This is a genomic window from Acinetobacter sp. S40, assembly GCF_016624705.1.
In the GTDB taxonomy this organism is placed as follows: Bacteria; Pseudomonadota; Gammaproteobacteria; order Pseudomonadales; family Moraxellaceae; genus Acinetobacter.
In genome coordinates this window covers 519,041-560,252 of sequence record NZ_JACVTU010000001.1, presented here as the reverse complement: position 1 = coordinate 560,252, position 41,212 = coordinate 519,041, and the positions used below count along the sequence as shown (strand labels likewise).

Genomic DNA, 41,212 nt, shown 5'->3' with positions numbered 1-41,212 from the left:
ATCAATTAGTAAAAATCCACACAAGTTGTTCTTCTATGCTCTTAATGATCTTCTTCATGCTTCGTCAGCATCAAGCTAGGTCGGCTATATTACTCTTAATCTCTTAAAAGTCAACAGGTGAAAACGATATTTTTTTCAAACTTATTTAATCTTCAAAATATCAATCAAATCCACCAAGACCCAATCAACACCCTGTTTTTCAACAAGTTTTTATCAACATCACCGCCGATGAGTGCGCATTCTACAGCATTCCCCCATCCATGCAACCACTTTTTAAAGGTTTTTAAATACATCGATTAAATTTTGCACCATTTCCAAACGTTTGGTTATTTTACAAACAAAATGATTGTATTTCGAAATTAAAAGCTTGGAGCGAATTTGAATTGAATAAATTTAGAACTTTTTTTAGGCAGCTAATTTAAGTAGAATTATATTACGGTTCGCATATTTATAAGTTTTATTGAAATGTTTGGCAATATCAAAAGAAGTCTGGCTGTTGCTATTGTCATTTTAGTGACGTGTGAAACTGTGTCTGCCGTTTCTGTACATAATGCTTATAGTCTGACGTTAGCTATTTTAAGTTATAGTAAATGGCCAAATAATATTACGCCAACGTTATGTGTCATCGATAATCCTACCGCAACAACAGCTTTTCAGAATCAGGTTAAGCAATCTGCCTATGAGTATCATATACAGGGTTTAACCGCGGGCAATTTTCCCAAATCTCAATGTCAAGCAGTTTACTTTTCCAATCTTACTCCTCAACAACAACAAAATTTAGTGAATGCTTATCCTCAAAAGAATTTATTGTCTTTTAGTAATAATAATCCAGATTGTGAGATTGGAAGTATTTTTTGTTTATACACGCAACGTGGATTAACCACTTTTAAAGTTAATCTGGATGCTTTAAGTCATTCTCAGGTTCATATCGATCCTAGAGTATTACTTTTAGCTCGCAATGCGGAGTAAGAGTATATGATTTCAAGTCTATATGAATCGAAATCTTTACATTCTTTATTCCGAAAATCTCAAGCGACGATTTTTGCAATTACTTTCTTTATTTGTACATTTACGTTTGTGCTGATTTCTATTTTTACGATAGAGACTTATGCTAAACAAAATTTGAATATTTTGAGTTTAACGGTTAGTGAACGTATTCAACCCGCACTTGTTTTTAAAGATCAGGTGACTTTACAGCAGATTCTAAATGAATATACAGAGCAACACTCTATTCGAACAATTCTTATTTATGATAAGTCCAATCACGAATTAGCTTCCAGCTCCAAACCCCCGCTATATTCTAGTCAGTTACAAGGCTTATTGGATCATATTTTTTTAAAAGATCCAATCAAATTAACTATTTATCATCATAATAACAAAATTGGTGAGTTGGTTCTTTTTGGAAGCTCAGAGAAGATTATCCAATTTATTATCACCATTTTGATTGGATTAGCGATTGCCATGATTTTTATTGTGATGGCTTTGTGGTGGTCAACTAATTTGACTTATCGCTATATCATGCAGTCCATGCGTCCATTGACTCAAATTGCACAAGTAGTAAGCGACCAAAAAGCATATAACTTACGGTTCCCACACAATGATATCAAAGAATTTCAGGAGTTGAATGATGTGTTCAATCAACTGCTTGAGGAAATTCAAAAATGGCATACTCATCTACAAAATGAAAACCATCAACTGTCATTTAAAGCACATCACGATCATTTAACTCAACTTCCAAATCGAAGTTATTTTTATCAGGAATTAGTCAGTTTATTTGAGGATAGTCACAAACGACAAAGTTCTGCGCTGATGTTTATTGATAATAATAATTTCAAACAAATTAATGACCAATTTGGACATCTCGCAGGTGATGCTGTTCTTAAAGAAATGGCACGACGCTTAAAATCAAAACTTAGACATCAGGACTTTATTGCACGTTTGGGTGGTGATGAATTTGCCGTCATACTGCAATCAATCCATCAAGTTGAAAACTTGATTACGATTGCCGAAAATTTAATTTCTAGTAGCAAACAACCAATTATTTTTGAAGGGCAGTCTATTGAATTCAGTTTTAGTTTGGGAATCGCATTTTCACGATTTGCCTCTACTCCAGAAGATTTGATCATGCAGGCCGATCAATCGATGTATAAAGCGAAACACTTAACTCACCACTGGTTTATTTACAAACCCTAATTTTGGAATTCCACATGCTTAGTCACTCCCTGAAAATTTCATTCTTGGCAATCATTTGTATTGCTCTTTCTGGTTGCTTAAGTTTTGGCCCATTAAAATATAAACAAGTGCGTATGCTGAAAAAAGAAGGTTTTGTTTTAACAGATGAAGGCTGGACTTTGGGTTTACCAGAACGTTTGTTATTTGATTTTGATAAAACAGATATCAAACCTGTACATGAACAGGAAATTTCACGTTTAAGTAATCAATTGCAAAAATATGATTTAGAAAAAGTGAAGATCGTTGGACATACCGATAATATCGGCGCAGCACAGTACAATTTAAAACTATCACAAGAGCGCGCTCAAAGTGTTGCCAATATTTTTCTAGCGCACGGCTTTAAATCACAAAATATACAAATTATTGGTCGGGGTGCTGAACAACCATTAGTACCGAATATCAATGAAGAAAATCGTGCCACCAATCGTCGTGTTGCTGTAATTATTATTCCTTAAATTTAAAGCATTTGAACCTCTATCAAATAAAATGATGGAGGTACGGTCAAATTAAAAAATTATAGGCATAAAAAAACCGCATTTAAGCGGATTCTTTCAACCTACCTTTAATTCTTAAAGGTGGTCGGAGCAGTAGGATTCGAACCTACGACCCCCTGGTCCCAAACCAGGTGCACTACCAGGCTGTGCTATGCTCCGAATTGGGGTGAATGATGGGGCTCGAACCCACGACAACCGGAATCACAATCCGGGGCTCTACCAACTGAGCTACATCCACCATAACATTTGATTCTACAATACCAAGCTACCAAATGGCGCGCCTGACAGGATTCGAACCTGTGACCATCCGCTTAGAAGGCGGATGCTCTATCCAACTGAGCTACAGGCGCGTAACCGATGATATAACTATCATGCGATATTTCGCCGATCTTAAAATAACAAAACAGTTTATTTTAAGTGGTCGGAGCAGTAGGATTCGAACCTACGACCCCCTGGTCCCAAACCAGGTGCACTACCAGGCTGTGCTATGCTCCGATCTATCTCAGCTTTTGCTATATCGCACATCGTGCGGTACGGTGTGCATTCTAGGCGCGACGTGTGATTACGTCAACACCTAGAATTAAAAAAAATTAAAAATCCTTATCGAATGTATATTTAAGCAGCATTTTAGCGTTTTAATGAAGCACTGAAAGCCAACATCCGATCCAGAGGAATTTTAGCACGTTCTGCAAGCACAGGATCCACATGTATTTCCTGATCTGCATGCTGCAATACATGCAAAATTCCATCTAGCTCATTCATTGCCATCCATGGGCAATGTGCACAGGACCGACAGGTTGCACCTTCACCCGCGGTTGGGGCTTCAACCAAAATTTTATCTGGAACCGCTTGCTGCATCTTATAAAAAATACCACGATCGGTTGCTACAATTAAACGCTGATGTGGCAATGTTTGAGCAGCTTTGATCAGTTGTGAAGTACTACCAACAGCATCTGCAATTTCCACCACTGATTCTGGTGATTCAGGATGTACCAAAACAGCAGCATCTGGATACAACGCTTTCATATTGGCAATACCACGGGCACGAAACTCTTCATGCACAATGCAAGCACCATCCCAAAGTAACATGTCTGCGCCAGTTTTCTTTTGGATATAGCGACCTAAGTGTTGATCCGGTGCCCAGATAATTTTTTCACCCAAACCATCGAGGTGTTCAATAATCTCTACTGCACAGCTTGAAGTAACCACCCAATCTGCACGTGCTTTAACTGCAGCCGAGGTATTCGCATAAACTACAACTGTATGATCAGGATGCTGATCACAAAATGCAGTGAACTCATCAACTGGACATCCCAAATCCAGCGAACAAGTTGCTTCAAGGGTAGGCATCAAAATGGTTTTTTCTGGAGATAAAATTTTGGCGGTTTCCCCCATGAACTTCACACCTGCGACAACCAAAGTACTTGCAGAATGATCTCGTCCGAATCGCGCCATTTCTAGTGAATCAGATACACAACCACCGGTTAATTCAGCAAGTTCTTGTACATCGGGATCACAATAATAGTGCGCTACTAGTACGGCATTACGTTCTTTGAGTTCTGCTGCGATTTCAGCAAATTTTGCCTGCTTTACATCGGGACTTAAGTGTTGGTCTTTCGGCTCACCTAAGCGATCTAAATGCACCTGCACAATGTTTTTTGCTTCATTGGCAATTAAATTCGCACTGCTCATAAACGTCTTCTCATCCTTTACGCATACTGGCTGGCATGCTTGTAACGTTGCATCACAAGTTATTGGCGATGATGCTATAACTTATTACCTCAAGAGGCTGTTAAAAAAGCCTCACGAAGGAGGCCTTTTGTTGTTTACATTATAACTGAATATTTAAGATCGGTAATCTGCATTAATTTTCACATAATCATAAGACAAATCGCAGGTATAAACCGTATCTTTAGCCTGACCACGCCCCAGATCGACACGAATGGTAATTTCTTTCTCGACCATCACCGCAGCACCCATCTCTTCCGTGTAATCAGGATTCGCACCACCATCCAGACAAATTTGCACATCGCCCAACCACACCTGGACTTTATTGCTATCCAAGTGTTCAATACCCGCTTTACCAATAGCCATCACAATACGCCCCCAATTTGGATCGGATGCAAACAAAGCCGTTTTGATTAGAGGCGAATCTGAAATGCTATAGGCTACGTCACAACATTCTTGCGTATTGGCTCCACCCTCAACAGTCACAGTAATGAATTTAGTCGCACCCTCACCATCCCTTACGATGAGCTGCGCCAAACGATTCATAATACGAGTTAGTACCTCAAGTACCACTGTATAACGTAAATCATCACTAGACTGGATTTGCTGACCACCCGCCTGTGCGGTTGCTACAAAAATACAAGAGTCATTGGTTGAAGTATCACCATCAATGGTAATACGGTTGAATGAATGTTCCACAGTCGTTTGCAATAGCTTTTGAACGACGGCCTGACTAAGGGGTGCATCAGTCGCCACAAAACTCAGCATGGTTGCCATATTGGGACGGATCATCCCTGCGCCCTTGCTAATGCCTGTCATAGTATAAGTGATACCATCCAGTTCAAACTGTTCAGAAGCACCTTTAGGCACTGTGTCGGTGGTCATAATTCCCAAAGCAGCATCTGTCCAGCTAGCTTCATCCAGAGTATCCAATGCAGGCTGAATTCCATTCAATAAACGCTCGATCGGAAGCTGTTCACCAATAACACCCGTTGAAAAAGGCAACACTTGTTGAACTTGCACTTGAGCCAGTTCAGCTAATTTGGCACAGGTTTTTTCAGCGTTTTCTAGCCCCACTTTTCCTGTTGCAGCATTAGCATTTCCAGTATTGATAATAAGATAACGGGGTTGCTGTTCTGAAGAACGTTCATTTAGATGTTTTTTACTCAGTAAGACAGGTGCCGCTGCAAAAGCGCTTTGAGTAAATACACCTGCAACCTGAGAACCTTCAGCAAATTCAAAAACAACTAAATCTCGTCGATTTGGGTAACGTACATAAGCCTGAGTTGAACCAATTTTCACACCTTTTACCACATGCATATGTGGCATTGTTACGTCACCAACAGCCATTTTTAATATCCGATAAATACGTTATAGAAAAAAGAAAAGCTTAGTTCAAAATGACATAAAAATCGAGCACTGGGATAGAATTTAAAGCAATAAAAAAACCAGCAATATTGCTGGTTTTTTTTATTTTAGTTTTTAGTTGGCTGCCAATTGAGCAGATGTACCTAATAAAGCCTGTTTGGCTTTTTCTTGACTTGCTACAGATAGTGCAGGGTTACTTGCCACTATACGATTAATATTTGCTGAGTTTGCCGCGCTAATCGCCGCTGTTTTTAAGATAATTGGACGGTTACCAGTATTGCCTAATGTATAACGAATACCAGTTCTTGGGCTTACAATCGTGGTCGTCTGATTCTGAACACTTGCCTCAGCAGTTGTATTACCTTGTGCTGCCATAATTTTATCTGCTGTGGTAGTCGGTGTCGGTTGTACATTTTCTGTTGCAGCGAATGCAAATGCTGGAATGGTTAAAGCAGTCATCGCTAATGTTTGTAATACTTTTTTCATTGTCTTTACCAGTTTTCACGTCAAGATGTGCAAGTAAATACCATTTAATCCGAAAAACTGCAAATACTATTCACGGCTTGCAACATCTCGTAAAAAAAGCAGAACATAAATGTTCTGCTTTTTTAAATCAAAGAGGTGATCTAAAAATTAGATTCGACCATGACATTGTTTATATTTCAGACCAGATCCACATGGACATGGCGCATTGCGGCTCGCAGGTGGAGTAATTTGCTGTGATGACGGTACCTGTTCATCAATTTCATGATGTGTGACCGTTCCTGTTAAACCATCAACTTCATCATGTTCAAAAGACAGACGCATCGCTTCAGCTTGCTGCTGCTGTTGTGCTTCAAGTTCAGCCAATTCTTCTGGGGTAGGAATATGAACACGTGATAAATCTGTGACCACGTCGGATTTAATGATGCCTAACATATTAATAAATAAGTTAAAGGCTTCTTTTTTATATTCCTGCTCTGGATTCTTTTGAGCATAGCCACGTAAATGAATACCTTGACGCAGATAGTCCATGGCGGCCAAATGATCCTTCCAATGGCGATCCAGTGAATTCAACATAAAGTGGCGTTCAAGCGTTACGGCGGTTTCAGTCCCCATTTGGGTACGGCGTGCGCGATAACGATCAATCACTTCGTCAGTAATCCGTTGGACCAAGCCTTCTTCGTCAAGGCGGCGATCTTCGCTAAGCCATTGCTGGATGGGCAACTCCATTCCCAAATCTACACGCAAGGCATTTTCCAAACCTTCAACATCCCACTGATCATGGATAGATTCAGGTGGAATAAAGTTCGCAATCATGCCTTTCATGACATCACGATGCATTTCTTCGATATAGTCTTGTAACGTACTTTCAGCTAAAACTTCATCGCGTTGTGAATAAATGATCTTACGCTGCTCATTATTGACATCGTCATATTTCAATAAGTTTTTACGAATATCAAAGTTACGCGCTTCAACCTTACGCTGTGCATTTTCAATAGAACGACTCACCATTTTATGCTCAATGGCTTCATCTTCTTTTAGACCCATTGCACGCATCATGGCAACCACACGGTCACCTGCAAAGATACGCATCAAATCATCTTCAAGCGATAAATAGAAACGCGATACACCTGGATCACCCTGACGACCCGCACGACCACGTAACTGGTTATCAATACGACGTGATTCGTGACGTTCTGAACCTACGATATGTAAACCACCTGCATTCAGCACGGTTTCATGATCATGTTCCCATTCAACTTTTAAACGTGCTTCATCTTCAGGCGTTGGATGTTCAATTTTAGCTAATTTGGCTTTCCAGTTACCACCCAAAATAATATCTGTACCACGACCCGCCATGTTAGTCGCAATCGTCACCGAATCTGGACTACCAGCCTGAGCAATAATATCCGCCTCACGCTCATGCTGTTTGGCATTCAGCACTTCATGCCTAATGCCTGCTTGAGTTAATTTATGCGATAAAACTTCACTGGCTTCAATCGTTGCTGTACCCACTAGAATTGGCGCACGCGTGGACTGGATGCGTTTGATTTCCTGCACAATCGCATCATATTTTCCGTTACGATTCAGATAAATTAAATCGTTTAGATCCTGACGAACCATTGGACGATGCGTAGGGATAATCACGACATCCAGACCATAAATTTCTTTCATTTCCGCTGCTTCAGTATCAGCTGTACCTGTCATGCCTGAAAGTTTTTTGTATAAACGGAAATAATTCTGGAAAGTTGTTGTTGCAAGCGTCTGGTTTTCTGGCTGAATTTCAAGCCCTTCTTTGGCCTCAACCGCCTGATGTAAACCTTCTGACCAACGACGACCTGGCATAGTACGCCCAGTATGTTCATCGACAATAATCACTTCACCATCATGGATAATATAGTGAACATCTCGGTGATACAGAAAATGTGCACGAATCGCGGCGGTTACATGATGTACCAGACTCAAGTTACTTGCAGAATAAAGACTCTCGCCTTCTGCCAACAAGCCCATTGCAATCAGTTCTTGCTCGACTTTTTCAAAGCCTACTTCAGTCATTTCAACTGAACGCTGTTTCTCATCAATCCAGAAATGACCACCATCGGCTACTTTTTCTTCTTTCTGAGCATGCAGTTTTGGTGGAATATTATTAATTGCAGCGTAAAGCTGAGAAGAATCTTCACTTTGACCCGAAATAATTAAGGGAGTCCGCGCTTCATCAATCAGGATCGAATCGACCTCATCGATAATCGCATAATTTAGACCACGCTGTTTTTTCTCTGGTAGTGAAAACACCATGTTGTCGCGCAGATAATCAAAACCGAACTCGTTATTCGTACCGTAAGTGATATCAGCTTGATAAGCATGTGCTTTTTCAACTGGAGATTGCATTGAGTAAATCGTACCAATGCTCAATCCCAAAAATTCAAATAAAGGACGGTTTAATTCAGCATCACGCTGTGCCAGATAATCATTGACAGTAATGACATGAACGCCTTGTCCACTTAAAGCATTTAAATAACACGCCAGCGTACCCATTAAGGTTTTACCCTCACCTGTACGCATTTCAGCAATTTTACCTTCGTGTAGGGTAATACCACCAATCAGCTGTACATCATAATGGCGCATTCCCATGACACGTTTTGCTGCTTCACGACAGACAGCAAATGCTTCTGGCAATAATTTATCCAGACTTTCAGCATTTTTATAACGTTCTTTGAATTCAGGAGTTTTTGCAGATAGGTCTGCATCGCTTAGTGCTGATATCGTCGGCTCGAGCGCATTGATTTGATCGACAATTTTACGCATGCGTTTAAGTTCGCGCTCATTTTTTGTACCGAAGATACCTCCGATCAGACTTGCCAACATGAATAAACTCTCTAATCCTGTTTGTTATAAGGTCTGTTAATATCAACAAACCCTAGGTCGGTTAATTTTTTCTTAGCTGTTATTATGGAGTCAGAAATAAGAACTACAAGGGTTTTGCATCCAAACAGCGAAAAAATCTGCTAGACAACTCTGACATTACACAACCAAAGAGCGTTAATGTAGCAAATTTGCATTTAAGTTACACCGATTTACATGCGATTTTCTGATCTATTTTTTAACAGCACCCCTCTTCTTTATCGTAAAAGCTCATAACGACATGCGAAAACAATAATTTTAAATGCAATAAAAACGTTGCATATTAAATGTCATACAACCAATAACGATGATACGAGGGTTTAAAATGAGCTTACGTTTAGGTGATACTGCACCCAACTTTGAACAACAATCCAGTGAGGGTGAAATTAATTTTTATGACTTTTTAGGAAATCACTGGGCCATCTTATTCTCACATCCAGCTGACTATACGCCTGTATGTACCACTGAACTCGGCTATACAGCCAAACTCAAAGATGAATTTGAAAAACGTGGGGTCAAAGCGATTGCTCTTTCTGTGGATGATGTTGAATCGCATCATGGCTGGATCAATGACATTAATGAAACCCAGAACACTACGGTGAACTTCCCAATCATTGCTGATAAAGATCGTAAGGTTTCGGAGCTATACGGATTTATTCATCCCAATGCTAGTGAAACAACAACTGTACGCTCATTAGTCATTATCGATCCAAACAAGAAAGTTCGTTTGATTATCACCTACCCAGCCTCAACAGGTCGTAACTTTAATGAAATTTTACGTGTATTGGATTCATTACAACTGACAGATAAACATAAAGTTGCAACCCCTGCTAACTGGCAGCAAGGTGAAGAGGTGGTCATTGTTCCGTCTCTTAAAGATGAAGAAGAAATTAAACAGCGCTTTCCTAAAGGCTATAAAGCAGTTAAACCTTATCTACGCCTCACCCCACAGCCTGAGTGAGATTAAAGCAACGCTTTAATCGAACGCAAGACAAGCGAAGCGCGTAGTCTAAAATGCAACGCTTTAATCGAACGTAAGACAGGCGAAGCGCGTAGCCTAAAATGCAACGCTTTAATCGAACGCAAGACAAGTGAAGTGCGTAGCCTAAAATGTAATGCTCTAACAAAAATATAAGACAAACGAATTATAGAACTGAAGACAAAAAGAATGAGGAAAATAAAATAATAACAAATAAAGTTCTTTCTCCACTCAATGCTCACCTCATAGTGGGTATTTTTTATACTCAACAGATTTGGTAAAATATGCAGACTGGGTTATAAAGGAGTCAATACACTGAAAACAATAAACTTATGATTTATAAAATTCATCATTTACATTGCGGCACAATGTGTCCTGCCTGTGCACCTTTGGTCAGTCAAAAAGGCTTAAAAGCACATATTATCTGTCACTGTTTACTTCTTGAAACTGATCGTGGATTGGTTCTCATTGATACAGGTCTAGGCTTACAAGATTATTTACATCCGCAGCAGCGACTTGGCACATTGCTTCATAAATTTGGAAAAATCGAAAATAATCCAAAGCTCAGTGCTATTCATCAAATTCAAGAACTTGGCCTAAATCCCAAAGATGTACAGCATATTTTTGTGAGTCATTTAGATTTTGATCATGCTGGAGGGATTTCTGATTTTCCTCAAGCTACCGTACATGTGCTGGCATCAGAATTTAATGCGACACAATCATTATCTTTCAGCAATCGTATTCGTTATAAAACAGCTCAATTCAAAAACCACCGATTCTGGAATTTTATAGAACATATGCAAGGCGAAAGCTGGTTTAATCTGGAAAAAGTTTCAGGTTTACCCTTGTTTCAGGATGAAATCTTAATGATTCCATTACTGGGGCATTCTGCTGGTCATTCAGGTATCGCGATTAAACAGGAACAAGGCTGGATCTTATTTTGTGGAGATGCTTACTTTTCACATTTAGAGCTTGATCCTAAACAAAAACTCAAAGGTCTGCATGTATTTGAAAGTATGCTGGCTCATGATAATAAAATGCGTTTAAACAATCTCAAACAACTTCAATACTTAGCCCAACAGGAGCCAAAAATTGAACTGATTTGTGCCCATGATATTCAAGAATTTTTACGTTATCGCCCACTTTCATGAAAACTTTATTTTTATGCTCTCTCGGAGTGTGTGTCACTTTAAATCTATCTGGTTGTATAACCCATCCTGCGCTTCCGCTTGAGCAACGACCGACACATTGGGGCAATTTGATTAAAGCAGAACATAACTTTTATAAAATTAGTCCAGATGTGTATCGAAGTGAACAACCTTCGCCAGCATTAATAGCTGAATTACGACAACAACAGATTCAGACTGTGATTAATCTGCGCAGCCGCAATGACGATCTTAAAGTGCTGGATCAACATGAATTCAATTTAATCCATGTCCCCATTCATACGTGGGCCATCAATCGAATAGATTTGCTAAAAGTGATGCAGCATATTCAAAACGCCAAGCAAAATCGACAAAAAGTCTTGTTACATTGTTATCATGGTTCAGATCGAACTGGCGCTAGTATTGCCATGTATCGTATTGTTTTTGAAAATTGGTCGATTGAAAATGCTGTTCAGGAAATGAAATACGGTCATTATGGCTACCACCCGATCTGGGTAAATATTGAACATATATTTACCCCTGAAAATGTAAAATGGATTCGGGAACAACTCTCGAAACCATCTGAAAATAACTAGAAACGCTTAACGCTGATCTAAGGGAACCCAATCTATAACCCAAGCTGATTTCATATTCAAACTACTGTCAGAGACAATTTTTTTACGTGCAGCATCTGCTGTGTCTCGGCTTTTAGATGGCCCAACCATAATTCGTATGCCTTTAGATGTTGGGCTTGTCGTCACCTTATAACCTTTGGCACGCAGCTTAGAAACAACTGCATCTGCATTTGCCTGATTGGCTGCCAACGCCACTTGTACCATCCAGTTTTTATCACCATTTTCTAGTAAATCACGTGCTTTATCTGCATCTGCTTTTTTCTTGGCATCTTCTTCAGCTTTGCGTTTTTTCTCATCTGCCACTTTTTTCTCAGTTTCAGCTTTACGCTTATCTTCAGCGGCTTTCTTTTCAGCTTTTTCAGCTTCTAATTGGCGCTGTTTTTCTTCTGTAGCTTTCTTTTCAGCCGCTTGACGCTCCTGTTCAGCTTTACGTTTTGCTTCAGTCTCTTTTTGCTTTTTCAGTTGTTCAGCTTTCTGCTGTTCTGCGGCCTTTTGAACTTCAGCCTGCTTTTTCTGTTCAGCAAGTTTTTTCTCAGCATCTAGCTTTTGCTGATCCATTTTTTTCTGATCAGCCGACTTTTGCGTAATATTTTGAGCAGTGGTTTTTGCCTGATCACTCATTTCTGGTGGAATATTATCTGAACTTTCCTGAGCTGCATTGCGCCGCGCATTAATTGCTGCGTACTCTTCCGCAGCTTTACGTGCTGCTGCAGCTTCTGCTTGTTGCTGTTGTGCTAAAAAGTCAGCAGCACGAGCTTCTTGTTCTGCAACTGCTTTTTCACGAGCACGTCGTTGTTCTTCAAGCAACCGTTTTTCAGTTTCTACATCTACAGCAAGTGGTTGCAACTGCACCATTTCGCCTGCCTGATCTGAACGATTATTGTTCTTGGCAGGTTGCTCTACCTTCTGCTGAGTTTGAACTTGAGTTTGGTGTATTTCTTCTTTTCCTTTCAGGAGTAATGCTGCCAATAAAACACCACCACCTAATAAAACAACACCACCCATCCAGCGCTGTTTGTTATTCATTGACATTGTTCCAGATACTCCCACACCGCTTCTAATGTATGAAACGAACCACAGACTAAAATTAGCTGATTATTGTTGGTTTGCTCAAGTGCTAATTTAAACGCCTCTTGGACATTATCGAAGCTGTGTACAGTCTCTCCCTGTAATGCATCCATCAATTGAGATAATGATGCAGCTCGAGGTACATGTAACGGTGCAACTTTCCAATTTAAAACAGTCGGTTTTAATAGCTCTACCACTGATTTTATATCTTTATCTGCCAGCATCGAAAATACAGCAACAACTTCTGTGTACTGTTTATTGTATTCCAAGAAATTTCGCAATTGCTTTAACAAAAATTCTACACCATGTGCATTATGCCCAGCATCAAAAATAATGGTTTTATTTGCGATGACTCGTTGTTCAAAACGACCAGCAAGTTGTGCTTTTTCGATTCCTTTGGCCAATGCAGCCTGAGAAATGTTTAAACCACTTAAAAGTACCGCAGCAACCGCAGTAGAAATATTCTCAAGAGCCAAAGAGCCAAGAGGAAGTTTTAGTGTAGTTCCTGAGGATGCAAAATTCCAGCTGCAACCATCCCCTGCATCTTGATAAAAATAATCTCTTTGCGCTACATATAAGTCAGCATTGACTTGCGCAGCTTTAGTTTGAATGGCTAGGGGCAAATCCTGTAGTCCCGCAAAGATCACAGGAATCTCAGAGCGCATAATACCCGCTTTTTCAAATGCAATTTTTTCAATCGTATCGCCGAGCCAATCGGTATGATCCAGACCAATATTAGTAATCACGGCAACATCGGGATCAATCACATTTACTACATCCAGACGCCCGCCTAAACCGACTTCAAGCACCCAGACATCACATTGTTTTTGTTTGAAAATGAGGAAAGCTGCCAAAGTGGTGGCTTCAAAAAAGGAGAGGCTTAATTCACATTGACGACGTGCTTGATCGACTTGTACAAAAGCATGAATGAGAGTTTGGTCATCGACTTCCTGACCGTTCAATTTAACACGTTCATTAAAACGATAAATGTGGGGAGATTGATAAAGCCCGACCTGATAGCCTTGTTCATTTAAAATAGAGGCTAACGTGGTTGTAGTTGAACCTTTACCATTGGTTCCAGCCACTGTAAACACCTTGGCTTGAGGTTGCATCACCCCAAGCACATCAGCAACTGGAATCACACGCTCTAGACCTAAATCAATGCCTGTAACGTGAACATGGCTCCAATAATCGAGCCATGTTTCTAAATTATCTGTTATTTTTGGAGCATCATGTTTCAAGGTAAGTTCATCAATTTCGCCACGATACGCGATACAGTATCACGTAATGCATGGCGATGAACAATTTGATCGATTACACCATGATCAAGCAAATATTCAGCGCGCTGGAACGGTTCATCCAGTTTTTCACGAACAGTTTGTTCGATTACTCGTTTACCCGCAAAACCAATCATGGCTTTCGGTTCAGCAATATGGACATCGCCAAGCATTGCCAAAGATGCCGTTACACCACCGTATACTGGATGGGTCAAAACTACGATGTATGGTAAATGTGCATCTTTCATTCTCTGAATCGCAGCAGAGGTACGTGCCATTTGCATAAGCGATAACATGCCTTCCTGCATACGCGCACCGCCAGAAGCAGCAAAACAAATTAAAGGCTGCTTGAGTTCAATCGCACGTTCAGCCGCTTGAACAAAGCGATCGCCAACAACTGTTCCCATTGAGCCACCCATAAAATCGAATTCAAAAGCACAGGCAATCATTGGGATATTATTTAAACTGCCCTGCATCACAACTAAAGCTTCTGTTTCGCCAGTTTTGCTTTGTGCTTCACGCATACGTTCAGGATAAGGTTTACTATCAACAAATTTAAGCGGATCTTTGGCTGCAAATTCCTGACCCAGCTCAGTCTGAACCTGATCAAAGAACCATGTAAGACGATCACGTGCCTTCATGCGTAAATGTTCATCGCATTGTGGACAAACATAGGCATTGAATGCAATTGCAGTACGAGTCACCAATGCATGACATTCAGGGCATTCAATCGTTGGCTCAGTAAATGTTGCCTTAAGAACTTGTTGCTCATCAGGCATGTGGATGCCAGGAACATGGCGTTCAGTCCACGGTGTTGATGGGCTAAGAATTTTCCCTGATTTCACTTCTTGATTCATACTAACTCGTCGAGCGCAGCTCGAAGCTCCTTGATTTTATTGACCGTTTTTTCAACCGCTTGGTCGATTGCCAATGTAGCAAAAGGTTTAACTAAAGCACTTCCCACGATCACCGCATCGGCGACCTGTCCCATTGCTTTGGCAGAAGAGGCATCACTAATCCCAAAACCCACACCTACTGGTACGTTCGTATGCGCTTTGATTTTGGCAATACGCGCCGCTGCTTCAGCTGTATCCAATGTGGCAGCACCCGTTACGCCTTTGAGTGACACATAGTAGATAAAACCACTAGCCTGTTTCACCACATGCTGAATACGCTCATCAGTCGAGGTCGGGGCAAGTAAAAAGATTTGATCCATGTCATGCTGTTTCAGCACGGTGTCCAAATCTTTGGCTTCTTCAGGTGGCATATCCACCAAAAGAATGCCATCTACACCAGACTCTTTCGCAGTCGATACAAATTTTTCATAACCAATGACTTCAACAGGATTTAGATATCCCATTAAAACCACAGGCGTTTCTGTATCATTTTTACGAAATTCCTTGACCATATTCAATGCATCTAGTGTATTGGTTCCACCTGCCAAGGCGCGTTCGGCCGCAAGTGCAATCACTGGGCCATCTGCCATCGGATCAGAAAATGGTAAACCCAGTTCAATCACATCTACACCAGCATCCACCATTTTATGTAGTAACGGTACAGTGACATGTGGTTCTGGATCACCCGCCATCACATAAGAAACCAACGCTTTACGTTGTTGGGATTTAAGCTGTTCAAAACGAGTGGCGAGACGTGACATAGGGTTGTGCTTTCCTTGATTATTTAAAACCTGATTTTAAAAAAGGGAGTTGTTTGTAGAAATACAGAACATCGCATTGTAACGCTATTTTTTGCTCATTGAACAGTCTTCGCATTCGCATATACGCTATTGTTGTGATTCCCTACAACCCAGACTGTACATTTATCAATATTTTACTTTTTTTCTCAATGATCAAAGCTTCCTATTTTTCGACGTAATTTCGGGAAATGAAAAACCAAAACAAAAGAAAATTTATAAAAAAAATGATATAAAAACAAAAATATAATGTGCTTTATAGCTAAACTAAATACGTCTACTGATTTATGAAAAATATGGCACTTTCATATACACAACGGTAAAACTAGTTTATGGAAAACCACAATCTTGAGGATGTGCTTATAAAATTTGCACCCTTTTCAGTCGATAATCTGACCTATTTAAACATGTCTTAAATACTGTTTTGGCGTTTGCCCCGTCCAGCGTTTAAAAGCACGTCCGAAAGCACTTTGATCGGCATAACCTAATAATGTCGCGATTTCGACCAGAGAACGCCCTTGCTGTAAATAATATTGACTGAGCTGCAAACGATATTCATCCAGAATATCCTGAAAATTAAGCTGATATAATTTTAATTGTCGTTGTAAGGTTCGCTCAGAATAATGCATTTGTCTGGCCACATATTCCTGAACAATCTCATTTTGTTGTTTTAAGCCTTGTTCAATAAATCCCCATACTTTTTGTTTTAATATCTGCTGGCGATGTTCAAAAGTATCAGTCTGTTGTAAGGATTGTTTGGCTTGATTTGATAACACTTGATTCAATTGCTGATCAGCTGCAAAGCTTCTGGCCAGTAATACATGGTGATCAAAACAGATTTTGTATTGCCCTACATATACCTGAATTTTACAGCCAAAAAATTGTTCATAATGGCTTAATGACAAATGTGGCGTCAGTCCCAGTTGAATAAAACTAGGAGGGATTAACTGTTCCTGCACAATCAGTTTGGCGATTTTAAAAATCATCGCTAAGTTTAGCTCATAAATTTCACGATAATCCTCATAATTTGCACTCCATAGAATCTGAATCAGTTGATCTTGCTCCACGATTTTTAATCGTTCCAGATTGGTTTGTTTAAACAACAAAGGATAATATTGCTCAAGCAGATACAAAGCTTGTTGTAGATTTAAACTGGTGGATGCCAGATAACCCATCATGCCCACATCTTGTAAGCTGGCATGCTCAGCCATCACTAGGCTAACAGGCCGTTTAAAATACAGCTGGAGCTGTTTGAGTAGCTGCACATAAACATTTAAGTCGAAACCTTGTTCAGAATCACGATGTAAAGCCTCAGTAAATTGCTTCCACTGAGTCAGTTGTTCTGAGCCACTTAGCAGGGATTCCAGTTGATAGTGTTGCAAGACGCGATGTAGAAGGCGCACATATCCCACAATGATTTTCACCGACATAGATACACCTTTTTAGACTGATGTCGCTATTTGTATAAAATATGGCAACAACTGTCAAAACAAAACGGATGGCTGTCGCCATACTAAAATCATTCTTTCAACCGAGAATTAAAACAAATGAATGCACATGTCCAATATCAGGTTGATCCTGTGGTGCGTACCCAACTGGATTTTAAACTGGAAGAAATTCCTCGCTTTTGGTTTGCAGGTGATCCTTTTCGTACTCGCGTTTTTGATGCCCTCAGTCTAACGTTTCCTGATGGCGAACGTTATTTTATCGAGTGTGTTCGTCTATTTCGGGACAAGATTCAGGAGCCTGAGTTACAAGCACGTGTAGCTGACTTTATTAAACAGGAAGCCCAGCATGGGATTGCGCATGACAAGATGAACCAACTCATGAAAGAGCAAGGCATGCCTGTCGAACAATTCACCACCATGCTTAAAAAGATTTTTCGCTTTGAACTCACCAAACGTTCTCCTCAATACAATATCGCCATGACTGCGGCAGCGGAACATTTAACTGCGCTAATGGCAGAAACTTTTTATAGCAAAAAAGAAACGTTGAAAGACGTTCACCCTTATGTTCGTGCTTTACTGGCATGGCATTCTATTGAAGAAATGGAACATCGCGACGTGGCTTTTGATGTAATGCAACAAGTCGGTGACGTTCCCGAAGCCACACGTAAATTTGCGTTAGCAATCACAACTGCTTTAATGCTTGGTTTTACCTTGTATCGTGCCAATGTGATGTTACGCTGTGACGGTTTTGATGGCCGTCAACGTTTGCAACTATTTCGTAAAGGCTTGCCGTGGTTTCTGGGACCTAAGGGAATTTTAACCGCTATGAAAAAGGAATATCTAGACTGGTATAAATCTGACTTTCATCCAAGTCAGCATCCGGTTATTCACCAATACGATGTATGGGTCAAAACCTATCAGGAAACTAAAGATCCTATTTTAGCTGGTCAGGCATTCTGGGAAGCAGGCCACTAAATCACTTTCAAGCCATTGATATAAAATAATATAATAAATTTTATATCATTGGCTTATCTATAAATCAGCATCAAAAAACACCAAAATATTAAACATCTATAGATTCACCCTAGTTTCTAAGGACATAACATTTTCCTTAAATGATATTAATTAAACCACTTAATCTATGCTTTATTCATCTTTCATAAATTAGAACTTAGGGCTAATCGCCATGGCTTTTCCTTTTTCTGGTCAAATCCAACTTCCCCATAAGTTGATGAATTTGATTGACCACTCGCGACTCAACCACAGCCAACCTTTCGACCCTGACACTGAAGTTCACACGCCACGAGGCAAATATACCTGTGTGCATTATGGAATGATGTTTCCAAATTTATCAGCACCATTTAATTTTTTAAATTTTCTGATTGTGGTAGGACAACCAAAAATTAAATTATTTAAAAATACCCATTTGATTAAGACTTCAGCCATCAACACAGCAAATGTTTTAGTCGGTACAGCTGTAGGCACACCGGATCATTTTAACGGCTATAGTGTGCAACATGATTGTGAGCTCATAAGTAATGGCTCCTTATTACGCTTTGCAAATGACATCCTAATTGAAGGCAAATATCCCTTGTTTCATGCAAAACGTGAAGGTCATGATTTTAATTTTGATCTAAAAATTGAAGCTACAGATAAAGTTGCCAATTTTGTTGAGTTGGTTGGGGGCATGTATCAGCACTGGTCTTTATTATGTCAATACGAAGGTTTTCTTGATTATAAAGGCAAAAAAACTAAAGTTCAGGGACTCTGCACGTATGAATATGCTAGAGGCATAAATGTTAATTTGCCGATGCAATTTTTTACCTATCAAATTATTAACATTGATGAAAATACACAAGTCCTTTTGGTCGAAGTGCTCGGTTCATTGAATAGCGTAATTCAAAAGCGAGTTTATCTACGTTCGCTCGATGACTACGGCGATATCTATGAGGAGGGTTTTAACCTTACTGTACAAGAATTTGAGCCGAATCGTTTAACCACACCCAATGGTTTAAGTATGAGATTGCCCCAGCAGTTTTCATGGACAGTCAATGATAATCATGGCGTCCCGCTCATCACTATTGAAGGTCGATCCAATCAGGATTTTCAATATGGCATGGCGGGTGGTTATGCAGGCAGTTATCAATACCAAGGTACATTCAAAGGGAAAGCCATAGAAGGCACAGGTTATATTGAATGGTTAGATATTCGTGAATCCTAAATATTTTAGACCTTACTCCTGTGAGCAAGGTCTTTTCAACTTTACCATTTGGCGTAATGCTGCTCCAGTAAAGCATACTCATGATTTAGGTAAATGACTTCATCTTGTTCTAACTGAATCTGTCCAGTTAGCTTGGCTTGCCATTGACTAAACTGGCTACCGACCATTCTGAGATTAATATTCTCATAACGTCGCCAGCCAGTTTCTACTTTTAGCTGCAATTTTTCATCCAGAGAGCGAATCTGCCAGTGATTTTCCTGTACACGTTCAAACAAGACATCTGCTAGTGGATAAAGGCGGCCATTCACCCATAGACAGTTTTCATTACCAAAACTTTCATTAACACCAGATGCCAAATTAATGCCGATACGACGTCCCTGTACATCCCAGAAATTACAGGATAACCAAAACCACGCTGTCTCTGGTCGTAAAAAACCACAAGTATCATCCAAAGCAGCAAAGGTTTTATCATTAAACTCCATAAGTTGATTTTGTTTATTGATAAAATACCCTTCAACCGCCAAGGTGGTTTTCTTTTGGGTGTAAGTCCAACCATTAATACCATTGGGTGAGCATAAACTTAAAGGCTCTGTTCCTGCACAAAAAATTCGCGCACTCAGTTTAATTTCACCATATTTCGTGACACGTACATAGCGCACGCCATTGGCATGTTGCATTTCAATTTCAAATGGTGATTTATAAAAATAGCTTTGATTAAACTGTGGCTGTTCATCCACATGGGTTTTACGTGCCAAAGGTTGAATAGCATTCCATTCTAGTACTTGCTGGTTAACATGGTCATAGATATAGACAAAACCATGCCCTGCCCAACCAATATCCGCAATCGCTAAACCAATAGAATAATGTTCATGCTGAATACTACAAAATTTAAATTTTTTGTATTTCAGTTTACGCCACCAGCCTTTTTCTATCTTGCCAAAAGGCGACTGATAGACATAACGATTCAGACTAATCGCACTGGGTATTTCCTTAAAACGGCCATAACGTGGTTGACCACTTTCTTGTATTAAATCCATTTAACCAATCCATTTTAAATCAGGATGCACGTGCAAATTTTACACAATTTTTACTTATAGATGAAAAACATATCGTGAATTTGATTTCATTTTTTTAAATTAGAGGACTCAAGCCAGCGTAATATAGGTATTTTCCCACTCATTTGCAGCAAAGTTACCTTCTACTAAATGGATATAACGCCCATGAATACAATCAATTGCGAGACAATCATCGACATCAATAATCCGATCGGTATGTGCTTTTTGCCATTTCTTGTCTATATAGGCCTTACCACGTTGTTTGGCAATGGTCAAATCTGGCGCAACGACCAAAACATATCGATGTAATTCACCAAATTCACGTGCATCGTAGCCACCAAGATTAATTAAATATAGCTTTTGCTCATGCGTAGATGGTGCGGCATGAGATAAATGAACTTGATAACATACATCGTCTGATTCTATTCCTCGTACTTTCATCCACGCATCGATATGCAGCCCTTTTAATTCACCAAACCATGCTTGTTTTAGTTGTGGAGTGATTTCATCCAGTGATGATCCGATGGCAAATACCACATCATGGACTTCCGTATTTGCTCGGACATGACGACCACCCAACATGACAACAAATAAATTTGACATTTTTATCCTCTTTTATTTAAGAAAAAGGCCACCTGATGGGCAGCCTAAATCCTTAAAATGAATAAGGTGAATATTACATTTCAACCATTTCAACACCATCTACGCGCGCAACCGTCATCAAGTCTTTATCGCCACGACCCGACACTGTCGCAATAATAATTTGATCTTTAGACAGAGTAGGTGCAAGTTTTGTGACATAGGCCATTGCATGTGAACTTTCTAACGCAGGAATAATTCCTTCAATCTGAGTCAAATCGCGAAAACCTTGCAATGCTTCATCATCGTTGATTGGCACATATTGCACACGATTCATGTCTTTTAAGAAACTATGTTCAGGTCCAACACCGGGATAGTCCAGACCAGCAGAAATACTATGAGTTTCTATAATCTGACCCTGTGCATCACTCATCAGATAAGTACGGTTACCATGTAATACACCCACATGACCCGCATTCAATGGCGCTGAATGTTTACCCGTTTCAACCCCATAACCCGCTGCTTCAACGCCATACATTTTGACATTTTGGTCATTCAGGAATGGATAAAATAAGCCCATTGCGTTGGAACCACCACCGACACAAGCAACTAAAGCATCGGGTAAACGACCGGCCTGTTCCTGAATCTGCTGACGTGCTTCTCGACCAATAATGGACTGAAAGTCACGTACCAATTGTGGATATGGATGCGGCCCAGCCACGGTTCCAATAACATAATAGGTACTGTCAACATTGGTCACCCAGTCACGCATCGCTTCGTTCATGGCATCTTTCAGAGTTTTTGAACCGCTTTGCACTGGTACTACGGTTGCCCCTAACAAACGCATACGGTATACATTCATGGCCTGACGTTTTACATCTTCAGCGCCCATGTAAACTACACATTCCATGCCCAAACGTGCTGCAATTGTTGCTGTCGCAACACCATGCTGGCCTGCGCCAGTTTCTGCGATAATACGTTTTTTACCAGACAGTTTAGCCAGTAAAGCCTGCCCAATAGTATTGTTCACTTTATGAGAACCTGTATGATTTAAGTCCTCACGTTTTAAATAGATTTGTGCACCGCCCAAGTGGTTAGACCATCGCTCAGCATGATATAGCGGACTAGGACGTCCGACATAAAAAGCCAGATCACGGTCGAATTCTGCCAGAAATTGCTCGTCATTTTTCATGCGGTTATACAGGCTTTCTAAATCTTCCAAAGCCGCCATGAGCGTTTCTGACACAAAACGTCCGCCATGAATACCAAAATGCCCACGAGCATCTGGATATTGCGTATAGTCAACCATGTGACCGTTTTGACTAGCGTTTTGCTGATCCACGTTGGACTCCTTGCATAAATCGTTCTATAAGTTGTTGGTCTTTTACACCTTTGGCAGATTCTACACCACCACTAACATCTACAGCATAAGCATGCGTTGTTTCAATTGCCTCAACGACATTTTCAGAGGTTAATCCCCCTGCTAAAATCAGAGGAATATCCATTTGGGGAAACTTCGACCAATCAAATTGATGACCCGTTCCACCCTTAAGTTCAGGATGCCACGCATCCAACAAAATTGCACTTGCACCTGCAGCCTGATAACGCTGAATTTCGACCACGACATCCAGATCAGGCTTGACCTGAATAGCTTTATACCAGCGACGCTTGCATACTCGTGCAATGTGCTGACATTGCTCAGGTGTTTCATCACCATGTAGTTGTATGACATCTAATGCCACACGATCAAGTATAGCCTGAATATCCTCCGCACTGGCATTGACAAATAAACCCACCACTTGAATATAGGGTGGAATATTTTCAATAAGTTGCTGGGCTTGCTCTGGACTTACATAACGTGGACTAGGTGGAAAAAATACAAAGCCTATGGCATCAGCACCAGCTTGAACTACCGATAAAACATCTTGGGAACGGGTAATACCGCAAATTTTTGCGCGCGTCCGCATAGGGATAAGGCTCTTTGTTTGCCTGATCTATAGCCATCTATAAATCATAAATAAACTATTGTAATGCAATTTAGACTCGTTGCGTGAAAACTTAGCGTGAATAGATCGTATTCAGATTGTTTAATTCACAGCCAGACTTTATACTTCGCCCAAATGGCAACAAGTCAAAGCAATCGCTATAGGGAAGTTGGTGAAACTCCAGCACTGCCCCCGCAACGGTAACGATGTAAAGCATATTTTTTAAGCTGATTTGAGCTTAACACCACTGCATGATGTTATGTGGGAAGGTGAATATGGGAATACTTATGTATAACATTGAAGTCCGGAAACCTGCTTGTTGCATCCGCTAACTCAATCATTCACGAGGGGTGAATGTATGGAGCAAATCATGTCTATTTCTTTACAGCCTACGCGTTTAGTAGGTGCAATCGCTATTGCGATGGGGTTTTCATCTATTGCATTTGCCGATGAAACAACAAACGCCACAAAACTTGATCCAATTGTCGTAACTGCTTCTAAAAGTGAAGAGAAGGTCAGTGAAGTACCTGCACGTATTTCAGTGATTGATCAAGAAACGATTGAGCAATCACCAATTACAGACTTAGGTCAACTTCTGCGCCGTGAAGCAGGTTTAAATATCATACAAAGTGGTGGTGTTGGTCAACTGACTTCTGCTTTTATTCGTGGTACTAATTCAACCCACGCCTTATTCCTCAAAGATGGCGCAAGCCTAAACACTGCTTTGGATGGTGGTGCAAGTATTCCATATATTGATCTTAGCGATGCAGCTCAAATCGAAATTTTAAAAGGTCCTGCATCTGTGCAATATGGTACAGATGCAATTGGTGGTGTGATCAATGTCGTCACCAAAGCACCGACTCAACAAAGGCTCTTTGTCACCTCAGAAGCAGGTGAAGATAAGACCTATAAATCTGTGATTGGTGCAGATCTAGTGAGTACACAAGGTTTTTATGCACAATTACGTGGTCAGCGTATGGAAAGTGATGGCACCCCTGTCACCAATAAAACAAATGAACGTTCAAGCTACGACCAAATTGGTTATAGTGCTAAAGTCGGTTATGAACAGACACAGTATGCTGCCAATGTCGAAATAAACGAAAATAAAGGCACTAACATCTATTACGGCGGCGCACATGACATTTTTAATCGCCTCATCAATGCCAATGGTCGTTATAACATTCTCCCAAATTTAATCTTGAATGCACGCTATTCAAACTTCAAGGACGAGCTGACAGGTAAAAGTTATACTGGTTATTTCAATACTGAGAGGAATGAAGGTGATCTAAACTTACGCTGGAAGTTCACAGATCATCAAAATATTTTGCTCGGTGCTTCAATTAATAATGCAGATGTCGATAGTCTCTCAATACTTGGCAATAAAAAAAGTTTAGATTCAACAGGCTATTATCTACAACATCAGTATCAAAATAATGGCGTAAGTACTCAGGCAGGTATTCGTATTGAAGACAATGATCAATTTGGCACGCACACTGTGGGACAGCTCGCAGGTCGTTATCAAATTGCACCACTGACCAGCGTTTATGCCAATGTGGGAACTGCATTTAAGGCACCTACAGGCAACCAACTTTATTATTTTTATGAAGACCCTACATGGGGGAATACTTATGGTAATCCAAACCTAAAACCAGAAGAAAGTATTTCCTATGAAATTGGTATCGACCAAAAACTTGCTTATGGTCTTTCAACCTATGCTTCGGTTTATCAAACTAAAGTTAAAAATCTGATTGAATATGTATTTGGCTATCCTGACTCAACTTATGCAAACGTCAGCAAAGCTAAAATGACAGGTGGTGAAGTCGGTTTTAAATGGAAAGATAATGATTTATTCCTTAGCTCTGAATATGCCTATGTTAAAACAGAAAATGAAGAGACTAAACTCGAATTAATTCGACGTCCACGTCAAAGTTTGAGCATTACGACAGGTTTGGAAAATGAAGTGTATGGCTTGAGTGCGGTTGTAGTGGCAAAATCGACATCAAAAATCTCTAACTCTGCAAATTCAGCAAAGACTCCAGGCTATACCACTGTAGATTTGCACGGATACTGGAATTTAAATCCGAATGTGAAACTATTTGCCAATATTAAAAATGTCGGGGATGTAAAATACAAAACTGCAAATTATTATGGAGATGAGTTTTACATCAATGGTGGTCGTCTTGCATCAGCAGGTGTAACCCTATCTTACTAAACAAAAGTTTATAAAGATATTTCAAATTATGTAGTTTTAAGGATAATGTTCTTGACCGACATTATCCTTTTTTAAAGGCCAAGATAAGGAAATATTATGGGACACCGTTTAAGTAAAATTTATACCCGCACTGGCGATGCAGGCACTACAGGCTTAGGTGACGGTTCTCGCGTTTCTAAAGATGATTTACGCATTGCAGCATTAGGCGATGTTGATGAACTCAATGCTATTTTAGGTGTACTGCGGGCGCAAATTGCAGACTCTAAATGCACTGAAAAAGCAAAGTGGGAAAAACATTTAAGTCTTATTCAACATTGGCTATTTGATTTAGGCGGTGAAGTTTGCATTCCCAACTATACGCTATTAGAAGATGCCAGCATCGAATATCTGGAAAAAAGTATTGACCAGATGAATGAACAACTTCCAATGCTTAAAGAGTTTATTTTACCATCCGGTAGTCTGGCGTGTAGTTATGCACATCAAGCCCGGGCTGTTTGTCGTCGCGCAGAACGCAGTTTAATCACGGTACAACAACGCGACCAAAATATCCAAGCGACGTCATTACAATTACTGAATCGCTTATCGGATTGGCTATTTGTAGCCTCTCGCACCTTACAATACGAAAGTGGTGGTTCGGAAGTACTTTGGCAACGTAATATTAATGATACGATTTAAGGCTTAAGATCAAAACTCAATCTTGCAGATAGGTTCAACTATGCAAATCATTGGTCATCGTGGCGCACGTGGCGAAGCACCTGAAAATACACTTGGAGGTTTTCAATACTTAAGGGATTTAGGCGTTCGTGCTGTCGAGTTTGATATCCGTCAACGACACAACGGTCAGCTTGTGGTGATCCATGATGATAATTTTTTACGTACTACTGGTATTTCTGGCTCTGTGTATGAAGAAAACCTTGACCTACAACACTATGATCATCGTGAAAACTGGCAAAACTGGACACAAGCTGAATATACTCCCACGCTTGCACAGGTTTTAAACTTTTTAAATGACTTTAATCATATCGAACTAGAAGTAAAAGCAGTAAATGATCAGGCAGATGCAGACAAACTGACTCATGCCTTAGCTGAGCACCTAAACGGTCTTGAGACACAAGTCACCATCACCAGTTTTGATACAAAAATTTTGCATTCCCTACAACAGCAAAAAAGTGTCTTCAAACGTGGATTATTGATTGAAGAAGATATAAAAGCGAAGACGATTGAAATAGCGCAACAACTAGGATGCTGTCATATTGGCTGGATGGATCAATTAGCAACCCCGGACATGCTTCAACTTTCGCATCAGGCAAAATTGAATATTAGTGTATGGACGGTAAATCATGTAGAACGTGCCAAACAACTAAGAGATGAAGGCGTACAAGGCTTAATTACCGATTATCCGACATTAATGTTGGAGCAGCTTTAACCTAGTCAAAGCAACTCAAACATAACCCTCGATACAACCTGATTATTTTACTTTTTTTGTGCTTGCAATAAAATCTGCCCACTTTGATCCAGAAATACCATCGCATTGCCTTGTAGTCTAAACCGTTTGACTCGTTGCAAAGCATCAATCAATTCAGCTTCCTGTGCCAGCGCACCATCACAACTTTGATGCCCCGCTCGTACATCCAAATCTAACTGCTGTAAGCTGAGGTTGTAAGTATAATGACCAAAAATAGCGTTACATCCTGTATTTCCTTGCACAGTTTGTATGGCCGAATTGAGAGTTAAAAAAGGCATTTGATTAAAAAATTTAGCACGTTTCTGCTGAACTGTCGTAATCTGCCAAACCACATCCTGTATGCCATCACTGCTTTTACGCATAGGCTGTGGCAAAGCTTGTTTAGGAGATTGCATATTGACTGCCTGTTTGGCGTTCGTTTTTTGTACGGGTGCTGTTGTACTTTGACATGCTGCTAAACTCAAAAGCAGACTTAAAAACAGTAAATGCTGTAAAGATTTTCTCACAAAATGCCTACCCTATTTATTGCATCGTTTATCTTTCATAAACATGATGGATCTTGCGATAAAATCAATAAATACATTGTTGAATTCTGTTACTGTTTTGATCAATACACTTGTACAATATTGCTAGTGAACATGTGTTCGCTCATGTTAATATGTTGAATTCGTAGCCCGTCATGTTCGTTATAGTTTCAGGGCCAGATTGTATTATTCTTAACCTTTTATACAAAGGTTTCCAGGAGCGCTGATGGAGATGAATACTCCCGCAACTCAAGCCCCAATCAACTGGATTGCAATTTTTGCTTTAGTTTTTTTACCTATTGTCGCGATCATTGCGATCCCACTTTATGCTTATCACCATGATTTTAGTTTAGCATCATGGATTAGCATGTTTGTGCTATTAGGTATGAGCAGTCTAGGTATTACCGCTGGTTATCATCGCCTATGGGCACATCGTGCTTATGAGGCAACATTACCTTTAAAAATTATCCTGATGATTATGGGAACCTTTGCGGTTCAAAATAGTATCCTTTTCTGGGCATCAGGACACCGTACCCATCATCGTCATGTCGATGATATCGAAAAAGATCCCTACTCCATCAAAAAAGGCTTTTGGTACGCACATCTGGGCTGGATGTTACGCGACTATCCGGCAGCGGAACCTAATTTTAAAAATGCACCCGATTTGCTCAATGACAAATTGGTCATGTTCCAGCATAAATATTACATTGCGCTGGTCATTGCTGTTCATGTTGTAATTCTAGGCGCTGTAGGCTGGGCTGTGGGTGATATTTGGGGCGTAATGTTACTGGGTGGATTAGTTCGCTTAATTTTAAGCCATCACGTGACGTTCTTCATTAACTCACTCTGTCATATGTGGGGCAAACGTCCTTATACTGACGAAAACACGGCACGGGATAATTTCTGGCTGGCAATTGCTACTTGGGGTGAGGGCTATCATAACTATCATCACATCTTCCAGTACGATTATCGTAATGGCGTGAAATGGTGGCAATATGACCCAACCAAATGGCTAATCTGGTCATGTTCAAAACTGGGCTTAGCAAAAAATCTACGCCGTATTCCAAGCTTTAATATTCAAAAGGCTGAATTGGCAATGCGTTTCAAATATGCGGAGCAGGACTTAGCCATTTATGGTCATGATGTTAATACCGATCTTGCCCAAATGAAACAGCGTATTGCTCAAGAATATGAAGCATTTACTCATACCTTGAATGACTGGGCCAAACTCAAGGAACAGGAATTACACGCCAAAAAAGCAGCGATGGCAGAAAAGATTCATCAGATTGATCATAAGCTCAAAGTCGATTTTCAGTTGCTTGAACATCGTTTAAGCCATCACCGTGAATGTCTGGAAACATTGATGCGTAATGTAAAAAAACGCAATCCTGTTTCTGAATAATCACTAGGCTTAGATGCTGAACCAAATTACAGCATCTTTTCTACAGTCATAAAGAAGCCCATCTCAAATAGATGGGCTTCTTTGTTTTTAATAGTTTCAATCCGCCCTAAATTTAATTCCCTTGTACCAAGCGGCGCGCACTGATAATTCCTGGTTGTTGTTCCAAACGCGCCAATAACCGTGACAATTGAGCCAACCCTTTGACTTCAATCAACAATTTCATATTGGCGATGCCATCAGCTTCTGAAATGGTATTAACCTGACGAATGTTGATCTGATCTGAAAAAATCACTTGTGTCAGATCTTTAAGTAGACCACGACGATCATAAGCATCAATCACGATCTGAACACTCTGACCACGTGTAGGTTGCATTTCCCAATCGGCTTCAACAGCTCGCTCTGGTTCATTTTTGATCATACGCTGATAATCTGGGCAACCAATCTTATGAATACTTACCCCGCGATTCAGCGTAATATAGCCTCCAATCGACTCACCATGTACAGGCTGACAGCACTGAGCGATATGCAATTCAACATTATCCAAACCATCAATCAGAATACCATGTGCAGACAGAGTATGACTGGCGCGAGGATTCAAGGTCGGTTTAAGTACCAGTTCAGGTTCGTCATTATCCAGATGCATTTGACGATTAACCTGATTAATCAGCGCATGCAGACTGATATCACCGCTGACCAATGCAACCAATATGTCATCACCTGTTTTCAGATTAAAATGTGATGAATAATCATTGAGATCAATACTTTTTGGGTGAATCGCCAGACGTGACAATTCTTTATTTAGAATTTCACGGCCAACTTCCAGATTTTTACTACGATCCTGTTGTCTAAACCAATGGCGTAACTTATCGCGAGCACGAGCAGTTTTGATATAACCTAGAGAGTTCACCAACCAGTCACGGTTCGGCTCACGATCTTTTTTGGTTAAAATTTCAACTTGCTCACCCGTTTTTAATGCATAAGTAAGGGGCACATAACGTTGATTGACACGTGCTGCATAGCATTTGTTTCCGACTTCGGTATGCACATGATAAGCAAAGTCCAGCACGGTAGAACCGCGTGGTAATTCTTTAATATCACCATCACGGCTAAAAACATAAATTTTTTCAAAATCTTCAAAGTTCTGAAGATCTTCTAAATTCTCTGATTCATCTTCATTTTTATGGACATTACTTTCATTACGCTCTTGATAATGTTCAAGAACTGCTCTTAGAGAATGTAGACGATGATTGAAAGAGTGGTCTGTTGTTTTAGAACCCTCTTTGTAGTTAAAGTGAGAACAAACGCCAAGCTCTGCCTCTTGATGCATCTCATAAGTACGAATTTGTACTTCCAGTGATTTATTTTCAGCAATCACGGCGGTATGCAAAGACCGATAACCATTGGCTTTAGGATTGGTAATATAATCATCAAACTGATGAGGAATATGTCGCCAGATTTGATGAACAATGCCTAAGGAATGATAACATTCAGGAATAGTTTTAACTAAAACACGTAAAGCACGAATATCATACAATTGATCGAAACTCAGATTTTTACTCTTCATTTTTCGATAAATTGAATAAATATGTTTTACCCGACCTGTAATTTCCGACTCAATGCCATGTTCACTTAACTCGGTCTTGAGTTGATCAATCACAAATTGAATATATTGCTCACGCTCAAGTCGTTTTTCATTCAGCAAAGAAGCAATTTCTTTATAACGATCTGGAGCCAAATAACGGAAAGCTAAATCTTCAAGTTCCCATTTAAGCTGGGCAATTCCAAGACGATGCGCCAAAGGAGAATAAATAGTCAGAATCTCGCGCGCGACACGTTCCTGACGCTCCCGCGATGACGTCGCAAGCTCTCGTAATGCTAAAGTACGTTCGGCCAGTTTAATCAGCACAACTCGAACATCTTCTGTTACTGAAATCAGCATTTTATAAATGCCACTTAAGTGTTCGCGCTGATTATTGTTAAAGTGATCTTCGAGTCGTTTGTTCTTCTCAATTAGTTCAGACAGTTTACCCATCGCCAAAGTGCCTTTGACGAGATTATAAACTTGATCTCCAAATTTCTTCTGGATTTCTTCCAGTGTAATGACATTTTCACGGACACAACGATATAGCATAGCTGCACATAAGGTATCTTCATCGACATGTAAATGTGCCAGAATATCCGCCATTCCAATCCCCGTTGAGAAGGTATTGGAAGAATGATTAACATTTAAAGCCAGCTCTTTTTGTAAAATAAGATAGGCAATATTTTCAAGCTTTTTCAGCTCTGCACCGTCTAAAATTTCACGAACGCGATCTAGCCATGTAGCTAATTCACGTTGTGCTTCTTCGGCATGTTCTCCAGTCGTTTCCTCTGACAGCTCTGTAAGCCGTTCAGGTAACTGTTCACGTACTGTGACCATACCATTCTCCTATGGTGATACTCATTTTTAATCGTTTATCTCTTTAATTTTTTCAAATAAAGCAATCGATTCGACATGTCCCGTATGTGTAAACATGTCCATCACCCCTGCTTTTTTTAATTGATAACCATGCTCTGCCAATACACTTGCATCCCTTGCCAGTGTTGCTGGATTACATGATACATAAACGATTCTTTTTGCTCCAAAGTTCGGGATATATTGCATAACTTCATATGCACCCGCACGTGGAGGGTCTATCAATAATGCATCAAATCCGAGATTTGCCCAAGAATGATGCGAAAAATCTTTTGTTAAATCTTGTGAATAGAACTCGACATGCGAAATATGATTACGTCTCGCATTCTCTGTTCCGCGCTGTACCATTTCCTCACTACCCTCTACGCCCACGACACGACCCGTTGCTCCTACACAACGCGCCAGCGGCAAGGTAAAGTTGCCCAAGCCACAGAATAAATCGAGCACCTGCTCACCCTGTTTTAGTTGTAGCAATTCACATGCCAATTGTACCATCTGCTGGTTTACACTTGGGTTAACTTGCGTAAAATCAAGTGGCGAAAACGCAAAATTTAAATCAAATTTAGGCAAACTATAATGCAGACGCATCTCGGCTTGTGGAGTATCAATTCGTTCTAAACTTCCCGCAAAACTTTTTGGCTGCAAATAAAGCTGCCAGCCTTTCTGTTTAACAAAATCAAGCAGTAAACCCTTATCTTTACCTACCAAAGGCTCAACATGACGAACCAACAATGCAATATCAGTGTCGCCCTTGGCCAATTCTATATGACCGATATTGGCTTTGCCTTTTAGACTTTGGAGTAATTGCTTTAATTCAGGTAAGGCATCTGCTAGCTGCATTTCAAGGATTGGACAAGTCGTAATAGGGGTTAAACGATTACTCTGATGTTCACGAAAACCCATTATCAACTGTTTTTTTGCAGGCAGATAACGCACCCCAATACGGGTACGATGCCGATAATCCTGTCGTGTTGAACGTAAAGGTAGCAGCCACTCAGTCGCATCTAAACCAGCAAAATGTTGCAAATGCGACTTCAATACAGTCTGTTTTAACTGAATTTGTTCGTCAGGATGCATATGTTGCATGCTACATCCCCCACAACGGCCATAATGCGGGCAAATCGGTGGGACACGTAATGAAGAAGGTTCACTCAGTAACTCAACCAGCTCCCCTTCTTCCAGTCGCTTGGTCTCATGGGTAATTTTAGCTCGGACTGTTTCACCCGGTAAGGCATAACGAATAAAGACTTTTTTGCCAGTTTTGACCTGAGGATGTTCAGCAGCAGTTCCAAAATGTGCAATACCACGCCCCTCATGCGATAGGGATTCCACCTGAAAAGTATAAACAGGGGGCTGAACAAAAGGTTTGGCGGCGTGTTTCAAGAGAGAACCTAATCGTGTGATGTATCGTGAAATTTTGGTGAAAAATAATGTTGAGTGAATGGAGTGTGTTGACTGGTCTGTTGCCAAACCTGTAAAAACTCAGTATGTGAAGGGTTTTGCTGTAAGTAATGAATTGTCGACTGAATCCATTGCTCGTGCTCCTGAGGCTGTAATTGGCCTTTAAGCAATAACCAGCGTAAATAAATCAGCCACGTATTCAGCACATCCCCCTCACAATAACTGGTGAGTTTTAACCATTTTTCATTTTGTACATAGGTCGGAATCTGATAACCAGATTCTCCTCGCTTTCCCGGGAACCCGAACAAGCAAGCGATATCATCCAGCTTTTGAAAATTTCGCCCGTTGAACATTGCCATGACATCCATGACATCAATGTGCCGATGATGGTAACGGTTCTGGTAGTTATTATAACGCTTTTGCGTATCTAACTCACCCTGATCAAATAAACTTGGTGCGGATAAACCGTGATACATAGCGCGAAATAAAATTACAGGCAAATCGAACTGTGAACCATTCCAACTGACTAGGGTTGGATGACGCTTATCAAAAATTGATAAAAACCTGACTAAAATTTCAGCTTCAGAATACTGTTCCTGACTAAAAGAGAATAATCTTAAACCGTGCTCATCAATCCATAAACCTGAGATACAAACAATTTCATGCAAAGGCAACCGCTGAAAATCCATACCCGATTCCTGACGGCGGATTTTGGTAAGTGCTTGTTCCAAATCATCATCCGGCAAGTCCAGATGATACAAATGCGCCCCCGCCTTTAAATCAGTCAAGGTTTCGATATCAAAAACCAGCGTTGGAAAGCGCATAATATTCTCTAAAATGTTTAGTCAGGATCTTGCACAGAAAAAAGACCTGTTGATAAATAACGATCACCGCGGTCACAGATAATGCAGACAATCACTGCATCAGGTTGTTCTTCGGCAATTTTTAAAGATGCCCAAACTGCACCACCTGAAGATGTTCCTGCGCTGATACCTTCCTCACGTGCCAGACGGCGCATGGTTTTTTCTGCTTCAATCTGAGGAATATCAACAATCCGGTCAACACGTGAAGCATCAAAAATAGTAGGTAAATATTCCTTCGGCCAGCGACGAATCCCTGCAATACTGGAACCTTCAGACGGCTGTAAGCCTACGATTTGGATCTCTGGGTTTTGCTCTTTTAAATATTTGGATACGCCCATAATAGTACCCGTCGTGCCCATTGAACTGACAAAATGGGTAATTTTTCCACCTGTTTGTTGCCAAATTTCTGGCCCAGTCGTTAAATAATGTGCTTCGACATTATCAGGATTCCCAAACTGATTCAGGACTAAACCTTGACCGTCTTTTTCCATTTGCAAAGCAAGATCGCGCGCCTCTTCCATGTTTTCGGACTCAATCAGTTCAGCGCCGTAAGCATACATGGCATCTTTACGCTCCTGACTTGAGTTTGCAGGCATAATCAATTTCATTTTATAGCCGCGCATGGCTGCCACCATTGCTAATGCAATGCCTGTATTGCCACTAGTGGCTTCAATTAAGGTATCACCCGGTTTAATCTGCCCCCGTTTTTCTGCCTGCATAATCATGTTATACGCGGGACGGTCTTTGACAGAACCTGCGGGATTATTGCCTTCTAGTTTTGCCAATACTGTCGTTCGACTATTTTTGGTTAGACGCTGTAAACGAACCATAGGCGTTTTACCTACATAGTGATCCAGTAAAAATTCATCGGCAAAAAAATTAGGTTCAGTACTACTCATGATCTATACCCAAATCGAGGTGCGGCTATTGTATGAAAAAATGACCTTCCCTGCACCCATTTCACAGGCTTTTTCTTGAAAATGCTTAAAGCCTCATCAGTTTGTTACAAAGCGTGTTAATATGCCGTTCAACGAGATAGATCTGATCGGGCTATGTCAAATTTTAATAAAAAACTCACCAAACGCTTACACCTCAATCACGCCTATGGTCAGTTGATTGCATTGATCTTTGTTCCGATCATGGTCTTAACAAGCGTCGGCACGGTGTTGGTACTCAATGAAACCAATATGGCCGCCAAGTCACAACAACGACATGCAGCCACAGCATTGCTGACACGCTATCAGCATACTTCTGAAAATTTATTAAAAGTGGTCGAACTGCGCCCAGATCAATACGATCATGCACAGTCGATTATGCAAAGCATGTTTACCGAACGCAATTTACAACGTGCCGCCATTCTAGATAATCAGGGTCAGGTCTATTTAAGTATTGGTTATCGTGATACCCGCTTTTGGCCAAGCATTCCAGATTCAGTATTTTTTGGCCCCATCTCACACAATCACAATAGTATTTATGGCCTCCGTTTGCAAAGTAGTCACAATACACCTACATGGCTCGTGGTTGAAATGGATAATCAACCCCTACAATTGGCACGTTATCGGGTGTTTACAGTTCTGGTGATTACTGGCCTGATCACCTTGTTATTGTTATTGTTGTGTCTAAATTTTTACTCACGACGCTGGATTGCTCCGATGTATGAAATTCGGATGCAACTGCAACGTTTAAACGCGGATACCCTTGATCAACACATGATTATCAACAGTACAGGCGAATTGCGTCTGTTACAGCGTGATATTGCCAATATGGTTAAGCGTTTGCATTTTAGCTTTCTTGAGCTCAAAGAACATACCGAGCAAACAGAAGACGATTTAAGACGCACACTAGATACACTTGAAGTCCAAAATATTACCTATCGTCAAGCACGTGACCAAGCGATTTCAGCCAATCAGGCCAAATCTGTTTTCCTTGCCAATATTAGTCATGAATTGCGAACTCCACTAAACAGTATCGATGGCTTTATTCATTTGATGCTAAGACAGCAAAACCTGAGTAATGAACAAAGTCTTTACTTACAGACCATCCGTAAATCATCTGCACATTTATTGGCTTTGATTAATGATGTGCTGGACTTTTCTAAAATTGATGCCGGCAAACTAGAATTAGAAACGGCTTCATTTGATCTGGAAGAAGCGATTTTTGATGTGATGGATATGTTGTCGCCATTGGCCTCGCAGAAGCATATCGATATGGCATTTTATTTCGATGATCAAATTCCACCGCATGTCATTGGCGACGTATTACGTTTTAAACAAATTCTCACTAATCTGATTTCCAATGCCATTAAGTTTACACCTGACGGCGAAATTATTGTCCGCGTACGGTTGGAGCACGATGATATTGGGCAATGCCTCATTCATTTTAGCGTTCAGGACAGTGGTATCGGTTTAAGCGGAACGGATCGTAAGAAACTCTTTGAATCTTTCTCTCAAGGCGATGCGTCAGTGACTCGTCAATTTGGTGGCACGGGGTTGGGACTAGCAATTTCTAAACAGCTTGTCCATTTGATGCATGGACAGATTGGGTTTGAAGACAATCAAGAACGTGCACCAACTGAAAAAGGGTCAACCTTTTGGTTTACCGCCTCATTTCAGGTGGATGAAGATCATCAAATTACGCATCCTCAATTTAAACATCTACATGTCGTGTCTTTTCTCGCTCACCCCGCGACCGCGAATATTTTACGTCACTATCTTGAAAACTATCAGGTCCAACATACTGAAGCACAATCGATTCTGGACTTATTCAGTCGTCTAAATAGTCTTAAATTTGCAGAGAATACCTGGCTAATCGTCGACCACAGCGGAGATACTGAGGCCTTACTCAAAGAAATTCGTAGCCGTTATACAGGAAATCTGGCGGTATATGGCTATCAAATGGCACTTGAACCCAATATGCTGCATGAATATCGTGCTAGACCGCTGTACCAACCTCTAAGTCGTGCTGCTCTGATTCAGCTTCTAAGTAATCAGCCTATATTTGAGCCTCAGCATGAGCAGTTTAATGGTCAGGGCTTGCATGTTTTAGCTGTGGATGACCATTTACCCAACTTAATTGTACTTGAAGCCTTGCTAGGTGAACTTAATGTTAAAACCACCAAGGCACTCAGTGGTCAGGAAGCACTCAATATTATTGAAAACCGTTTGGAACGCGACGAAAAACCCTTTGATATTGTATTTATGGATATTCAAATGCCTGTTATGTCAGGAATTGATACCACACGCGCCATTCGGTCACTAGAATCCACATTAGACGGGAAAATGCGTCTCCCCATCATTGCTTTAACTGCGCATGCTTTGTCCGATGAAAAACAGAAACTATTAAAAGTAGGGATGGATGATTACGTCACCAAACCAATTCAAATAGAACAGATTATTCAAATTCTGAATGAATGGACCAAGAATAATTTTACCAGTAATACCAAACCTGAAAACATTATTTTAATGGATGCACTTGATCCCACAATTCTGGATTGGCAGCAAAGTTTACAGCTAGCAGCCAATAAGGAGGATCTGGCACAGGATTTACTTAGAATGTTGGTGGATAGTTTCGATAATGAACTCAATGAAATGCAACAACTTATTGAACTTGAAGACTTCCCACAACTCGAACATGTGCTACATCGGTTATATGGTGCTACTCGATATGTGGGCACTCCTAAATTGCAACATGTGACGGGTGATTTTGAACAATTCGTCTCTATGCTCAGGAAAGAACGCCGTCGCGCCGATGAGGCTTTTATTCAGGAAGTTATAAATCGTTTTGAAGAACTTCAACTTAGTATTCGTGAAGTCGAAAGTGCAGCCCAGCAAATACTGAATACACCTTCTTAACACAAGGATATTCTCACGTGACTGGGCTGTCATTTTTCCATGATTGGCTCATGTTATGCTGCGCTCATCAATAAAAATCAAAGGAATACAAATGTCACTTCTCAATGTCAGCAACCAAAATGGTATCGTTACCGTCCGTCTAAACCGCCCAGAAAAACGTAATGCCATGAGCTTTGCCTTACTACGCGAATTGGTGCAAACTGCAAAAAAAATTGAAAAAGACCGTCGTGTACGTTGCGTTATTTTAACAGGGGAAGCACAAGTATTTAGTGCTGGTATTGATCTCGCTGACTTAAATGCACCTAAAAACAGTCTGTACGCAGCATGGGAATTAATAAAACCTGGACAAAGCCTATTTCAAAAAGCATTTCTGGTCTGGCAAAGCTTGCCTGTTCCTGTCATTGCTGCAATTGAAGGCTACTGTTTCGGTGCAGGGATGCAATTAGCTCTAGCCGCAGATATTCGTATCGCACAGCCAGAAACAAAGATGTCCATTATGGAAAGTCGCTGGGGACTTGTACCTGATATGGGTTTAACCCGTACGATTAAAGGCATAGTTGGGGTCGATCTTGCTAAAGAACTGACACTGACAGCACGTATTTTTGATGCAAACTACGCCAAAGAAATCGGTTTGGTCACCCATCTTTCCGAGAACCCAATCGAACGAGCAAATCAGTTAGCCTTAGAACTAATACAACGTTCTCCTGATGCACTGACAGCGGCAAAACGAGTTCTAGATGCCATGGAGCATAAACCAACACAGGCATTACGCTTAGAAAAACTATGGCAGTTGAAACTCATTCTTGGTAAAAATAGTCGTCTGGCACGTAAAAAAGACAAATATCCTGAAACTGAATTTTTACCACGCCAGTACAAATAGATTGATACGAACATAGCAAAGGAAGCCAATATGAGTTTTGATGTCACGACTCCGATTGCATTTTTGGGTATGGGTTTAATGGGAAGCCGTATGGCAAGCCGTTTAGTTCAAGCAGGGTTTAACGTTGCAGTCTGGAACCGTACTCAAACAGCGTGTGAACCGTTATTTGCAATGGGTGCTAAGTCATTACAGCTTAAAGATATTGGCGACTATCCTGTCATCTTGATTTGTCTAGCCGATGATCATGCAGTGAGTCAGGTGTTCGAGCAAATTAAATCTTATTTAAAACCCCAGCAGATTATTGTTGATTTTTCTAGTTTATCTGTCGAAACCACACAAGACCTATCTAATCAAATCAAACTACTGCAAGGCAACTGGATCGATTCACCTGTTTCTGGGGGAACGGTGGGCGCCGAACAAGGAACACTGGTGATTTTTGCAGGCGGTGATACACAAGTTATTGAAAAAATCGCACCAATTTATCAAGTCCTCTCGCAGCGTGTTACCCGTATGGGCGAAAATGGGACAGGACAAGCCACCAAAATTTGCAATCAATTGATTGTGGCTGCAAATAGCACCTTAATCGCAGAAGCTATTACGTTAGCTGGTCGTGCTGGTGTAGATACCACTTTACTCGCTCCTGCATTGGCCGGAGGTTTTGCAGACTCGAAACCTTTTCAGATATTAGCTCCCCGAATGGCGACTCATACTTTTGAGCCCGTGCAATGGAAAGTGCAAACCCTATCTAAAGATTTAAACAATGCTGTTAAGTTAGCAAAGCGTTTTAATTTGGATATTCCAGTTGCAGCAAAAGCCCTTCATCAGTTACAAGCACACCAACAAAAAGGCTTTGCCGAGCAAGATTTAGCGACTATGATCAAACAGATAGAAAATAAATCTTAAAGGACGAAGATCATGAGTCAGTTAGCAGTGAATCTTTCCCTTATTTTTACTGAAGTTCCTTTAATTGAACGTTTTGCACTGGCACGTCAATATGGCTTTGCACATGTGGAAATTCAATTTCCTTATGAGTTGGGTATTCACCAGATTCGTGAACAACTCGAACAGCATCATCTGACCCTTTGTCTCATTAATGTCCCGACTGGCGACCTAATGCAGGGTGGTAATGGTCTGGCAGGTGTTCCTGGAAAAGAAATTGAGTTCCATCAGGCCCTTGAACAAGCCATCCAATATGCGAGTGCACTTGATGTACCTCGAATTAACATTTTAGCAGGCAAACAACCTTTAGATGCAGACTTATTGCCGTGTTTAAACACATTGGCCAGCAATTTAAAATTGGCATGTCACCTCATGACTGAACACGGAATTGAACCTGTATTTGAAATGATTAATGGCACCGATATGCCTCGTTTTTTGGTTCAAAATATTGCTCAGGCTCAAGAAATGCTTGAAGCAGTTCATCATCCCGCTTTGAAAATGCAATATGACTTTTACCATATAGCAATGATGGGCGAAGACGTACTTGAAGGTTTAAAAGAAAATATTGATCAAATTGGACATATCCAGTTTGCAGACTGCCCGGGTCGCCATGAACCAGATACCGCCCAAATAAACTTTGCACAAATTTTTCATTGGCTCCAGCAAAGTCACTATACGGGGTATATTGCAGCGGAATATAAACCTCAGCAAAGCTCTATCCAGTCATTTGAGTGGAAAAAAAAATACTTTTCCGATGATGTGAATACATAATGTGTTACAGCGAAGGTTTGAAATTTAGTCAGAACTTCGCTATATTAGATCATGAGTAATTGTCAGGAAAATATACCCTTTATGAATTTAGAACCATCGCCCAGCGCTTCTAATTCTCACGATCTCGCAATGAATTCAACGCCGCATAATGTAGAGACTTGTCTAAAAGTTGTACATGACGCACTTACCGATGTAAAAGCAAAAGATATTTTAGAACTTGATGTTAGCAGCATTAGTAATGTTGCTGATGCGATTATTATTGCCAGCGGCACTTCAACGCGCCATGTCAAAGCCCTTGCTGATAACGTTGCCGACGAAGCACGTAAAGCTGGGTTTCGTCCGATTGGTATTGAAGGTGAACGTGATGCCGAATGGATCCTGATCGATCTAGGCTTCGTAGTTGTTCATGTGATGTTACCTACTGCACGTAAGTTTTACGACCTAGAAAGCTTATGGCGTAATGCTCCAGAGGCGATTGCCTAAAACTATAAGAGCAAAAAAGCGACCTGGATGGTCGCTTTTTCATTTTAGGGAGCAATCTTTTAATCAAATATTTTAGATTTTTTGATCAGGATTTAAAAAGAACTACAAAATAATAATAAAAAAACCAACATATAGATTAAACTAAATCCACTTTTATTGTTTATTTTCAAATTAATTTATAATTTAGACCAAAGGCATCCTTATGGCTGTTCAACAACTTATTAAACGCCTTTCGATCAGTTTATGTCTCACCTGTATCAGTACAGGCCTACTTGCTTCTCCTGCAAAACTAAGTACGGTCAAGGAACTCATGCAGGTCAGCCAGATTGAATATTTATTACGTCAATCGCTAACTGAGTTAGGGCCTTATTATGACAAACAGGCAGAGCAAATTATTCTCAATACGACGGGTTCGCACAGCCTCAATAGTAAAGAAAAACAAGCCGCAACCCAATTGAGTCAGCTTTTAAAAGAATCAAGTAATCAAATTATTGCGAATCCTAAAACCCAACAGGTAATTCAAGATATTTACTTGAAAACTTATAGCGAAGAAGAGCTGCAAGCAAGTATTAAATTCCTTAAGACTCCAGAAGGCCAATCCATTACCCGAAAAAATGCCAAAATGATGGGTGAACTTTCTACTTATATGATGCAACTAGGCCAAGAGATGTTTAA

At 40.4% G+C, this 41,212-nt stretch carries 36 protein-coding genes, 4 tRNA genes and 1 riboswitch (1 of these 41 only partly in view); of the genes, 18 read left to right on the top strand and 22 right to left on the bottom strand.

All coding sequences use genetic code 11. The features are described from left to right. Positions 1 to 507: 507 nt before the first annotated feature. The 3 genes from IAE19_RS02545 to IAE19_RS02535 are packed head-to-tail and all read left to right on the top strand — an operon-like array spanning position 508 to position 2,687. On the top strand, positions 508 to 969 hold the full coding sequence (locus tag IAE19_RS02545; RefSeq protein WP_413784479.1) for a YfiR family protein: 462 nt from the start codon (positions 508 to 510) through the stop codon (positions 967 to 969). Positions 970 to 975: 6 nt separating this feature from the next. Next, a complete protein-coding gene (locus tag IAE19_RS02540) occupies positions 976 to 2,193 on the top strand; it encodes a diguanylate cyclase domain-containing protein (protein WP_200459355.1) in 1,218 nt (405 codons plus the stop codon). A 14-nt stretch (positions 2,194 to 2,207) separates the two neighbouring features. Further along, positions 2,208 to 2,687, top strand: a complete 480-nt coding sequence (locus IAE19_RS02535; RefSeq protein ID WP_200459354.1) for an OmpA family protein — start codon at positions 2,208 to 2,210, stop codon at positions 2,685 to 2,687. Positions 2,688 to 2,808: 121 nt separating this feature from the next. On the opposite strand, the gene IAE19_RS02530 is transcribed toward IAE19_RS02535, so the two are convergent. The 8 genes from IAE19_RS02530 to secA form a co-directional block, all read right to left on the bottom strand. Continuing rightward, positions 2,809 to 2,885 (bottom strand) — tRNA-Pro (locus IAE19_RS02530). Between the two features lie 3 nt (positions 2,886 to 2,888). Then, positions 2,889 to 2,964 (bottom strand) — tRNA-His (locus IAE19_RS02525). Positions 2,965 to 2,999: 35 nt separating this feature from the next. Then, positions 3,000 to 3,076 (bottom strand) — tRNA-Arg (locus IAE19_RS02520). Positions 3,077 to 3,144: 68 nt separating this feature from the next. Further along, positions 3,145 to 3,221, bottom strand: a tRNA-Pro gene (locus IAE19_RS02515). 132 nt (positions 3,222 to 3,353) lie between these two features. After that, positions 3,354 to 4,418 (bottom strand): quinolinate synthase NadA, encoded by a 1,065-nt coding sequence (gene nadA, locus IAE19_RS02510; RefSeq protein ID WP_200459353.1) that lies wholly within the window; start codon positions 4,416 to 4,418, stop codon positions 3,354 to 3,356. 153 nt (positions 4,419 to 4,571) lie between these two features. Continuing rightward, positions 4,572 to 5,804 carry a bifunctional glutamate N-acetyltransferase/amino-acid acetyltransferase ArgJ gene (argJ, locus tag IAE19_RS02505; protein ID WP_200459352.1) on the bottom strand — a complete coding sequence of 411 codons (1,233 nt, stop codon included), beginning with the start codon at positions 5,802 to 5,804 and terminating at the stop codon, positions 4,572 to 4,574. Between the two features lie 132 nt (positions 5,805 to 5,936). Continuing rightward, on the bottom strand, positions 5,937 to 6,308 hold the full coding sequence (locus tag IAE19_RS02500; protein WP_200459351.1) for a hypothetical protein: 372 nt from the start codon (positions 6,306 to 6,308) through the stop codon (positions 5,937 to 5,939). A 147-nt stretch (positions 6,309 to 6,455) separates the two neighbouring features. Beyond that, entirely contained in the window at positions 6,456 to 9,170 is a 2,715-nt protein-coding gene (gene secA, locus IAE19_RS02495) for a preprotein translocase subunit SecA (protein ID WP_200459350.1), read from the bottom strand. Positions 9,171 to 9,531: 361 nt separating this feature from the next. Here secA and IAE19_RS02490 point away from each other — a divergent pair, with 361 nt between their 5' ends. The 3 genes from IAE19_RS02490 (at position 9,532) to IAE19_RS02480 (ending at position 11,926) form a co-directional block, all read left to right on the top strand. Then, positions 9,532 to 10,167, top strand: coding sequence for a peroxiredoxin (locus IAE19_RS02490; RefSeq protein WP_200459349.1), 636 nt, complete (start codon positions 9,532 to 9,534; stop codon positions 10,165 to 10,167). Between the two features lie 350 nt (positions 10,168 to 10,517). Then, a complete protein-coding gene (locus tag IAE19_RS02485) occupies positions 10,518 to 11,336 on the top strand; it encodes an MBL fold metallo-hydrolase (RefSeq protein WP_200459348.1) in 819 nt (272 codons plus the stop codon). After that, positions 11,333 to 11,926 (top strand): dual specificity protein phosphatase family protein, encoded by a 594-nt coding sequence (locus IAE19_RS02480; protein WP_200459347.1) that lies wholly within the window; start codon positions 11,333 to 11,335, stop codon positions 11,924 to 11,926. The genes IAE19_RS02485 and IAE19_RS02480 overlap by 4 nt, the downstream gene beginning before the upstream one ends. Before the next feature lie 6 nt (positions 11,927 to 11,932). On the opposite strand, the gene IAE19_RS02475 is transcribed toward IAE19_RS02480, so the two are convergent. The 5 genes from IAE19_RS02475 to IAE19_RS02455 form a co-directional block, all read right to left on the bottom strand. Further along, on the bottom strand, positions 11,933 to 12,997 hold the full coding sequence (locus tag IAE19_RS02475; protein ID WP_200459346.1) for an SPOR domain-containing protein: 1,065 nt from the start codon (positions 12,995 to 12,997) through the stop codon (positions 11,933 to 11,935). Then, a complete protein-coding gene (gene folC / locus IAE19_RS02470; RefSeq protein ID WP_200459345.1) occupies positions 12,988 to 14,274 on the bottom strand; it encodes a bifunctional tetrahydrofolate synthase/dihydrofolate synthase in 1,287 nt (428 codons plus the stop codon). The genes IAE19_RS02475 and folC overlap by 10 nt, the downstream gene beginning before the upstream one ends. Continuing rightward, a complete protein-coding gene (gene accD / locus IAE19_RS02465; RefSeq protein WP_200459344.1) occupies positions 14,271 to 15,167 on the bottom strand; it encodes an acetyl-CoA carboxylase, carboxyltransferase subunit beta in 897 nt (298 codons plus the stop codon). The genes folC and accD overlap by 4 nt, the downstream gene beginning before the upstream one ends. Then, on the bottom strand, positions 15,164 to 15,967 hold the full coding sequence (gene trpA, locus IAE19_RS02460; protein WP_200459343.1) for a tryptophan synthase subunit alpha: 804 nt from the start codon (positions 15,965 to 15,967) through the stop codon (positions 15,164 to 15,166). Before trpA ends, accD begins: the two co-directional genes overlap by 4 nt. A 437-nt stretch (positions 15,968 to 16,404) precedes the next feature. Then, positions 16,405 to 17,433, bottom strand: coding sequence for an AraC family transcriptional regulator (locus IAE19_RS02455; RefSeq protein ID WP_200459342.1), 1,029 nt, complete (start codon positions 17,431 to 17,433; stop codon positions 16,405 to 16,407). Between the two features lie 117 nt (positions 17,434 to 17,550). Here IAE19_RS02455 and IAE19_RS02450 point away from each other — a divergent pair, with 117 nt between their 5' ends. Beyond that, positions 17,551 to 18,426, top strand: a complete 876-nt coding sequence (locus IAE19_RS02450; protein WP_200459341.1) for a metal-dependent hydrolase — start codon at positions 17,551 to 17,553, stop codon at positions 18,424 to 18,426. A gap of 211 nt (positions 18,427 to 18,637) precedes the next feature. Continuing rightward, positions 18,638 to 19,672 carry a DUF6670 family protein gene (locus IAE19_RS02445; RefSeq protein WP_200459340.1) on the top strand — a complete coding sequence of 345 codons (1,035 nt, stop codon included), beginning with the start codon at positions 18,638 to 18,640 and terminating at the stop codon, positions 19,670 to 19,672. A gap of 41 nt (positions 19,673 to 19,713) precedes the next feature. Here the strand turns inward: IAE19_RS02445 and IAE19_RS02440 are convergent, their stop codons facing one another. The 4 genes from IAE19_RS02440 to IAE19_RS02425 form a co-directional block, all read right to left on the bottom strand. Continuing rightward, entirely contained in the window at positions 19,714 to 20,709 is a 996-nt protein-coding gene (locus tag IAE19_RS02440; RefSeq protein ID WP_200459339.1) for a DUF2804 domain-containing protein, read from the bottom strand. 108 nt (positions 20,710 to 20,817) lie between these two features. Continuing rightward, positions 20,818 to 21,330, bottom strand: coding sequence for a DUF1543 domain-containing protein (locus IAE19_RS02435; protein WP_200459338.1), 513 nt, complete (start codon positions 21,328 to 21,330; stop codon positions 20,818 to 20,820). A gap of 73 nt (positions 21,331 to 21,403) precedes the next feature. Beyond that, positions 21,404 to 22,615 (bottom strand): tryptophan synthase subunit beta, encoded by a 1,212-nt coding sequence (gene trpB, locus IAE19_RS02430; RefSeq protein ID WP_227612178.1) that lies wholly within the window; start codon positions 22,613 to 22,615, stop codon positions 21,404 to 21,406. Positions 22,616 to 22,628: 13 nt separating this feature from the next. Beyond that, positions 22,629 to 23,273 carry a phosphoribosylanthranilate isomerase gene (locus IAE19_RS02425; protein ID WP_200459336.1) on the bottom strand — a complete coding sequence of 215 codons (645 nt, stop codon included), beginning with the start codon at positions 23,271 to 23,273 and terminating at the stop codon, positions 22,629 to 22,631. A gap of 144 nt (positions 23,274 to 23,417) precedes the next feature. Beyond that, positions 23,418 to 23,626, top strand: a riboswitch (cobalamin riboswitch). A 35-nt stretch (positions 23,627 to 23,661) separates the two neighbouring features. Here IAE19_RS02425 and IAE19_RS02420 point away from each other — a divergent pair. From IAE19_RS02420 to IAE19_RS02410, 3 genes are all read left to right on the top strand, one after another. Continuing rightward, positions 23,662 to 25,503 (top strand): TonB-dependent receptor plug domain-containing protein, encoded by a 1,842-nt coding sequence (locus IAE19_RS02420; protein ID WP_200459335.1) that lies wholly within the window; start codon positions 23,662 to 23,664, stop codon positions 25,501 to 25,503. A gap of 96 nt (positions 25,504 to 25,599) precedes the next feature. Continuing rightward, complete coding sequence (locus IAE19_RS02415; RefSeq protein ID WP_200459334.1) at positions 25,600 to 26,178, top strand: cob(I)yrinic acid a,c-diamide adenosyltransferase; 579 nt, start codon at positions 25,600 to 25,602, stop codon at positions 26,176 to 26,178. A gap of 40 nt (positions 26,179 to 26,218) precedes the next feature. Beyond that, positions 26,219 to 26,929 (top strand): glycerophosphodiester phosphodiesterase, encoded by a 711-nt coding sequence (locus IAE19_RS02410; RefSeq protein ID WP_200459333.1) that lies wholly within the window; start codon positions 26,219 to 26,221, stop codon positions 26,927 to 26,929. A 47-nt stretch (positions 26,930 to 26,976) separates the two neighbouring features. Here IAE19_RS02410 and IAE19_RS02405 read toward each other — a convergent pair whose 3' ends face one another. Beyond that, positions 26,977 to 27,474, bottom strand: a complete 498-nt coding sequence (locus tag IAE19_RS02405) for an META domain-containing protein (protein ID WP_200459332.1) — start codon at positions 27,472 to 27,474, stop codon at positions 26,977 to 26,979. 250 nt (positions 27,475 to 27,724) lie between these two features. On the opposite strand from IAE19_RS02405, the gene IAE19_RS02400 reads away from it, so the two are divergent. Further along, a complete protein-coding gene (locus IAE19_RS02400; protein ID WP_200459331.1) occupies positions 27,725 to 28,894 on the top strand; it encodes an acyl-CoA desaturase in 1,170 nt (389 codons plus the stop codon). A 112-nt stretch (positions 28,895 to 29,006) separates the two neighbouring features. Here the strand turns inward: IAE19_RS02400 and IAE19_RS02395 are convergent, their stop codons facing one another. The 4 genes from IAE19_RS02395 to cysM are packed head-to-tail and all read right to left on the bottom strand — an operon-like array spanning position 29,007 to position 34,512. After that, entirely contained in the window at positions 29,007 to 31,313 is a 2,307-nt protein-coding gene (locus tag IAE19_RS02395; RefSeq protein ID WP_200459330.1) for a RelA/SpoT family protein, read from the bottom strand. A 27-nt stretch (positions 31,314 to 31,340) separates the two neighbouring features. After that, positions 31,341 to 32,732, bottom strand: coding sequence for a 23S rRNA (uracil(1939)-C(5))-methyltransferase RlmD (rlmD, locus tag IAE19_RS02390; RefSeq protein WP_200459329.1), 1,392 nt, complete (start codon positions 32,730 to 32,732; stop codon positions 31,341 to 31,343). Between the two features lie 8 nt (positions 32,733 to 32,740). Continuing rightward, positions 32,741 to 33,574 (bottom strand): 3'-5' exonuclease, encoded by an 834-nt coding sequence (locus IAE19_RS02385; protein ID WP_200459328.1) that lies wholly within the window; start codon positions 33,572 to 33,574, stop codon positions 32,741 to 32,743. Positions 33,575 to 33,591: 17 nt separating this feature from the next. Beyond that, positions 33,592 to 34,512 carry a cysteine synthase CysM gene (gene cysM, locus IAE19_RS02380; protein WP_200459327.1) on the bottom strand — a complete coding sequence of 307 codons (921 nt, stop codon included), beginning with the start codon at positions 34,510 to 34,512 and terminating at the stop codon, positions 33,592 to 33,594. A gap of 153 nt (positions 34,513 to 34,665) precedes the next feature. Between cysM and IAE19_RS02375 the strand changes: the two genes are divergently transcribed. The 6 genes from IAE19_RS02375 to IAE19_RS02350 all read left to right on the top strand — a co-directional run. Beyond that, positions 34,666 to 37,464: an ATP-binding protein gene (locus tag IAE19_RS02375; RefSeq protein WP_200459326.1), complete on the top strand. Its 2,799-nt coding sequence runs from the start codon at positions 34,666 to 34,668 to the stop codon at positions 37,462 to 37,464. 91 nt (positions 37,465 to 37,555) lie between these two features. After that, the gene (locus IAE19_RS02370) at positions 37,556 to 38,344 is read left to right on the top strand and encodes a crotonase/enoyl-CoA hydratase family protein (RefSeq protein WP_200459325.1); all 789 of its coding nucleotides are present in this window, start codon (positions 37,556 to 37,558) and stop codon (positions 38,342 to 38,344) included. 30 nt (positions 38,345 to 38,374) lie between these two features. Further along, positions 38,375 to 39,247, top strand: a complete 873-nt coding sequence (locus IAE19_RS02365) for an NAD(P)-dependent oxidoreductase (protein ID WP_200459324.1) — start codon at positions 38,375 to 38,377, stop codon at positions 39,245 to 39,247. A 12-nt stretch (positions 39,248 to 39,259) separates the two neighbouring features. Then, positions 39,260 to 40,054, top strand: a complete 795-nt coding sequence (locus IAE19_RS02360; RefSeq protein WP_200459323.1) for a hydroxypyruvate isomerase family protein — start codon at positions 39,260 to 39,262, stop codon at positions 40,052 to 40,054. An 81-nt stretch (positions 40,055 to 40,135) separates the two neighbouring features. After that, positions 40,136 to 40,537, top strand: coding sequence for a ribosome silencing factor (gene rsfS / locus IAE19_RS02355; RefSeq protein ID WP_200459322.1), 402 nt, complete (start codon positions 40,136 to 40,138; stop codon positions 40,535 to 40,537). 202 nt (positions 40,538 to 40,739) lie between these two features. Next, positions 40,740 to 41,212, top strand: partial view of a DUF2059 domain-containing protein gene (locus tag IAE19_RS02350; protein ID WP_200459321.1) — the 5' portion only. The gene runs 94 nt beyond the window's last position; only the first 473 of its 567 coding nucleotides appear in the window; it begins with the start codon at positions 40,740 to 40,742; its stop codon lies off the right edge, out of view.

What these genes read in the sequence shown, in the direction of transcription:
- IAE19_RS02490 (WP_200459349.1), top strand. Translation starts at nt 9,532, where the DNA reads ATGAGCTTACGTTTAGGTGATACTGCACCCAACTTTGAACAACAATCC.
- IAE19_RS02475 (WP_200459346.1), bottom strand. Translation starts at nt 12,997, where the DNA reads ATGTCAATGAATAACAAACAGCGCTGGATGGGTGGTGTTGTTTTATTA.
- IAE19_RS02500 (WP_200459351.1), bottom strand. Translation starts at nt 6,308, where the DNA reads ATGAAAAAAGTATTACAAACATTAGCGATGACTGCTTTAACCATTCCA.
- IAE19_RS02375 (WP_200459326.1), top strand. Translation starts at nt 34,666, where the DNA reads ATGTCAAATTTTAATAAAAAACTCACCAAACGCTTACACCTCAATCAC.
- IAE19_RS02360 (WP_200459323.1), top strand. Translation starts at nt 39,260, where the DNA reads ATGAGTCAGTTAGCAGTGAATCTTTCCCTTATTTTTACTGAAGTTCCT.
- nadA (WP_200459353.1), bottom strand. Translation starts at nt 4,418, where the DNA reads ATGAGCAGTGCGAATTTAATTGCCAATGAAGCAAAAAACATTGTGCAG.
- IAE19_RS02440 (WP_200459339.1), bottom strand. Translation starts at nt 20,709, where the DNA reads ATGGATTTAATACAAGAAAGTGGTCAACCACGTTATGGCCGTTTTAAG.
- secA (WP_200459350.1), bottom strand. Translation starts at nt 9,170, where the DNA reads ATGTTGGCAAGTCTGATCGGAGGTATCTTCGGTACAAAAAATGAGCGC.
- IAE19_RS02370 (WP_200459325.1), top strand. Translation starts at nt 37,556, where the DNA reads ATGTCACTTCTCAATGTCAGCAACCAAAATGGTATCGTTACCGTCCGT.
- trpA (WP_200459343.1), bottom strand. Translation starts at nt 15,967, where the DNA reads ATGTCACGTCTCGCCACTCGTTTTGAACAGCTTAAATCCCAACAACGT.
- IAE19_RS02455 (WP_200459342.1), bottom strand. Translation starts at nt 17,433, where the DNA reads ATGTCGGTGAAAATCATTGTGGGATATGTGCGCCTTCTACATCGCGTC.
- IAE19_RS02485 (WP_200459348.1), top strand. Translation starts at nt 10,518, where the DNA reads ATGATTTATAAAATTCATCATTTACATTGCGGCACAATGTGTCCTGCC.
- rsfS (WP_200459322.1), top strand. Translation starts at nt 40,136, where the DNA reads ATGAATTTAGAACCATCGCCCAGCGCTTCTAATTCTCACGATCTCGCA.
- IAE19_RS02540 (WP_200459355.1), top strand. Translation starts at nt 976, where the DNA reads ATGATTTCAAGTCTATATGAATCGAAATCTTTACATTCTTTATTCCGA.
- IAE19_RS02365 (WP_200459324.1), top strand. Translation starts at nt 38,375, where the DNA reads ATGAGTTTTGATGTCACGACTCCGATTGCATTTTTGGGTATGGGTTTA.
- IAE19_RS02395 (WP_200459330.1), bottom strand. Translation starts at nt 31,313, where the DNA reads ATGGTCACAGTACGTGAACAGTTACCTGAACGGCTTACAGAGCTGTCA.
- IAE19_RS02420 (WP_200459335.1), top strand. Translation starts at nt 23,662, where the DNA reads ATGTCTATTTCTTTACAGCCTACGCGTTTAGTAGGTGCAATCGCTATT.
- IAE19_RS02425 (WP_200459336.1), bottom strand. Translation starts at nt 23,273, where the DNA reads ATGCGGACGCGCGCAAAAATTTGCGGTATTACCCGTTCCCAAGATGTT.
- IAE19_RS02385 (WP_200459328.1), bottom strand. Translation starts at nt 33,574, where the DNA reads ATGCGCTTTCCAACGCTGGTTTTTGATATCGAAACCTTGACTGATTTA.
- IAE19_RS02410 (WP_200459333.1), top strand. Translation starts at nt 26,219, where the DNA reads ATGCAAATCATTGGTCATCGTGGCGCACGTGGCGAAGCACCTGAAAAT.
- IAE19_RS02435 (WP_200459338.1), bottom strand. Translation starts at nt 21,330, where the DNA reads ATGTCAAATTTATTTGTTGTCATGTTGGGTGGTCGTCATGTCCGAGCA.
- IAE19_RS02480 (WP_200459347.1), top strand. Translation starts at nt 11,333, where the DNA reads ATGAAAACTTTATTTTTATGCTCTCTCGGAGTGTGTGTCACTTTAAAT.
- IAE19_RS02445 (WP_200459340.1), top strand. Translation starts at nt 18,638, where the DNA reads ATGGCTTTTCCTTTTTCTGGTCAAATCCAACTTCCCCATAAGTTGATG.
- IAE19_RS02400 (WP_200459331.1), top strand. Translation starts at nt 27,725, where the DNA reads ATGAATACTCCCGCAACTCAAGCCCCAATCAACTGGATTGCAATTTTT.
- trpB (WP_227612178.1), bottom strand. Translation starts at nt 22,615, where the DNA reads ATGGTTGACTATACGCAATATCCAGATGCTCGTGGGCATTTTGGTATT.
- IAE19_RS02450 (WP_200459341.1), top strand. Translation starts at nt 17,551, where the DNA reads ATGAATGCACATGTCCAATATCAGGTTGATCCTGTGGTGCGTACCCAA.
- accD (WP_200459344.1), bottom strand. Translation starts at nt 15,167, where the DNA reads ATGAATCAAGAAGTGAAATCAGGGAAAATTCTTAGCCCATCAACACCG.
- argJ (WP_200459352.1), bottom strand. Translation starts at nt 5,804, where the DNA reads ATGGCTGTTGGTGACGTAACAATGCCACATATGCATGTGGTAAAAGGT.
- IAE19_RS02415 (WP_200459334.1), top strand. Translation starts at nt 25,600, where the DNA reads ATGGGACACCGTTTAAGTAAAATTTATACCCGCACTGGCGATGCAGGC.
- IAE19_RS02535 (WP_200459354.1), top strand. Translation starts at nt 2,208, where the DNA reads ATGCTTAGTCACTCCCTGAAAATTTCATTCTTGGCAATCATTTGTATT.
- cysM (WP_200459327.1), bottom strand. Translation starts at nt 34,512, where the DNA reads ATGAGTAGTACTGAACCTAATTTTTTTGCCGATGAATTTTTACTGGAT.